Origin of the sequence: Bradyrhizobium sp. 132, from assembly GCF_023074185.1 — a bacterium.
In the GTDB taxonomy this organism is placed as follows: Bacteria; Pseudomonadota; Alphaproteobacteria; order Rhizobiales; family Xanthobacteraceae; genus Bradyrhizobium.
Window position 1 is genome coordinate 1 of the sequence record NZ_JADPKY010000020.1, and the last position, 42,148, is coordinate 42,148.

General features: G+C 63.1%; 38 protein-coding genes, 1 tRNA gene and 1 pseudogene. 13 read left to right on the forward strand and 27 right to left on the reverse strand.

What is annotated here, in order from left to right; genetic code table 11:
* Positions 1-250 precede the first annotated feature (250 nt).
* Entirely contained in the window at positions 251-760 is a 510-nt protein-coding gene (locus IVA74_RS02185; RefSeq protein ID WP_247339432.1) for a septal ring lytic transglycosylase RlpA family protein, read from the reverse strand.
* Between the two features lie 635 nt (positions 761-1,395).
* Between IVA74_RS02185 and IVA74_RS02190 the strand changes: the two genes are divergently transcribed.
* The 6 genes and pseudogenes from IVA74_RS02190 to IVA74_RS02215 all read left to right on the forward strand — a co-directional run bounded on the left by IVA74_RS02190 (position 1,396) and on the right by IVA74_RS02215 (position 8,225).
* The gene (locus IVA74_RS02190) at positions 1,396-1,956 is read left to right on the forward strand and encodes a F0F1 ATP synthase subunit delta (protein WP_247339434.1); all 561 of its coding nucleotides are present in this window, start codon (positions 1,396-1,398) and stop codon (positions 1,954-1,956) included.
* Positions 1,956-3,485: a F0F1 ATP synthase subunit alpha gene (gene atpA / locus IVA74_RS02195; protein WP_247339437.1), complete on the forward strand. Its 1,530-nt coding sequence runs from the start codon at positions 1,956-1,958 to the stop codon at positions 3,483-3,485. Before IVA74_RS02190 ends, atpA begins: the two co-directional genes overlap by 1 nt.
* 154 nt (positions 3,486-3,639) lie before the next feature.
* On the forward strand, positions 3,640-4,515 hold the full coding sequence (locus tag IVA74_RS02200; protein WP_247339439.1) for a F0F1 ATP synthase subunit gamma: 876 nt from the start codon (positions 3,640-3,642) through the stop codon (positions 4,513-4,515).
* A 54-nt stretch (positions 4,516-4,569) separates the two neighbouring features.
* On the forward strand, positions 4,570-6,012 hold the full coding sequence (atpD, locus tag IVA74_RS02205; RefSeq protein ID WP_247339443.1) for a F0F1 ATP synthase subunit beta: 1,443 nt from the start codon (positions 4,570-4,572) through the stop codon (positions 6,010-6,012).
* An 86-nt stretch (positions 6,013-6,098) separates the two neighbouring features.
* Positions 6,099-6,506, forward strand: a complete 408-nt coding sequence (locus tag IVA74_RS02210) for a F0F1 ATP synthase subunit epsilon (protein WP_247339445.1) — start codon at positions 6,099-6,101, stop codon at positions 6,504-6,506.
* A 150-nt stretch (positions 6,507-6,656) separates the two neighbouring features.
* A pseudogene (locus tag IVA74_RS02215) lies at positions 6,657-8,225 on the forward strand (adenylate/guanylate cyclase domain-containing protein).
* A gap of 267 nt (positions 8,226-8,492) precedes the next feature.
* Here the strand turns inward: IVA74_RS02215 and IVA74_RS02220 are convergent.
* The 10 genes from IVA74_RS02220 to proB all read right to left on the reverse strand — a co-directional run bounded on the left by IVA74_RS02220 (position 8,493) and on the right by proB (position 18,163).
* A complete protein-coding gene (locus IVA74_RS02220) occupies positions 8,493-8,993 on the reverse strand; it encodes an RNA pyrophosphohydrolase (protein WP_247339446.1) in 501 nt (166 codons plus the stop codon).
* Between the two features lie 63 nt (positions 8,994-9,056).
* Positions 9,057-9,560 (reverse strand): RNA pyrophosphohydrolase, encoded by a 504-nt coding sequence (locus IVA74_RS02225; protein WP_247339447.1) that lies wholly within the window; start codon positions 9,558-9,560, stop codon positions 9,057-9,059.
* Between the two features lie 76 nt (positions 9,561-9,636).
* On the reverse strand, positions 9,637-10,866 hold the full coding sequence (locus tag IVA74_RS02230; protein ID WP_247339448.1) for a divergent polysaccharide deacetylase family protein: 1,230 nt from the start codon (positions 10,864-10,866) through the stop codon (positions 9,637-9,639).
* Positions 10,867-11,010: 144 nt separating this feature from the next.
* Positions 11,011-12,369: a S41 family peptidase gene (locus IVA74_RS02235; RefSeq protein WP_247339450.1), complete on the reverse strand. Its 1,359-nt coding sequence runs from the start codon at positions 12,367-12,369 to the stop codon at positions 11,011-11,013.
* A complete protein-coding gene (locus IVA74_RS02240; protein ID WP_247339452.1) occupies positions 12,366-13,697 on the reverse strand; it encodes a peptidoglycan DD-metalloendopeptidase family protein in 1,332 nt (443 codons plus the stop codon). Before IVA74_RS02240 ends, IVA74_RS02235 begins: the two co-directional genes overlap by 4 nt.
* A 33-nt stretch (positions 13,698-13,730) precedes the next feature.
* Positions 13,731-14,213 (reverse strand): 23S rRNA (pseudouridine(1915)-N(3))-methyltransferase RlmH, encoded by a 483-nt coding sequence (gene rlmH / locus IVA74_RS02245; protein WP_247339454.1) that lies wholly within the window; start codon positions 14,211-14,213, stop codon positions 13,731-13,733.
* A gap of 94 nt (positions 14,214-14,307) precedes the next feature.
* On the reverse strand, positions 14,308-14,664 hold the full coding sequence (gene rsfS, locus IVA74_RS02250) for a ribosome silencing factor (protein ID WP_247339456.1): 357 nt from the start codon (positions 14,662-14,664) through the stop codon (positions 14,308-14,310).
* A gap of 224 nt (positions 14,665-14,888) precedes the next feature.
* On the reverse strand, positions 14,889-15,533 hold the full coding sequence (locus tag IVA74_RS02255; RefSeq protein WP_247339463.1) for a nicotinate-nucleotide adenylyltransferase: 645 nt from the start codon (positions 15,531-15,533) through the stop codon (positions 14,889-14,891).
* 20 nt (positions 15,534-15,553) lie between these two features.
* Positions 15,554-16,849 (reverse strand): glutamate-5-semialdehyde dehydrogenase, encoded by a 1,296-nt coding sequence (locus IVA74_RS02260; RefSeq protein WP_247339464.1) that lies wholly within the window; start codon positions 16,847-16,849, stop codon positions 15,554-15,556.
* Between the two features lie 192 nt (positions 16,850-17,041).
* Positions 17,042-18,163, reverse strand: coding sequence for a glutamate 5-kinase (gene proB / locus IVA74_RS02265; protein WP_247339465.1), 1,122 nt, complete (start codon positions 18,161-18,163; stop codon positions 17,042-17,044).
* 189 nt (positions 18,164-18,352) lie between these two features.
* Here proB and IVA74_RS02270 point away from each other — a divergent pair, with 189 nt between their 5' ends.
* Complete coding sequence (locus tag IVA74_RS02270) at positions 18,353-19,318, forward strand: Bug family tripartite tricarboxylate transporter substrate binding protein (protein ID WP_247339466.1); 966 nt, start codon at positions 18,353-18,355, stop codon at positions 19,316-19,318.
* A gap of 133 nt (positions 19,319-19,451) precedes the next feature.
* Here IVA74_RS02270 and IVA74_RS02275 read toward each other — a convergent pair whose 3' ends face one another.
* The 3 genes from IVA74_RS02275 to IVA74_RS02285 form a co-directional block, all read right to left on the reverse strand.
* Complete coding sequence (locus IVA74_RS02275; protein WP_247339468.1) at positions 19,452-21,086, reverse strand: alkaline phosphatase family protein; 1,635 nt, start codon at positions 21,084-21,086, stop codon at positions 19,452-19,454.
* A 98-nt stretch (positions 21,087-21,184) separates the two neighbouring features.
* Positions 21,185-22,225 carry a GTPase ObgE gene (gene obgE / locus IVA74_RS02280; RefSeq protein ID WP_247339469.1) on the reverse strand — a complete coding sequence of 347 codons (1,041 nt, stop codon included), beginning with the start codon at positions 22,223-22,225 and terminating at the stop codon, positions 21,185-21,187.
* Between the two features lie 114 nt (positions 22,226-22,339).
* Complete coding sequence (locus IVA74_RS02285) at positions 22,340-22,819, reverse strand: MaoC family dehydratase (RefSeq protein WP_247339470.1); 480 nt, start codon at positions 22,817-22,819, stop codon at positions 22,340-22,342.
* 288 nt (positions 22,820-23,107) lie between these two features.
* On the opposite strand from IVA74_RS02285, the gene IVA74_RS02290 reads away from it, so the two are divergent.
* A complete protein-coding gene (locus tag IVA74_RS02290; RefSeq protein ID WP_247339471.1) occupies positions 23,108-24,022 on the forward strand; it encodes a DMT family transporter in 915 nt (304 codons plus the stop codon).
* A 3-nt stretch (positions 24,023-24,025) separates the two neighbouring features.
* Here IVA74_RS02290 and IVA74_RS02295 read toward each other — a convergent pair whose 3' ends face one another.
* The 3 genes from IVA74_RS02295 to rplU all read right to left on the reverse strand — a co-directional run bounded on the left by IVA74_RS02295 (position 24,026) and on the right by rplU (position 25,538).
* Positions 24,026-24,619 (reverse strand): GNAT family N-acetyltransferase, encoded by a 594-nt coding sequence (locus tag IVA74_RS02295; protein WP_247339472.1) that lies wholly within the window; start codon positions 24,617-24,619, stop codon positions 24,026-24,028.
* A 156-nt stretch (positions 24,620-24,775) separates the two neighbouring features.
* Positions 24,776-25,045, reverse strand: a complete 270-nt coding sequence (gene rpmA / locus IVA74_RS02300) for a 50S ribosomal protein L27 (protein ID WP_007598923.1) — start codon at positions 25,043-25,045, stop codon at positions 24,776-24,778.
* A 97-nt stretch (positions 25,046-25,142) separates the two neighbouring features.
* Positions 25,143-25,538, reverse strand: a complete 396-nt coding sequence (gene rplU, locus IVA74_RS02305) for a 50S ribosomal protein L21 (RefSeq protein ID WP_247339473.1) — start codon at positions 25,536-25,538, stop codon at positions 25,143-25,145.
* 344 nt (positions 25,539-25,882) lie between these two features.
* On the opposite strand from rplU, the gene IVA74_RS02310 reads away from it, so the two are divergent.
* The 3 genes from IVA74_RS02310 (at position 25,883) to IVA74_RS02320 (ending at position 28,914) form a co-directional block, all read left to right on the forward strand.
* A complete protein-coding gene (locus tag IVA74_RS02310; protein WP_247339477.1) occupies positions 25,883-27,037 on the forward strand; it encodes an ROK family protein in 1,155 nt (384 codons plus the stop codon).
* A 434-nt stretch (positions 27,038-27,471) separates the two neighbouring features.
* Positions 27,472-27,561 (forward strand) — tRNA-Ser (locus tag IVA74_RS02315).
* Positions 27,562-27,765: 204 nt separating this feature from the next.
* Complete coding sequence (locus IVA74_RS02320) at positions 27,766-28,914, forward strand: DNA cytosine methyltransferase (protein ID WP_247339479.1); 1,149 nt, start codon at positions 27,766-27,768, stop codon at positions 28,912-28,914.
* Between the two features lie 20 nt (positions 28,915-28,934).
* Here IVA74_RS02320 and IVA74_RS02325 read toward each other — a convergent pair whose 3' ends face one another.
* The 5 genes from IVA74_RS02325 to vsr all read right to left on the reverse strand — a co-directional run bounded on the left by IVA74_RS02325 (position 28,935) and on the right by vsr (position 34,382).
* Positions 28,935-30,725, reverse strand: coding sequence for a response regulator receiver domain (locus tag IVA74_RS02325; RefSeq protein ID WP_247339481.1), 1,791 nt, complete (start codon positions 30,723-30,725; stop codon positions 28,935-28,937).
* Positions 30,715-31,824 (reverse strand): ATP-binding protein, encoded by a 1,110-nt coding sequence (locus IVA74_RS02330; protein WP_247339483.1) that lies wholly within the window; start codon positions 31,822-31,824, stop codon positions 30,715-30,717. Before IVA74_RS02330 ends, IVA74_RS02325 begins: the two co-directional genes overlap by 11 nt.
* Before the next feature lie 116 nt (positions 31,825-31,940).
* Positions 31,941-32,516 (reverse strand): hypothetical protein, encoded by a 576-nt coding sequence (locus IVA74_RS02335; RefSeq protein ID WP_247339485.1) that lies wholly within the window; start codon positions 32,514-32,516, stop codon positions 31,941-31,943.
* Positions 32,486-33,916 carry an ATP-binding protein gene (locus IVA74_RS02340; protein ID WP_247339488.1) on the reverse strand — a complete coding sequence of 477 codons (1,431 nt, stop codon included), beginning with the start codon at positions 33,914-33,916 and terminating at the stop codon, positions 32,486-32,488. Before IVA74_RS02340 ends, IVA74_RS02335 begins: the two co-directional genes overlap by 31 nt.
* On the reverse strand, positions 33,897-34,382 hold the full coding sequence (vsr, locus tag IVA74_RS02345) for a DNA mismatch endonuclease Vsr (RefSeq protein ID WP_247339492.1): 486 nt from the start codon (positions 34,380-34,382) through the stop codon (positions 33,897-33,899). Before vsr ends, IVA74_RS02340 begins: the two co-directional genes overlap by 20 nt.
* A gap of 501 nt (positions 34,383-34,883) precedes the next feature.
* Here vsr and IVA74_RS02350 point away from each other — a divergent pair.
* Entirely contained in the window at positions 34,884-35,744 is an 861-nt protein-coding gene (locus IVA74_RS02350; RefSeq protein ID WP_247339494.1) for a DMT family transporter, read from the forward strand.
* A 7-nt stretch (positions 35,745-35,751) separates the two neighbouring features.
* On the opposite strand, the gene IVA74_RS02355 is transcribed toward IVA74_RS02350, so the two are convergent.
* Together IVA74_RS02355 and IVA74_RS02360 are read right to left on the reverse strand one after the other, a co-directional pair.
* Positions 35,752-36,966, reverse strand: a complete 1,215-nt coding sequence (locus tag IVA74_RS02355; protein WP_247339497.1) for an EAL domain-containing response regulator — start codon at positions 36,964-36,966, stop codon at positions 35,752-35,754.
* A gap of 557 nt (positions 36,967-37,523) precedes the next feature.
* Positions 37,524-38,687, reverse strand: coding sequence for a hypothetical protein (locus IVA74_RS02360; protein ID WP_247339498.1), 1,164 nt, complete (start codon positions 38,685-38,687; stop codon positions 37,524-37,526).
* 338 nt (positions 38,688-39,025) lie between these two features.
* Here IVA74_RS02360 and IVA74_RS02365 point away from each other — a divergent pair, with 338 nt between their 5' ends.
* Entirely contained in the window at positions 39,026-39,646 is a 621-nt protein-coding gene (locus tag IVA74_RS02365; RefSeq protein WP_247339499.1) for a helix-turn-helix transcriptional regulator, read from the forward strand.
* Positions 39,647-39,727: 81 nt separating this feature from the next.
* Here the strand turns inward: IVA74_RS02365 and IVA74_RS02370 are convergent, their stop codons facing one another.
* The 3 genes from IVA74_RS02370 to IVA74_RS02380 all read right to left on the reverse strand — a co-directional run bounded on the left by IVA74_RS02370 (position 39,728) and on the right by IVA74_RS02380 (position 41,386).
* The gene (locus IVA74_RS02370; RefSeq protein WP_247339500.1) at positions 39,728-39,976 is read right to left on the reverse strand and encodes a hypothetical protein; all 249 of its coding nucleotides are present in this window, start codon (positions 39,974-39,976) and stop codon (positions 39,728-39,730) included.
* Between the two features lie 176 nt (positions 39,977-40,152).
* The gene (locus tag IVA74_RS02375) at positions 40,153-40,530 is read right to left on the reverse strand and encodes an Hpt domain-containing protein (protein ID WP_247339501.1); all 378 of its coding nucleotides are present in this window, start codon (positions 40,528-40,530) and stop codon (positions 40,153-40,155) included.
* A 157-nt stretch (positions 40,531-40,687) separates the two neighbouring features.
* Positions 40,688-41,386 (reverse strand): Crp/Fnr family transcriptional regulator, encoded by a 699-nt coding sequence (locus tag IVA74_RS02380; protein ID WP_247339502.1) that lies wholly within the window; start codon positions 41,384-41,386, stop codon positions 40,688-40,690.
* Between the last annotated feature and the right edge of the window lie 762 nt (positions 41,387-42,148).

Below are 42,148 nucleotides of genomic sequence, written 5' to 3' on the forward strand. Positions count from 1 at the left end.
AAGGATGATCGAGCAACATCGTCGTCTCCAGGTTGGGTGGTATTGCAACCTCAGTCTGGCCTCAGACTTGGTCGCTATCCACTCCCCATGGAATCTTCGTCGCTGCGCTCCTCGCAATGACAAAAGGGATAAAACAAGCCCGCCGTCCCCCAAGACGGCGGGCTTGTTTCACCCGCGCTGATCCCGCTGCTCACACGTCCATGCGGACGATGACGGGAACTGCACTTGTGCGGTGAGGCGCTGTCGCGCCCTAGGAGACGACTTCCGCCGTGACGCGGCCGACGCCGGCACCGGTGAGGCCGATGGCCCGGGCAGCGCCCGTGGAGAGGTCAAGGACACGGCCGCGAATGAACGGTCCACGGTCGTTGATGGTGACGATGACGCTCGAGCCGCCATGGGTGACGCGCAGCTTGGTGCCGAACGGCAGCGAACGGTGCGCCGCGGTCATGGCGTTCTGGTTGAAGCGCTGGCCCGAGGCGGTCTTGCTGCCGGACTCGTTGCCGTAGAACGAAGCCATGCCGGAGAAGCTGCGGCCCGTGCCCGACGACGGCGTCATCGACGCATTGGCGCTGCGCCAGTCGGAGGTCGTGCTGGCATCGTTTTCGGCGTGGTGGCGGTGATGATGGTGAGAATACCGATGGTGATGCCGGGATTTTGCGGAAGCTTCGGTGGCAGTTCCACCGACGAGGAGTGTTGCGGCAACGAAAGCGATCGCCGTACGCGGCCGGGTCACAGAGCCCAGCATCTTCAAAGACAGCATTTAATGGTCCTAAGCTAGTATTGCCACATATGAGGCAAGTGGAGCCCTCGTAAGTTTGTGAGCGGGATGGCGTTTCGATTCCTAATGAGGCGTGAATTGGGCAGTAAATCCGTTCTATGTCCTCATGAAACATCTTGTTACTGTCGACCGGTATTTAGCTGATGTCCCGTAACCTTTGATTGTAATGTTTTGTTAACCGGACAATTACTTAGAAATACTGTAAACGGAAGTCATCGCTTTCAGTGTTTAGAATTGGGTAAGTATTCGGCGAGTGAACCGGCGGGGCAGGAATCACGCCTCAGCGATCCGTGTTCATGGCCGCTATGCGCTCAGGGCAGGAACAAATGGGCGGGCATCGGCGCCAAGCGCGCGACAATTCCGTCAGGTGGCAGGTCGTCGTTGCGTCGTCTTGGACTGCGACGGACTGGCGAAAGAACGTCGTGCCTTTAATTTGGCGTCATGTTGCACGTGCGCGCCTGCTATGTTAGCAAAGCCGCGATTTTAACGAGCCCGGCACGTACCGTGCGGGGTCGAAAATCGAAGTCCCGCTTGAATTCCAAGGGCTTGGATCGCTTGGCGCCGCTTTGTGGCGACGGTTTTTCCCTTGCGAGTTTGACAGCAAAAAGAGCACGTCTGTGGCTGCAGAAGATACGTCCGTTTCCGGTGTGTCGGGTCGTTATGCAACGGCCTTGTTTGAACTGGCCCGCGACCAGAAAGTGGTCGACGAGGTCAAAGCCGATCTCGACAAATTCGAGGGCTTGCTGAACGAAAGCGCCGATCTGACGCGCCTCGTCCGCAGCCCGGTGTTTGCGGCCGAAACGCAGTCCAGGGCCCTCTCGGCCGTGCTGGACAAGGCCGGCATCGCCGGCATCTCCGCCAATTTCCTCAAGGTTCTGACCGCCAACCGCCGCCTGTTCGCGGTGGCTGACGTCATCCGCGCCTACCGCGCCCTCGTCGCCAGGTTCAAGGGCGAGGTAACGGCCGACGTCACCGTGGCGGAAGCGCTCTCGAACAAGAATCTCGACGCCCTCAAGGTTGCCCTGAAGTCGGTGACCGGCAAGGACGTCGCGCTCAACGTGAAAGTCGACCCCTCGATCATCGGTGGCCTCGTGGTCAAGCTTGGCAGCCGTATGATCGATAGTTCGCTTCGCACCAAACTCAATTCGATCAAGCACGCGATGAAAGAGGCAGGCTGATGGACATCCGCGCCGCGGAAATTTCCGCGATCCTCAAGGACCAGATCAAGAATTTCGGCCAGGAAGCTGAAGTCTCCGAAGTCGGACAGGTGCTGTCCGTCGGTGACGGTATCGCTCGCGTCTTCGGTCTGGACAACGTCCAGGCCGGTGAAATGGTCGAGTTCGAGAACGGCACCCGCGGCATGGCGCTCAACCTCGAAACCGACAACGTCGGTATCGTTATTTTCGGTGCCGACCGCGAGATCAAGGAAGGCCAGACCGTCAAGCGCACCCGCGCCATCGTGGACGCGCCGGTCGGCAAGGGCCTGCTCGGCCGCGTCGTCGACGCGCTCGGCAACCCGATCGACGGCAAGGGCCCGATCCAGGCTGACAAGCGCATGCGCGTCGACGTCAAGGCGCCCGGCATCATTCCGCGCAAGTCGGTGAACGAGCCGATGGCGACCGGCCTCAAGGCGATCGACGCCCTGATCCCGATCGGCCGCGGCCAGCGCGAGCTGATCATCGGCGACCGTCAGACCGGCAAGACCGCGATCGCGCTCGACACCATCCTCAACCAGAAGCCGCTCAACGCGCAGCCGGACGAGAACATTAAGCTGTATTGCGTCTATGTCGCGATCGGCCAGAAGCGTTCGACCGTTGCCCAGTTCGTGAAGGTGCTGGAAGAGCAGGGCGCGCTCGAATACTCGATCATCGTCGCCGCCACCGCCTCCGATCCGGCGCCGATGCAGTACATCGCGCCGTTCACCGGCTGCACCATGGGCGAGTACTTCCGCGACAACGGCATGCACGCCGTCATCATCTATGACGATCTGTCCAAGCAGGCCGTCGCCTACCGCCAGATGTCGCTGCTGCTGCGCCGCCCGCCGGGCCGCGAAGCCTATCCTGGTGACGTGTTCTATCTGCACTCCCGCCTGCTCGAGCGCGCGGCGAAGCTGAACAAGGACCAGGGCTCCGGCTCGCTGACGGCGCTGCCGGTCATCGAAACCCAGGCCAACGACGTGTCGGCCTACATTCCGACCAACGTCATCTCGATCACCGACGGCCAGATCTTCCTGGAAACCGACCTGTTCTTCCAGGGCATCCGTCCTGCCGTGAACGTCGGTCTGTCGGTGTCGCGCGTCGGCTCCTCGGCGCAGACCAAGGCCACCAAGAAGGTCGCCGGCAAGATCAAGGGCGAGCTCGCGCAGTACCGCGAAATGGCGGCGTTCGCGCAGTTCGGCTCCGACCTCGACGCCTCGACCCAGCGCCTGCTCAACCGTGGTTCGCGCCTGACCGAACTCCTGAAGCAGCCGCAGTTCGCGCCGCTGAAGATGGAAGAGCAGGTCTGCGTGATCTGGGCCGGCACCAACGGCTATCTCGATCCGCTCCCGGTCAACAAGGTGCGCGCGTTCGAGGACGGCCTGTTGTCGTTGCTGCGCGGCAAAAACGTCGAGATCCTCAATGCGATCCGCGACAGCCGCGACCTCTCCGACGACAGTGCTGCCAAGCTGAAGTCGGTGGTCGAAGGCTTCGCCAAGAGCTTTGCATAAGATAGCCGTCGCATGGCCGGGCTTCTTGTCCCGGCCGTCCGTGCCTCATCGCATGGCGACGAAGACGTGGATGCCCGGGACTAGCCCGGGCATGACGACAGGGACAGGCTAACGGTCTGATCGCAAGAGATCGAACCGTCGGGGTGAACGAAGAATGGCCTCACTTAAAGACATGCGGGTTCGCATCGCCTCGACCAAGGCGACGCAGAAGATCACCAAGGCCATGCAGATGGTCGCCGCGTCCAGATTGCGCCGCGCCCAGCAAGCGGCCGAGGCGGCGCGGCCCTATGCCGACAAGATGAGCGCGGTGATCTCCAACATCGCCAGCGCCGCTGCGGGTTCTCCCGGCGCGCCGGCGCTGCTGTCCGGCACCGGCAAGGACCAGATTCACCTGCTGCTGGTCTGCACCGGCGAGCGCGGCCTGTCCGGCGCTTTCAACTCCTCGATCGTGCGCCTCGCGCGCGAGCGCGCACAGGCGCTGATTGCGCAGGGCAAGGAAGTCAAATTCTTCTGCGTCGGGCGCAAGGGTTATGAGCAGCTCCGCCGCCTGTTCGACAAGCAGATCGTCGAGCACCTCGATCTGCGCAGCGTTCGCCAGCTCGGCTTCGTCAACGCCGAGGACATCGCGAAGAAGGTTCTGGCGCGTTTCGACGCCGGCGAGTTCGACGTCTGCACGCTGTTCTACTCGCAGTTCAAGTCGGTGATTGCGCAAATCCCGACCGCGCAGCAGATCATTCCGCTGACTGTGGAAGCAAAGGCGGCGAACGCGCCGTCGACGTCCTACGACTACGAGCCGGAGGAGGACGAACTTCTCTCCGGCCTGTTGCCGCGCAATATCGCCGTGCAGATCTTCCGCGCGCTCCTGGAAAACAACGCTTCGTTCTACGGCGCGCAGATGAGCTCGATGGACAATGCCACCCGCAATGCCGGCGAAATGATCCGCAAGCAAACCCAGATCTATAACCGAACCCGTCAAGCCCAGATCACCAAGGAGCTGATCGAGATCATCTCCGGCGCCGAGGCGGTCTGACGCACGAACCAAACGACGGTCGTTCAAGTAAAGAATTTCGAAGGAGAGCTAATCATGGCCACAGCAGCTAACCAGGTCGGTCGCGTCACCCAGGTCATGGGCGCCGTCGTCGACGTTCAGTTCGAGGGCCACCTGCCGGCCATTCTCAATTCGCTGGAAACCAGGAACGGCAGCATCCGCCTCGTGTTGGAAGTCGCGCAGCATCTCGGTGAGTCCACCGTGCGCACGATCGCGATGGACGTGACCGAAGGTCTGGTGCGCGGCCAGGAAGTGACCGACACCGGCCAACCGATCGAGGTTCCGGTGGGCGCCGGCACGCTCGGCCGCATCATGAACGTCATCGGCGAGCCGATCGACGAAGCGGGCCCGATCCCGTCCGAAGGCAAGCGCGCCATCCACCAGGAAGCGCCGACCTACACCGACCAGGCCACCGAGGCCGAGATTCTCGTCACCGGCATCAAGGTCGTCGACTTGCTCGCGCCTTACGCCAAGGGCGGCAAGATCGGCCTGTTCGGCGGCGCGGGCGTCGGTAAGACCGTGCTCATTCAGGAGCTGATCAACAACGTCGCCAAAGCGCACGGCGGCAATTCGGTGTTCGCCGGCGTCGGCGAGCGCACCCGCGAAGGCAACGACCTCTATCACGAGTTCATCGAATCCAAGGTCAACGCCGACCCGCACAATCCCGACCCGAGCGTGAAGTCGAAATGCGCGCTGGTGTTCGGCCAGATGAACGAGCCGCCCGGTGCCCGCATGCGCGTCGCGCTGTCCGGCCTGACAGTCGCCGAGCACTTCCGCGACCAGGGCCAGGACGTGCTGTTCTTCATCGACAATATCTTCCGCTTCACTCAGGCGGGCTCGGAAGTGTCGGCGTTGCTCGGCCGTATTCCCAGCGCCGTGGGCTATCAGCCGACGTTGGCAACCGACATGGGCGCGCTGCAGGAGCGCATCACCACCACAAACAAGGGCTCGATCACCTCGGTGCAGGCGATCTACGTGCCGGCCGACGACTTGACCGACCCGGCGCCGGCGACGTCGTTCGCGCATTTGGACGCCACCACGGTGCTGAACCGTGCGATCTCGGAAAAGGGCATCTATCCGGCGGTCGATCCGCTCGACTCGACCTCGCGCATGCTGCAGGCGAATATTGTCGGCGAAGAGCACTATACGACCGCGCGCATGGTCCAGCAGGTGCTGCAGCGCTACAAGTCGCTCCAGGACATCATCGCCATCCTCGGCATGGACGAGCTTTCAGAAGAGGACAAGCTGACGGTGGCCCGCGCCCGCAAGATCGAGCGCTTCCTGTCGCAGCCGTTCCACGTCGCCGAAATTTTCACCGGCGCGCCCGGCAAGTTCGTCGACCTCGCGGACACCATCAAGGGCTTCCGCGGTCTCTGCGAAGGCAAGTATGACCACCTCCCGGAGGCCGCCTTCTACATGGTCGGCACCATCGAAGAGGCGCTCGAGAAGGGCAAGAAGCTGGCGGCCGAGGCGGCCTAAGCTGCGAACGGCGAGTAGGGAGTAGCGAATGGTCTCGCTGCTCCCGCTCCATTCGCTATTCGCTACTCACCATTCGCAGGTTTCCCATGGCCACCTTCCACTTCGATCTCGTCTCGCCGGAAAAGCTCGCATTCTCGGGCGAGGTCGACCAGGTCGACATCCCCGGCGTCGAAGGTGATTTCGGCGTGCTGGCTGGACATGCGCCGGTCGTGGCTGCGATCCGGCCCGGCATTCTCACCATCACCACCGGCGGCAAGCACGAGAAGATCATCGTGCTCGGCGGTCTCGCCGAAGTCTCCGAAAAGGGCCTCACCGTGCTCGCCGACGTCGCGACGTCGCTGGCCGAGCTCGACCGTGCTCAGTTCGCCGCGACCGTCTCGGAGATGGAAGAAGGGTTGAAGGAGCACGAAGGCAGCGAGCTCGATCAGGCCATCGCGCGGCTCGACCACTTCAAGAGCATCCAGCAGCAGCTCAACAGCACGGCTATGCACTAAGCCCCGGCGCATCGCACCGGGGCTCAAGCTACAAATTCCTGAATAAGTTCAGCGCTCGTCACGGAAGTGGCGGGCGCTGAAACTTTGTTGCACCGCGTCGCCGATAGCGGCATTCTGCGCTGGCGAATTTTGTTTCGGGGCGGGCAGCAGATGAAACGCAAGATCGCAGCGATTTTCGCGGCCGATATTGCCGGTTACTCAAGGCTGGTCGCGGAAGACGAGGAGGAGACGCTGCGGCGTATGGCCTCCTATCGTGAGGTCGTCGACGATTTCATTGCGAAGGCCGGCGGTCGCATCTTCAACACGGCAGGCGACGCCGTGCTCGCGGAGTTTCCAAGCGCGGTCGATGCGGTGCGCTGCGCGATCGACATCCAGGAACCCCTGCGAACCCGCAACATGGCCTATCCGCCGAGCCGGCAGATGTCGTTCCGCATCGGCATCACCATCGGCGACGTGGTCGAGCGCGACGGCGATCTGCTCGGTGATGGCGTCAATATCGCCGCCCGGCTCGAGGGCCTCGCCGAGGTCGGTGGCATCTGCGTCTCCCGCGCCGTGCACGAGCAGGTCGCCAACAAGCTGTCGGTGCAGTTCGCCGATATCGGCGCTCAGGAGGTCAAGAACATCCCGACGCCGGTGCACGCCTACATGGTGGCGATGCGGCGCGTGGACGGCAGTTACGCAACGCCGCAGATCAAGAAGGTGGCGAAAGTAGCGCCCGCGCTGAACTGGATGTGACCGCTGGTGGTCGGTGTCGTCTCCGTTGTCGCGATCGCTGTCGGCGGCTTCCTCTATTTCACCAAGCTCGAGACCAACAAGGCGCCGGCGATCGCAGCGATCGCGCCAGGCCCAGCATCAAGCCCGATGCCCATGCCGGCACCATCCGCCTCGCCGATGGTCGGCAAGTTTCCTGCCGACAGCGTGCCCTTCATCGGCGAGCGCATCCGCGGCTACCTCGGTGGCGAATATTCCGTCGCCGGCGACTACAAGGCCTTTGCGCTGAACGTCGGCGGTATCACCGGCTCCGCGCTCAATCAGCCAAACGAGGAAGCCGCGCGCAACGCTGCGCTCGATCAGTGTCAGAAGCGGGCGGATGCCGCGCAGTCGCCGCGGCCCTGCGAGCTCTATGCGGTCGGCAACAATGTCGTCTACACGCACGGCAAGCCGCCGATGCCGCCGCAGCCCTTTATCCGGCACGATCCAATGACCGAGCGCGCCTTCGTCCCAAAGGACTTTCCGATGGTGCGCGATCCCGCAAAAGTCCGGCTCGAGAACATGTTCGTCCCCGCGGCAAAATCCCGCTCGGTCGCGCTCGGCCCGGGCGGTCAATATTTCATGGTGATGGGCGCATCATCCGCCGACGACGCTGCGCGGCGCTCCCTGGAATCGTGCGGCGCGATCGCCGGCGTCGCCTGCATGGTCGTTGCGGTCGACGAGAATTTCGTCGTGCCGATCCCGACCCTGCTGAGGATCACCGGCTTCTTCCATGCGGCGTCCAATGCCTCGATCGCCACAGATGCGCGCGACGAGGTCGTGCGCAAGCTCGCCGATGGCATGGGCTGGAACGCAGTCGCGGTCGGCACCGCGGGCCGGCCGGGCGTCGGCCTGAAGGCCGCGGACGAGCAGACCGCCGTCAATTCCGCGCTCGCCGACTGCGCCAGGCGCGACAGCGATTGCCACGTCATCGCGATCGGCCCGTTTACGGTGGGACCGGTGAATTAGGCGTGTGCTGATTAGGCCCGATCGTTAACGCTTGCGAGATGCGCTCCCTCCCCCCTTGTGGGGCTCGCTTGCGGGGGAGGGCTGGGGAGAGGGTGCATCTGCAAAGACACAGTCCCTAAACGGAGAAAGCCCTCACCCGGCACTTCGCGCCGACCTCTCCCGCAAGCGGGAGAGGCTGAGCGAACCCGTGGCTGGTTGTGCGGTCACCCATGCCCGTCCTAAGCGCTGGAATGCGCTCTGCAACGACACCGGCTTGTTCTCGCGTTTTTAGTTTGCGAAGGGCGCAAACTGTTGGGCCACCGCGCGGTAGACCTCGCGGCGGAACGGGACCACGACATCGGGGACACGGTCGAGCCGCTCCCAGCGCCAGGCGTCGAACTCCGCGGGCTGGTCGTTGCGCGGTGTCAACGGATCGATCTCGTCATCCTTGCCGGTGAAGCGCAGGGCGAACCATTTTTGACGCTGCCCGCGGAATTTCGCCAGCCGATGCGTCTGCGGTCCATCGTAAGGCGGGAATTCGTAAGTCAGCCAGTCGGTCTCGCCGAGATAGGTTGCGCTCTTGACGCTGGTCTCTTCCCAGAGCTCGCGCAGGGCCGCATCGCGCAGGTCCTCGCCCTCGTCGACGCCGCCTTGCGGCATCTGCCAATCGAGGCCCGGCAGGACGATCTCGGGTCCGTCGCCCTTGAAGCGATGCCCGATCAGCACCCGGCCGTCGGCATTGAACAGCGCGATACCCACGTTGGGGCGATAAGGCTTTTGATCGGTCACGTGCGGATCTCTCGTCGTCATTCCAGGCGATGCATTAGCATCAACCTGGAATGGCGACTTGAACTAATCCTCCGCCAGCGCGGAAAATTCCTTCACTACGCGCTCATAGACCGGGCGCTTGAACGGGACGATCAGCCCGGTCAGGTTCTTCATCGGCTCCCAGCGCCAGTTCACGAACTCGGCCTTGTGACCGCCGCCGGGCTTTTCGACGTTGATCTCGCTGTCCTTGCCGGTGAAGCGGACCGCAAACCATTTCTGGCGCTGGCCGCGATAGCGACCCTTCCAGGCGCGGCCCGCAACAGTGCGCGGAATGTCGTAAGTGAGCCAGTCCGGAACCTCGCCGAGCCGCTCGACCGAGCGCACGCTGGTCTCCTCGTAGAGCTCGCGCCTGGCGGCGTCCCAATTGTCCTCGCCGGGATCGACGCCGCCCTGCGGCATCTGCCAGACATGGGTGTCGTCGACATGCTCGATGCCGCCGGCGCGGCGGCCGATGAACACCAGGCCTTGCTTGTTGATCAGCATCACGCCGACGCAGGTCCGGTAGGGCAGATCCTCGTAACGCGCCATTCCGCCAGACCTCTCGCATGCTGTCGGTAAGGCTTGATCCGGCCCCGCAGGACCCGCGCCGTACCAATCCGTTGATTTAGCTGGATTTTGATTTCAGCATCGCGGTTGTCAATGGCACCAAAAGGATACCTCGGTCGCTCAATGTCTTGGTCCAGGCGCCGATGCGCTCGATCGAGACCGGGAGGGCGGAGGCGGTGCCCACGGCCGCGCCGCGCTCGCGCGCCGCCGCTTCGAGCTTATTCAGGGCGCGGTCGATCTCGGCCGGGGTCGGCACCACGTCGATCGCGATGTCGCCCCTACCGAACGGCATCGCCTGGCTTGCCGCGGCCTGGGGCGCGATGCTGCGGGGCGAGGAGCCGTCGTCGAAGAAGCCGAGGCCACGTTTGGCCGCCTCGCGGATGATCGGCTGCATCGCCGGCTCCGTGGCGATGAAGCGGGCGCCCATGAAATTGGTGAGGCCGGCATAGCCCTGCATCCGGCTCAGATGCCAGTACAGGCGGTCCATGTTCTGGTCGGCACTCAGCGAGGTCAGCAGCGTCTGCGGTCCCGGATCGTTGTCGGGGAAGTCGTAGGGCTCCATCGGGATCTGGAGGAAGATCTCGTGGCGCTGGGCGCGGGCTCGCTCGGCGAGTTTTCCTGGATCGGAACCATAAGGCGTGAAGGCCAGCGTCACCGCCGCCGGCAGCCTCATGATGGCGTCGGTGGTCTTGGCTGCGCCGACGCCGAGGCCGCCAATCAGGATCGCAACCACGGGCATCTTGGCGGCCTTGGCGCGGTCGGCATCCGCCGCATAGACGTTGAACGGTTTCAGATCCCCGGCAACCACGGGGATCATGCCGTAGCGCGATTTCTCAAGGAGTTTTGGGTCGATCCCGGTCATGACGGGCGGCGGTGCGGAGGCCGCTCCGCCCTTGTCGGCGGGATCGCTGCCGCCGATCACCACGTCCTGGCGCGTGCCGGTGGAACCGTCGATCATGGTGACGGTCTTCTGCTCGCCCGCCTGCTTCGGCGCTTCCCTGGTCTCGTGCTTGCTTTCCTGTTTGCTTTCCTGGCCGTGGCCGGAAGCGGCCGGCTTCTCGTCGCTGGCCTTGTCCGTAGCTTGGGGCTCGCGGATCGCGAGCCGCGTCATCGGCTCGCCACCGAGCGGATCCTTGTTGAAGATCGCGAAGCCGGCAAAAGCGACCAGGAACAGGCCGAGCAGCATCGCAAGCGCCTGCATGGCCGTGAACGGCAGCCGCCGCCGGTGTTTGCGGCGCGGCTTATCCTGTCCGAGCGGGGCGCTCAGATCATCGGCCGTTTCAGTCATGCGCGATCCCGAATCACTCACCCATGACGATACCACGGCGGGGTCAAGCGGCGGCAGGCCGGGATAGGCCGGGGGTGTCTGGCGTTCCAAGCAAAAAGGGCGGCTCCGTGAGCCGCCCTTTCCGTCAGATCGCGATGCGCCGACCTAGTTTGCCGCTTTGGGCTTGTCGGTCGTGGTCTTGTTGTCGCCGCCCGGCGTAGGCGCCGCGGAGGCGCTGTTCTTGATGCCATGGAGCAAATCGTCGGCGAGCTTGAGCGCCTTGTCGTCCTTGGCGTCCGGCGGCACGTAGGACTGCGACCCGGTCTTCTCGTCGCCGTCGTTCTTGAGATGGCCGCGCAGCGAAGCCTCGCCCTTGGTGTCGGTGCGCGACTTCAGTTCGTCCGGCACGTCCTGCAGCACTTCGATGTCGGGCACGATGCCCTTGGCCTGGATCGACTTGCCCGACGGCGTGTAGTAGCGCGCCGTGGTCAGACGCAGCGCGCCGTTGCCCGAGCCGAGCGGAATGATGGTCTGCACCGAGCCCTTGCCGAACGAGCGCGTGCCGACGATGGTCGCGCGCTTGTGGTCCTGCAGCGCGCCGGCGACGATCTCCGACGCCGAGGCCGAGCCGCCATTGACCAGCACGATGACCGGCTTGCCCTTGGTGAGGTCGCCCGCATGCGCGGTACGGCGCTGGGTCTCATCGGCGTTGCGGCCGCGGGTTGAGACGATTTCGCCCTTCTCCAGGAAGGAGTCGGAGACGGTGACCGCTTCCTCGAGCAGGCCGCCCGGATTGTTGCGGAGGTCGATGACGTAGCCCTTCAGCTTGTCGCCGATCTGATTCGAGAGGTTGGCGACCTCGCGCTTCAGGCCTTCGGTGGTCTGCTCGTTGAAGGTGGTGATGCGGATATAGGCGATGTCGTCGGCCTCGATGCGGGCGCGCACCGAGCGGACGCGGATGTTGTCGCGCACCAGCGTGACGTCGATCGGATTGTCCTGGCCCTTGCGGATGATCTTGAGCTTGATCTTGGTGTTGACCGGGCCGCGCATCTTCTCGACCGCCTGGTTCAGGGTCAGGCCCTGCACCGCTTCGTCGTCGAGACTGGTGATGATGTCGTTGGCCATGACGCCGGCGCGCGAGGCAGGCGTGTCGTCGATCGGCGAGACCACCTTGATCAGGCCGTCTTCCATCGTGACTTCGATGCCGAGGCCGCCGAACTCACCGCGGGTCTGCACCTGCATGTCGCGGAAGCTCTTGGCGTCCATGTAGCTCGAATGCGGATCGAGCCCGGTGAGCATGCCGCTGATGGCTGATTCGATCAGCTTGGTGTCGTCGGGCTTCTCGACATAGTCCGAGCGCACGCGCTCGAAGACGTCGCCGAAAAGGTTGAGCTGGCGATAGGTGTCCGCGGTGGCAGCCCGTGCGCTGGAGCCCATGAAGACTGCGCGCGGCTGGGTCACGAACAGCGTCAGCGCCGCACCGGTGGCCGCGCTGAGGAGGATAACTGAAGTCTTGCGCATCATCCGCGAACCTTCTCGCCTTCATTTGCGGCCCACCATGGGCCTGGATCGATTGGAGTGCCGTCTTTGCGGAACTCGACATACAGCACAGGTTGACTCGCGTTCGTGGCGAGAATGGAGGCGACTTGAGAGGTCGACCCCATGGACGCGACAGGCTCCCCCGTGAGGACAAACTGTCCGATGTTTACCGAAATGCGCTCCATCCCGGCGATCAGGACATGATACCCGCCCCCGGCATTGAGGATCAAGAGTTGTCCATAGCTGCGGAACGGGCCGGCATAGACCACCCAGCCGTCACACGGCGTCGTGACCTGGGAGCCGGGCTTACTTGCCAGCGAAATGCCCTTTTGAACCCCGCCGAGCCCGTCGGAACCGCCAAAATCCCTGATCTTGTTACCGTTAACCGGAAGAGGCAGGAGGCCTTTGGCGGCGGCGAAGGCCATCGCGGGAGTGCTCCGGGACCGGTCCTTGAAAGCGCCGGGGCCGGGTTTGGCGTTGAGGGCGGCCTTTGCCTCGGCCTGCTTTGCGGCCTCAGCTGCCTTCTCGGCTGCCTTGGCGGCGCTTTGCAGCTCCTGCTCCATCTTGGCGATCAGCCCCTGGAGATCGCCGACCTGCCTTGAGAGCGTGATGGCGCGCGAGTTCTCGGCGTCCAGGTCCTTTTCACGCGACGCCTGCTGGCGCTGCCGCTCGTCAACCAAGGCGGTGAGCCGGGTCTGGTCGTTGCGGACCTTGTCGCGGTCGGAGGCGAGCTGGTCGCGCTCGGTCGCGATGGTCTTGCGCAAGGACACGAGCTCGCCGAGCTCGCCGGCGATCTTCTCGGCGCGACCGCGCAATTCCGGCACGACGGCGCCGAGCAGCATCGCCGTGCGCAGCGATTGCAGCGCGTCCTCGGGCCGCACCAGCAGCGCCGGCGGCGACCGCCTTCCGGCGCGCTGCAAGGCCGCCAGCACCTCGACGATGTCGGCGCGGCGCGAATCGAGCGAGCTGCGCATCGCCTGCTCGCGGCCATTCAGCGAACGCAGCCGCGCTTCGGCTTCGTCGATCTTGGTCTCGACGGTGCGCACATTGGCGGCGGTGTCGATCAATTGCTGATTGAGCTGGGTGCGGTCCTGGCCGAGCGAGGTGATCTCGGTCTTGAGCTTGGCCTGCGCTTCCTCCGCGCTCTTCTTGCTTGCGCGGGCGGCGTCGAGCTCCTGCTCGCGCTGCTTGATCGCATCGGGCGAGATGGCCGCAGCCTGCGGCGCAATAGTTTGACCTTGCGTCTGAGCTTGCGCGAGGCTTGCGCCGGTCACGCCGGCGATCAGCAGCAGGTTGAGAATCGGCGCTCGCATCGCTTTAGGCAAAGGTGCTCGTTGTAGCGCGCATCATGCGCGGTGATAGGGGTGGCCGGCCAGAATGGTGGCGGCCCGATAAAGCTGTTCCAGAAGCATGACGCGGACCATTTGATGCGGCCAGGTCGCAGAGCCGAACGCGATCGCGAGCTTAGCCTTACGGCGCAATTCGGGCGAAAGTCCGTCCGCCCCTCCGATCATGAAGATAGTATGACCGGCCCCCTCGTCGCGCCAGCGGCCGAGATGCCGTGCGAATACGGTGGAATCCAGATTCTTGCCGCGCTCGTCCAGCGCCACCAGGATCGATTTCTCGGGAATATGCGCGGAGATCGCCGCCGCCTCTTCGGCCATCCGCGTCGCCGTGTCGCGTGCGCGGCTTTCGGGCAATTCGTGGATGGCGAGCTCGCGGAATCCGAGCTTTCGGCCGACCTCGTCGAATCGTTCAGAATAGCGGTCGGCAAGCTCCCGTTCGGGACCCCGCTTCAGCCGGCCCACCGCAATGACAGCAACACGCATGATAGCTTCAAGGTCGCGTTTTCAAGACCGCGCGCAAATTGCGCGCGCACGACGCTAGCATGCGCGTCAGCCGATTCGAAATCGGCCAGAGCCTCTAGATCGCCTTCGCCGCCCCTGGGCCCTGTGTGTACAATCTCTCGAGATTGTAGAACTCGCGGACCTCGGGTCTGAACACGTGAACGATCACATCGCCGGAATCGATCAGCACCCAGTCGCAATTGGGCAAGCCCTCGACGTGGATGTTCTTGATGCCGTTTTCCTTGAGGCCTTTGGCGACGTTCTCCGCGATCGCGCCGACGTGCCGGTTGGCCCGGCCGGTGGTGACGATCATGTAGTCGGAGTAGGCCGATTTGCCGCGAAGGTCGATGGTGACCGTCTCTTCCGCCTTCATGTCGTCCAGGCGGGAGAGGATCAGGCTCAGCGTCTTGTCGGCGTCGGGTTGCGCCTTCAAGGCTGCAGCTTTGGTCGATGTTTTACGCGCCGGCTTGGCAACCTTGGGTAAAACAGACTTCGTCGAAGCTGACTTGGACAATACAGATGTGGCCAGGGACCATTCCTTTCACTGTATCGCGAACGCCGAATCCGACGCTCACTGGTTACACTACATCATGTGGGGTTAAGGGTTTCAATATGCCAGAGAGCCCGAAGTTCACAACGACCTCCGCAGAGTCTGACTCACTTCGTACCTTTCCAGCTTCCGTCCGGGTTCCGTAAGCCGGTCGAAGAGAGATTCAGCTTCATTCCGGTGAGGAAGACCCACGCCGGCGCAGCCCGGTCCGCAAGCAATGCTGCCTCATTCTCGGGCACGCGGTAGCGCTTGAGCGCCTGGGCGGCGGGAGAGGCGAGCGCGCGAAAACTCTGCGGTGGGCGATCGATGACCGCAATCGGCACCTGGCCGGCGATGCGCTGCCAGTGCTGCCAACGATGGAATTGAGCGAGGTTGTCGGCGCCCATGATCCAGACAAAGCGCAGGCCGGAGAGGCGGCGGCGCAAGGTGTTGATGGTGTCGATAGTATAGCGCGTGCGAATGACGGATTCGAGACAGCTCACCTCGATCCTGGGGTCGTCGGCAATTTCGCGCGCCGCCTGCATGCGCCCGCCGAGCTCGTGCAGCGTGCCGTTCTCCTTCAGCGGATTGCCCGGCGTCACCAACCACCAGACGCGATCGAGCTGAAGGCGTTTCAGCGCGAACTGGCTGATCGCGCGATGGGCCTGGTGCGGCGGATTGAACGAGCCGCCGAGCAGCCCGATGCGCATGCCCGAAGTGTGGGTTGGTATGGCCTGCGCGAAGGAACGTGGCGCGACGAAATTGTTGCTCAATGCCCCGCGCCCCGCGTCGTTTACGGCCGCGTCTGCCCGGTGCCGTGGATGCGATACTTGAAGCTCGTCAGCTGCTCGGCCCCAACCGGACCGCGGGCATGGAATCTGCCGGTGGCGATGCCGATCTCGGCGCCGAAGCCGAACTCGCCGCCGTCGGCGAATTGCGTCGAGGCATTGTGCAGCACGATCGCGGAATCGACCTCGCTCAGGAATTTCTTCGCAGCGGTCTCGTCCGCGCTCACGATCGCATCGGTATGGTGCGAGCCGTGGTTCTGGATATGCGCGATCGCGCCGTCGACGCCGTCCACCACCTTCGCCGCGATGATCGCGTCGAGATATTCAGTGTCCCAATCCTCTGCGCTCGCAGCCTTCACGCGCGCATCGGTCTTCTGCACGGCGTCGTCGCCGCGTACTTCGCAGCCCGCCTCGATCAGCATCTCGACCAGCGGCTTCAGCTTTGTGCCGGCAACAGCGCGATCGACCAGCAGCGTCTCGGCCGCGCCGCAGACGCCGGTGCGGCGCATCTTGGCGTTGAGCACGATCGACTTCGCCATGGCGAGGTCGGCGCTGGCATCAATATAGACGTGGTTGACGCCTTCGAGATGCGCGAACACCGGCACGCGGGCTTCCTGCTCGACGCGCGCGACAAGGCTCTTGCCTCCGCGCGGCACGATCACGTCGACGGCGCCGTTCAATCCCGACAGCATCATGCCGACCGCCGTGCGGTCGCGCGTCGGCACCAATGTGATTGCGGCCTCGGGGAGGCCGGCTTCACGCAGGCCCTGCACCAGGCATTCATGGATGGCGCGGCAGGAGCGAAAACTGTCGGAGCCGCCGCGCAGGATCACGGCATTGCCGGACTTCAGGCACAGCACGCCGGCGTCCGCCGCAACGTTCGGCCGGCTCTCAAAAATCACGCCGACGACGCCGAGCGGCACGCGTACGCGCTCGATGGTCATGCCGTTCGGCCGCTGCCAGCTCTCGGTGACGATGCCGACCGGATCGGCAATGCCGCGCACGATGCCGATGCCCTCGGCCATGCCCTCGACCCGCGCCGGCGTCAGCGTCAGGCGGTCGATGAAGGAGGAGGTGGCATTGGCGGAGGCGCGGGCATCAGTGACGTCCTCGGCGTTGGCGGCGAGGATCGCGGCAGAGTTCGCGCGGATCGCCCGCTCCATGGCCTCGAGCGCCCGGTTCTTCTGCTCCGGCGGCGCCAGCGCCAGCACGCGCGCGGCAGCGCGGGCACGGGTACCGAGATCGGTCATCAGCGCCTGAAGATCGGCATTGCCGTCGACGGCTTTGAGGGGGGCGGCCATAGCTCGTTCAACCTTCTGCTAACGCGGTGTCCTAGCACGGAAATCCCGCTTTTGCGAAGGGTCGGGAGGGTATGGCAGGGCTTCACGTGCCGGACGACAGCTCGGTCAATGGCCTAGCTCCGGCGTCATGGCCGGGCTTGCCGGCCCTCCACGCCTCGGCCGGCGCCTGCAAGAACGTGGATGCCTGCCGGTCTACCCGCCCATCACCAGATCGTCGCGGTGGATCATCTCTGACCGCCCGCTGATGCCGAGGATCGCCATCACGTCCGGGGAAGAGCGGCCCTTGATCCGCTCGGCGTCGTCGGCATCGTAGGCGATCAGGCCGCGGCCGACCTCGCTGGTGTCGGGGCCACGGACGATCACGGCGTCGCCGCGGGCGAACTGGCCCTCGACCTTGATCACGCCGGCCGGCAGCAGGCTGGCGCCGGCACGTAGCGCGGCGACTGCGCCGGCGTCGATGGTCAGCGTGCCCTTCGGCTCCAGCGAGCCCGCGATCCAGCGTTTTCGCGAGGTGATGGGATTGGCGGGCGTCAGGAACCAGGTGCAGCGGCTGCCATCGGCGATTGCCTGCAAGGGATGCTCGATCTTGCCGGAGGCGATCAGCATATGCGTGCCGCCGGTGGTGGCGATCTTCGCCGCCTCGACCTTGGTGCGCATGCCACCGCGGGAGAGTTCGGACTCGGCGTCGCCGGCGACAGCCTCGATCTCCGACGAGATGCTGTCGACGACGGGAATGAGCTTGGCGTTCGGATTGTTCTTCGGCGGGGCATCGTAGAGCCCGTCGATATCGGACAGCAGCACCAGCAGGTCCGCGCTCGCCATGGTGGCGACGCGCGCGGCGAGGCGGTCGTTGTCGCCGTAGCGGATCTCGTTGGTGGCGACCGTGTCGTTCTCGTTGATCACGGGGATCGCGCGCCACTCGAGGAGCTTGCCGATGGTGGAGCGCGCGTTGAGATAGCGGCGTCGCTCCTCGGTGTCCTGCAGCGTCACCAGGATCTGGCCGGCGCCGATGCCGTGTGCACCGAGCACCTCCGACCAGATCCGCGCCAGCGCGATCTGGCCGACAGCGGCCGCGGCCTGGCTCTCCTCCAGCTTCAGCGGGCCGCGCGGCAGTTTGAGCCGGCTGCGGCCGAGCGCGATCGAGCCTGAGGAGACCACGAGCACGTCACGGCCCTCGCCGTGCAGCTTTGCCATGTCGTCGGCGAGCGCGGCGAGCCAGGACGCCCGCACCTCGCCCCTGTCGGAATCGACCAGCAGCGCGGAGCCGACCTTGACGACGATGCGGCGGAATTGACTGAGTTCGGGGCTGGCCATGAGTGTATGTGTTGGCGCGTGTGACGGATTGCTCTGCATCGGACACGGCGGAGCGCGGCGCCGGTAAGGCCTGCTTTTGCAGCAGGACGATGGCCGGCGCAAGGCGGCAGGCCCGGTAAACGCCGCTTGTCCGGGACGCCTGTCTGGCTCTAATTGTCGCCAACCATAATGTGCTCAAAGAGGAAACCAATGGATCGCCGCAACTTCATCGCCGGATGCCTCGGGTTGCCGCTGCTGGCGCAGGCGGGCGGGTCGCAAGCGCAGGCCGGGCTGACGAAAATGATCTTCCCGTTCGCGGCGGGAGCGGGCGGCGACACGCTGTGCCGGCTGATCGCGCAGGAGATGGCGCCGGCGCTGCAGCGGACCATCGTGGTCGAGAACCGCACCGGCGGCGACGGCCTGATCGGCATCAAGGCGGTGAAGGGGGCCAGCCCCGACGGCAGCATGGTGCTGGTGACGACCGGCCCCACGATGTACCTGCTGCCGATGGTGGAGGCGACGCCGAGCTTCGATACTGCAAAGGATTTCGTCCCGGTATCGCTGCTGGCCCGGTTCGAATTCGCCGTCGTGATCGGCCCGGGGATCGATGCCGCCGACTTCAAGGGATTTGTCGGCTGGTTGAAGACGCATCCGGACAAGACGTCGTTCGGCGTGCCGAGCAACGGCACCATTCCGCATTTCATGGGCTCCAAGCTCGAGAAGGATCTCGGCATTCCCATGACACGCGTGCCCTATCGGGGCAGCGCGCCCATCCTCAATGACATCATCGGCGGCCACATCTCGTTCGGCATCACCACGTTGGCCGACGCGCTGCCGCAGCACCGCGCCAAGGGCGTGAAGATCATCGCGGTCGCAAGCGCGGAGCGCTCGCCGTTCGCGCCCACCGTCCCGACGCTGAAGGAGAGCGGCATCGATCTCGTCGCGGACGCCTGGTACGGCATGTGGCTTCCCGCCGGCAGCTCGCCGGAATTCGCGAGCAAGCTCGGCGCGGCCGCAAGCGCCGCGCTCGCCAAGGCCGAGGTGAAGGAGAAGCTGACAGCCATTGGCCTGATCCCGGTCGGCAGCAGTGCGGATGGCTTGACCAAGGAGCTCGCTGCCAACGCGGCCTTCTGGCAACCGATCGTGAAGGCGACGGGCTACAAGATCGAGAATTGAGAAGCGTAGCGCGATTTCTCCCCTCATCCTGAGGAGCGCGCTTTTTGCGCGCGTCTCGAAGGATGCAGGCCGAGGTGCAAGAGCCGGGCCTGCATGGTTCGAGACGGCGCTTCGCGCCTCCTCACCATGAGGATTACATCTTCGCGCGCTGCGCGATGCCGTCCTTGATCGACGCGAGCTCTTTCTCGTCCCAGATGCCGATCAGGACGCCGCCCTTCACCTGAAGCTGGTTGTCGGCATAGTTCGCGATCTTCTCGCGGGGTGTGGTGATGTGGTCGTTGGGATGCAGCGCCCAGTCGAACAATTCCGCCTGTAATCGCGCGATGATGCCGGCGCACTCCGGGTCGTCGCCGCGATCCAGAAACTCTTCCGGATCGGTTTCGAGGTCATACAGCATCGAGCGGAAGCCGGAGGCATGGATGTATTTCCAGCGGCCGTCGAACACCATGAACAGGCGGCAGCGCTCGATCGGCTGGTTCAATTTCAGCCGGACGTCCTGCATGGAATAGTCGTATTCGGAGAACGCGACCTTACGCCAATCCGGCGGCGTCGGCCCGCGCAGCAGCGGCAGCAGCGAGCGGCCTTCGAGGATGTGGCCCGGCACCTTGCCGCCGAAATAATCGACGAAGGTCGGCGCGAGATCGATGGCTTCGACCAGCGCGTCACTGCGCGTGCCGCGCGTGGCGTCGGCTTCCTTCGAGGGATCGATGATGATCAGCGGAATCTTGGCCGACTGCTCGTGGAACAGATCCTTCTCGCCCATCCAGTGATCGCCGAGATAGTCGCCATGATCGGAGGTGAACACGATCATGGTGGAGTCCACGAGATCGCGCTCCTCCAGAAACTTCATCAGCACGCCCATCTGGTCGTCGATCTGGGTGATCAGGCCCATATAGGTCGGGATCACCTTCTCGCGGGCCTCGTCGCGCGCCATGTTGCGGGAGTAGCGCATGTCCATATAGGCGCCGAACACCGGATGCGGATTCTGGCGCTCGCGCTCGGAGCGGATCACCGGGATCATGTCATCCGGCGAATACATGCTGGCGTAAGGTTCGGGCGCGATGTAGGGCCAGTGCGGCTTGATGTAGGACAGATGCAGGCACCACGGCTTGCCGTCGGTTTCGGCCTCGCTGATGAAGTCCATCGCGCGGCGCGTCATGTAGGGCGTCTCGGAATGTTCGTCCGGCACGCGCGCGGCCTTGTCGGCATGCACGAGCAGCCAGCCGTTCTGGAGCGAGCCGTCCTCCGCCGCACCTGAATTGGCCCAATGCTCCCAGGGATTGGTCGCTTCAAAACCCTGCTGGCGCAGATACTCGTCGTATCTCGGACGTGGACGGCCGGTCGGATGCAGGCCGTCGTCGCGCTCATAAGGCTCGAACCCGCATTCGGCGACGTGCACGCCGATCATCGATTCCGGCGGGATGCCGAGCGCCTTCATGCCTTCGAGATCGGGCGCCATGTGGGTCTTGCCGACCAGCACGTTGCGCACGCCGAGCTTCTTGAGGTGATCGCCGAGGGTGGGCTCGCCGACGCGCAACGGCCAGCCGTTCCAGTGCGAGCCGTGCGAGCGCATGTAGCGCCCGGTGTAAAACGACATCCGCGAGGGGCCGCAAATCGGCGACTGCACATAGGCCTTGCTGAACAGCACGCCGCGCTTCGCCATGGCGTCGATATTCGGTGTCTTCAGCGTGGGATGGCCGGTGCAGCCGAGATAGTCATAGCGAAGCTGGTCGCACATGATCCAGAGAACGTTCTTCGCGCGCGCCATGAATCATCCCCGCCGTGTCTTGATTGTTCGATGCTGCGCTATGGCGTCAGCGAAGACAAGCAGGGCGGGATCAGGTCGACCGGATCAAACCGACCAGATCAAGCCGACCACGGCTCGGCTTCGGCCGCGCTCTTCGCCTTGGCGGAGACCGGGCTTTCGCCGATCACTTCCGCCAGCGCGCGCAACGCTTCCTTCACGCCATCGCCGGTGACGGCGGAGAGCAGCAGCGGCGTCTTCTTGGCGGCGCGCTTCAGCCGGTCCTTCTGCTTCTTCAACTCGTCCGGCTCGACCGCGTCGATCTTGTTCAGCGCCACGATCTCGATCTTGTCGGTGAGCTGCCCGGCATAGGCGTCCAGCTCGGTTCGCACCGTCTTGTAGGCCTTGCCGGCATGCTCGCATGTCGCATCGACGAGATGCAGCAGCACGCGGCAGCGCTCGACATGGGCAAGAAAGCGGTCGCCGAGACCCACACCTTCATGCGCGCCTTCGATCAGGCCGGGGATGTCCGCCAGCACGAATTCGCGGCCGTCGGCATTCACGACGCCGAGCTGCGGATGCAGCGTGGTGAAAGGATAGTCGGCGATCTTCGGCTTGGCCGCGCTGACTTTGGCGAGGAAGGTCGATTTGCCGGCATTGGGCAGGCCGACGAGGCCGGCATCTGCGATCAGCTTCAGCCGCAGCCAGATCCAGCGCTCTTCGCCGGGCTGGCCGGGATTGGCATTGCGCGGCGCGCGGTTGGTCGAGGTCTTGAAATGCGCGTTGCCGAAGCCGCCATTGCCGCCCTCGGCCAGCACGAATTTTTCGCCGACATTGGTGAAATCGTGGATCATGGTCTCGCGATCCTCGTCGAAGATCTGCGTGCCCATGGGAACCTTCAGCACGATCGCCTTGCCGTTGGCGCCATGGCGGTCCGAGCCTGCGCCGTTTTCGCCCTTTTGGGCCTTGAAGTGCTGCTGGTAGCGATAGTCGATCAGCGTGTTCAGGCCGTCTGCGACCTCGATGATGACATTGCCGCCGCGGCCGCCATTGCCGCCGGAGGGACCGCCGAATTCAATGAATTTTTCGTGGCGGAACGCCACGCAGCCGTTTCCGCCGTCACCGGAGCGGATATAGACCTTTGCTTCGTCGAGGAATTTCATCGGCCATAGGTAGGCCAGCCGGTCCCGCGCGGCAACCCGGATGGACCCGCAAATCGGCCGAAATTCGGCGATTTATGGGCCTTGCTTAACCGCAAGACCAGGTCCAGGACGGCGTCAGAGCGGCCGCCGCCGGATCAGGAATTTCTGCGTGCCCTCCAGCACCAGCTCCTTGCGCTGGTTGAACACGGTGCTTTTGAGCGTCACCGTGCCGGTCGAGCGTCCCGGCACCAGCTCGACGACCTCGAGCGCGGGATAGATGGTGTCGTCGGCGAACACCGGTTTGAGGAATCGGCTCGACTGCTCGAGGAAGCCGACCAGGGATTCCTCGACCATGAACGGAAACAGGCCCGCGCCGGGTGCGGTGTGGATCAAGGTCTGGAAACCGTGGGCCAGCAAATGCGGCATGCCGCGGCTGCGGCAATACTCCACATCATAGTGCACCGGATGGGTGTCGCCGCTCGCGGTCTGGAACGCCGCGAACACCGCATTGGTCTGCGTGCGGCTCGGCAGCACGAAACGCTCGCCGACCACGAAATCCTCAAACCAGCGTTGCGCGGGGATCATGCGATGCCGGGCCGGGTCGAAGTCGGTCATGTCTTAGCTCTTTTCTTGGCTCTCTTCTTGGCACTTTCGTTCGTGGGCAGCCTATCGCTACCGCGCCGCGGAGAGTGCGACAATCCGTTCAATTCGTCCAACGCGGGCTTGTCCCGGCGGCCTGCGTCATTAAAACCACCGCAAGCGACTCTCGTCGCCGATTCTTGACGCTTCCTCCGCCCGTCATTGCGAGCGAAGCGAAGCAATCCAGCCTGTCTCCGCAGAAACGGACTGGATTGCTTCGTCGCAAGAGCTCCTCGCAATGACGGGCTTCCACGAACGACAGCAATGCCCCTTTTCAAAAATCTCTCCGCCTATGACGAGCGCTCGGCGCGCCTCGCCGGCATTGCACTCATGGTGCTGTCGATCTTCATGTTCTCGTTCGGCGATGCCATGGGCAAGTTCCTGGTCGGGACTTATTCGGTGGGGCAGCTGCTGTTTCTGCGCGCCTGCGCGGCGCTGCTGCTGCTGTCGCCGCTGGTCTGGCGGCAGCGTCACCAATTCCGGCATCTGGAGCGGCCGGGTCTCCAGCTCTTCCGCGTGGTGCTGTCGACGCTGGAAGTGGCGGCCTTCTTCCTCGCGACGGTCTATCTGCCGCTCGCCGACGTGATCACCTATTATCTGGCCGGCCCCATTTTCGTCACCGCGATGTCGGCGATCTTTCTCGGCGAGAAGGTCGGCTGGCGGCGCTGGACGGCGATCCTGATCGGCTTCTGCGGCGTGCTGATCGCGCTGCGGCCATCCGCGCAGACGATCAGCCTGCCGGCGCTGATTGCGCTTGGCGGCAGTCTTTCTTTCGCAACGCTGATGCTGATTACGCGCAGCCTGCGCAAGACGCCCGACATCGTGATGGCGTCGTCGCAATTCGTCGGCACGTTTTTGCTGGGCGCGGTGCTGTCGGCGTTCCATTGGGTGCCGCCGACATCAGGCAGCCTCGTGATCTTCGCGCTGGCGGGATGCGTCTCGGTCACCGCGCTGTTCTGCGTCAACCGCTCGCTCAAGCTGGCACCGGCCAGCGTCGTCGTGCCCTATCAATATTCGATGATCGTCTGGGCGGTGATCTTCGGCTTCGTCGTGTTCGGTGACGTTCCCGAGGTCGCCACCATCGTCGGCGCCGCCATCATCATCGGCGCCGGGTTCTATATCTACTTGCGTGAGCGCGATCTCGGGCGCGCCGGCGGAGAGGTGAATCCGCCGGCGTAGCGCCTACCTCACGCGCCTTGCACTGCTCCAGCTCTTCAGCGACGCCCACACACTGCGCGAGAGACGGAAGCAGTCGACGGGCGTGGACGAGCCCAGCGCCAGGAACCGATGCAGCTGGACGCCGCTCCATTGGAAGCCGCACTTCTCCAGCACGTTGCGCGACGCCGGATTGGTGACGCGCGCACCCGCATAAAGATGGTCGTCCTCGAACTCCTCGAAGAAGAAATCGATCGCGCCGCGTGCGGCCTCGGTGGCAAAGCCCCGGCCCCAATGCTCGACGCCGAGCCAATAGCCGAGCTCGGCATTGTCGGGCGTGGAGCGGTCGATGCCGACCATGCCGACCGGACCGGAGTCCTGCTCGATCAGGAACACGGTCTCGCTGCCGAGCGTGGCGGTGGCGCGAACGAATTCGACGGCGTCGTCCTGCGAATAGGGATGGGGGAGGCGGCGGGTGTTCTCGGCGACGCGGCGGTCGTTGGCCAGGAGGGCGATGGTCCTGACATCGGCGAGGGTCGGCCGCCGCAAGGTCAGCCGCTCGGTGGCGACGACGCTTGGTCTCGCCTCCCGCAAGGTCACGCTCGAAAAATCCTGCAACATGTCCGGCTCCGTCGAAGTCACTAAGTGAAAAGTGAGCAAGTCAAACGAAAGGGGAGGCCGGTTTCCCGCCTCCCCCTGGAGCCTTCGATCTCTTTGATCTCAAGGACTCCGCCGGTTCGGTCTGGGACCCGGCGGACTCCAAATTTGATCCACCGTCTATTCAGCCGCCTCTGCGAGCGGGAGCACCGAGATGAAGGTGCGACCGTTGGCTTTGGCCTGGAATGTTACGCGACCCTCGACCTTGGCGAACAAAGTGTGGTCGGTGCCCATGCCGACATTAAGGCCGGGATGCCAGGTGGTGCCGCGCTGACGCGCAATGATGTTGCCGGGGATCACAACTTCCCCGCCGAACGCCTTGATACCGAGGCGCTTGCCTTTGGAATCGCGACCGTTGCGCGATGAACCGCCTGCTTTTTTGTGAGCCATGGCTCGTCTCCGAAATCTTACGTATTTCTAGATCAATTCCTTGACGGAATCATTTCACAATTTCTCACGCATCACTTCGTGATGGCGCGTGATCAAATTATGCGGCGTCGGCGTCTTCGGTCGTGGTCTCTGGCTTGACGACCTTTTCCCGCTTCGGACGCGGCCCCTTGGTGGGCTTGGCGCCGTCCGTCAGGATCTCGCTGATGCGCAGCACCGTGATCTCGTCGCGATAGCCGCGCTTGCGGCGCGAGTTCTTGCGGCGGCGCTTCTTGAACGCGATGACCTTGGGGCCACGCTTGTGGTCGAGCACCTCGACCGCCACGGACGCGCCTGCGACCGTCGGCAGACCCAGGAGCGGCGTGTCGCCGCCGACCAGCAGAACTTCGTTCAACTGCACGATCGAGCCGACTTCGCCTTCGATCTTGCCTACTTCCAGGACATCATCCGGAACGACGCGGTACTGCCGGCCGCCGGTTTTGATGACTGCGAACATCGTTGTTTTCCTTCGTGTTCATTCCCGGCCTCGCGACATAGTGTCGGGGCCGGCTTTTTGTCAGTCGCGGGTTTATGCGAATATTGGTTTCTGCGAGTCTTGTGCGGGCGGGAGTTATCCCTTTGAAAACCCACGCAAAAACAAGCGGCGCGAGAAACGCCCCGCGCCGGTTGCGGGATTTATAGCCGCTCGCTCCCGGGAGTCAAGGAAAAGCAGGCGAAAACGGCCCGGATTTGAAGGGTTTGGGCCAGATCGGAGCTCCCTGCTGAATCCCGCGCGCGCTGCAACCAACCGGTTCCGCCGCCGTTGTCCTGACGAAGTTCGCAAAGGGCGAGGGGGCATCCATGGCAACGGAAGAGTTGGTCAAGACGACGGGCATCGCCACCCACGGCGCGGCACGGCTGCCGTCGGTGGACGTCGACAGTTTGAACATCGAGATGAAGGACGAGGACGGTTTCCTTGGCGACCGCGCCAGCAAGGGCGCGTTCCGCGAGATCCTCGATCGCTGGCGCAAGCCGCTGCGCAAGACCGGCGAGGACCCGTTCGGCAAGGAGCCGTCGGACGAGATCAGCAAGAAGACCCTGGATGCCATCCTGATCGGTGACGATGTCGAGGCCTCCGCGGTCGTGCACAGCGCGATCGAGGATTTCGCGCAGGAGCTCGCTTACGTCACGCGCCGCTTCCTGAAGTCCAAGGCCTGGGCCAGGACCGAGCGCATCGTGGTCGGTGGCGGTTTCCGCGATTCCCGGCTCGGCGAGCTCGCGATCGCCCGCGCCGAGATCATCCTCAAATCCGAGGACTTCAAGATCGACATGATGCCGATCCGCCATCACCCCGATGAAGCCGGCCTGATCGGCGCGCTGCATCTGGCGCCGTCATGGATCTTCGAAGCCTATGACAGCATCCTCGCCGTCGATATCGGTGGCACCAACATCCGCTGCGGCCTGGTCGAGACCGGCTGGAAAAAGGCAAAAGACCTGTCGAAGGCCAAGGTCGTGAAGTCCGAGCTGTGGCGTCATGCCGACGACGAGCCGACGCGCGAAGGCACAGTGAAGCGGCTCACCAAGATGCTGAAGGGGCTGATCACGGAGGCCGAGGCGGAAGGCTTCAAGCTGGCACCCTTCATCGGCATCGCCTGTCCCGGCGTGATCGACGAGGACGGCTCGATCGAGAAAGGCGCGCAGAACCTGCCGGGCAATTGGGAGAGCAGCAAGTTCAACCTGCCTGCGAGCCTGATCGAGGGCATTCCTGAGATCGGCGAACACGACACCGCGATCCTGATGCACAATGACGGCGTGGTTCAGGGACTCTCGGAAGTGCCGTTCATGCAGGACGTCGATCGCTGGGGCGTGCTCACCATCGGCACCGGGCTCGGCAATGCCCGCTTCACCAACCGCCGCAAGGACAGCGGCCAGGGCAAAGATAACGGAAAAGACCGGGATTCCACGGAGAACGGCAAGAACAATAACAAGAAAAAAGCCAAGGCCGACAAGGAGTAACCTTGACTGGTTAGGTTAAGGGCCGGTTTGCGTTGCGGCGCACGGGCCGCACGCTAGGGTCGAACCGTCGCCTCACCTGGCCGGCGAAGCCGCCCTTCCCGGCCAGTATTTTAATGAGCGGCACGGGACCGCCAGTGTTTACCGCGTCTGGCGGTCCCACCCCTCCTTGGGGGGCATCTTGAGCTTCCGGGAGACCGGTGATTCGCGCGGCGATGGCGCCGCTTCGGGGTTGACGCCGGGTTATTGGCGAACAGTTCACGCCCAATTCGCTCAAACTGCCACCGAAATCGCAATCGTCCCCATCGCCACCGCGACATCGTGGGGTCCGGTCGGAAAACCGGTCTGATTTTCCGCTCGCGCGCCTTGTCTGGCCCGCCATCCTCGCCTATTAACGCCCCAACCACAGGGGCCCTGCTCCTTACTTGGCGCCTTCAGGAGAGGTGGCAGAGTGGTCGAATGCACCGCACTCGAAATGCGGCATAGGTGCAAGCCTATCGGGGGTTCGAATCCCTCCCTCTCCGCCAGTTTTTAAGCCTTTCCGCTGCTTGGCAAATTTCGAGCTGCCCAAGGAGATCGACTGGTCGACATTCGAGCAGCTGGATTTCGAAGCAATGGCGTCGAACTGGAGTATCGCACAAAGGCTGTATTTCCCCTGATTTATTCGGCCGGACTCTTTTTAGTTGCAAAACGAGACGCTATAGGTTCCGCATCCGTCGATCGGATATGGAATGGGTGGAAAACAGCGGAAACGGGCCAAGGCGGCGACGAAAAAGGCCAAGTTGGGCCGCCCGAAGAGCCTTTCTTGCGTAGATCTTTTCGCAGGGGCGGGTGGATTCTCGCTTGCGGCCGACCGCGCGGGCCTGTCGGTGAAGCTCGCTGTCGAGCACAACCGGCATGCTTGCGCCACCTACCGACACAATTTCCGCCGCCGAAAGACCGAGCTGAAGGAGGGCGACATTACCTTGATGTCGCCGCGCAAGATCGCCGTAGAGCTGTTCGGGGCTGGCGATTTTTGCGATCTTCTCCTCGGCGGCCCGCCCTGTCAGGGTTTCTCCGCACATAGGCTTAATGACGCTGGCGTCGAGGATCCGCGCAACCATCTCATCCACACGTACTTCGACTTCGTGAAAGCCTTCGAGCCGTCGATGTTCCTGATGGAGAACGTGCCGGGAATGCTGTGGAGCCGGCACGCCGATTTCCTTGCGGAGTTCTACCGCAAGGCTAAATCGTCCGGTTACGACGTTCGCGAGCCGGTCACGATCGACGCCCGGGACCATGGCGTGCCGCAACGTCGCAAGCGCGTATTTATACTCGAAATCAAGAAGGGCGTCGACACCGGCGGATTGACTTGGCCTCCTGCGCGGACGCACGGCAGTCCAACTGCCCGCTCGAAGGACAAGAGCCTGAAGGCGTGGGTGTCCTGCGCGTCCGTCTTCCGTCACTTTCCCGACGAGGACGAGAACAGCGTCTTCATGAACAGCACTCAAGAGCTCGTCGAAATCTTCCGCGCCACTCCGCTGAACGGCGGCAGCCGGAAGGATTCGGGAAGGATGCTCGAATGTCACAAGGATCATGACGGCCACAAGGACGTCTACGGCAGGATCGACCCGCGCCAACCCGCGCCGACAATGACGACCGCCTGCATCAATCCTTCGAAGGGACGTTTCGTCCACCCTCGCCAGCACCACGGCATCACTGTCAGGCAGGCCGCGAGAATCCAGACGTTCCCTGACGATTTCGTCTTCAAGGGCGGTCTGATGGCGGCCGGCGTCCAGATCGGAAATGCCGTTCCGGTCAAGCTCGGCGAGACGCTCGTGCGGGCTCTCCGCCCCTTCATTCGAAAGGCTAGGCGGCAAAGGGAAGACGGAGCCGACTAAAGGCCTGCACTGCGCGCACGTCACTCCGTGTCGACCGACTCCACCTGGTCCGATCCGATGAAGTCGAGACCGACGCGGGTGAAGGTCGATCCAAGCATCTGAGCGAGATTGATCGCGTACTCGTAGCGCAATTGCGCGACCACCTTCGCCCGATGCTCCTCCGTCACGACCTTGCCGGCCTTGATGCCGAGCTTCGTGAACGAGAAGTTCTTCTCGTCGTCCAACTGTCCCTTGTTTGCCGCGTGCAGCGGGTACCAATGAGGTGACGAATTCGGATGATCCGGTTCGTTGATGCAGAGAATCGTCGACTTGCCCTTCTCGTCGAGAAAGACGTACCGGTTAGATTGGACGTCCGGCGGCTTCTCGGCATTCTTGTACGGCTTAAGTTTTACGGCCAGAAACGGCATCACGTCGGACATGTCCTTGTAATGGCCGGTCTTTCTTTGCCCGGGGACGAGATCGCAGGAGGGCGAGAGGCATACCCAATACGCTTTCGCCGCCGTGAAGATGTGGCCGGTCTGCAGGTGCCAGCCCTGGGGCTTCTTGGTGCACGCGAAGACATTGTGGTCCTCGTCGGCCTTGTTGCTCGACGCCTTGTCGTCAAGGTCGATCTTGAAATGATCCTTGACGAGCGCATTGCCGACGAGCGGCCCCGCGGAATCGGCGATGATCAGCTTTTCCGCGAAGCCTCGGACGCTGTCCTGAACAAAGTCTAGAAGCTGCTCCGAATGACGCGCGATCGCGGTTCCGATCAAGGTTTTACGATCAAGGTTGTTGCCCTTCAGCAGCTCGCTGTACCATCTGGCGAGCACGTAGTCGTTTCCGAGCGCGGCATCCTCCGCCGCGACCCCGAATTGCTCGAGTTCGGACCGAAGCTTCGTCAGGAACAGTCGCGACGGCTTCGGGCTCCATTTGATCAGAGAGCGCCAGAGCTCGTCGAGGATATCGACATCGTTCGTTTTGTTAGTGAACGCGATGAAGCCCGATTTGGACCGGATCCAGAGGTCGCTCTCGCTCCATTGCGGCAGCGCCTCCTCGGTCGCGGGCTGCATCTTCGCCGCCGAACGCGCCTCGAAGTCCTCGATCATCCACCTGAACATGAATTTGAGCGAGGCGCCTTCCCATTTTGCTTCCGTGCAGATGTCGGACGCGTCCGTGAATGGCTGTTCTCCCTTTCGGAAAGCCAGGAAAGCCGCTTTCGAATCCTTCCTGTAGGGGAAGTATTGCTCTTCGCGGAACGCCTTGCGCAGGCGATTGAGGATCGTGTCGTCATCGAGTTCCGCCTGCTGGATCAGCTTGTCGCGCTGAGCCCTCTCGTGCTCCGACACCTTCTCGGCGCAAGGCGACATGAGCCCCAGCAGCATCTCCCTGAAAGCGTCGTCCAATTTTGCAGTGGTATGGACCATCACAAGATTGAAGTGATTGTTCGCCATCACGCGCCGCGCGATCTCGATCGCCCGGGTCCCGTCGCCGCTATTGCCGTTGAGCTGATAATCCAGGACGAGAAGATCCGACTGGTGGAGGTGATACGCAAGGTCCTCCTCCGATCCGTCTCCCCCGCGGCCATCATGAATGTCCACGAGCAGGGGGCGTGCCCGCTTCCGGAAGCTCTCGACAACCTTCTTGATCTTCGTGGGACCCACAAGCCAAGACTTCACGGAGTCCGGCGCTTTCCCTTCCTGGAGTAACGCGCTCTGCCTATCGAGGATCTCGGAATAGGTCGGATAGTCGTCGTCGATAATCAAAACGGATCTTATGGGTTCGATGAAGGCGTCCCTGATGAACTCGTGATACCCCTCATTACTCGGCATACTCGGCGCCCCTGAATTCGATGACGAAGCTCGCGCCGGGCAGTTCCGGTCCTCCCGAAGGCCCGCGCGAATAGCTAATTTTGTGTCCGCCAGCCGCCAGATTGGCGCGGCAGAGGTAGAGTCCGACGCCTCGCCCGCCGCGGAGCTTGCGGGTAAAGAACAGACTAAACAGGCTTCCGACGTCGTCTTCATCGACTCCAGGACCGGTGTCCGATACGATCACCTTGGCCTTGTTGACCGAGAGCAGTATCCGGCGGGGAGGCTCCTTAATGCCAACCCAATACAGACTGTTGTTTACCAGGTTGATGAAAACTGGAAAAAGCCTTGAGGGTTGATCGTACACGCGGAATGCCTTGAATTCAGCGGTCGCCTCGAAGGACACGGACGCCCGCACGAATTTCGGCCCGAAGAACTCCCGGATGTAGTCGAATATCTGCTCGCCGGTGATCCAACTCTGCGGCCGGTGGCCGGACAGCTTGAGCGGGGATAGGAAGCGAAGCTGCTCGGTCAGGCCTTCGGCGCCGAATGCGATGTCCTTCGCCGCCGATCCCGACTTAATGTCCGGCGGTAATCGATCGAGGCCAGCTCTGATCATGTCGTCGTAGGATTCCAGTTCGTGTCCGATGATCTCGACGGCGATACCAAGTTGAGCAAGGCCGTTCAGACGATCCAACTCCTGCCGAAGGTCGTTGACCTCTTCCATGCCGAAATTCGCCAAGTGCTCAAGGTCGATGCTCTCGCTCAGGCTTTCGAGTGCGCCTATGTATGGCTCGAACAGGTTGGCATTCTCGGTGTCCATCCGCTCGCGCAGCTCGTTCATCATGTGGACGAGCATGGGCACCGTCAGTTCGTCTCGGCCGAGCGACTCCAGCAGCGGCGAAATTTGAACGTGAAAGGCCTTGTTTCGCTGATCGATCAGCGCGTGCATGCGATCGAATTCTTCCTTTTGCAGCGCGTCGATCCGCTTGCGCCAACCCGTGATCCGGCGAGAAAGCATGGTGCTGTTGCGCGCCAGTTGCCTTTCCGCGAATTCCCGCGGCTTGGCTGGCGCGAGGGTCTTGACCGCCTCCTGGATACGGTCGTCGAGTCCGGATATCATTGCTTGGGCCGACTGGATGTCGCTTCGGTACTTCTTGTATGCCGACTCCAAGCTTCCTAGGTTCGGCGGTGTCTCTCCCAACCTGAAGCCGACGCGGCGATCCTTAAGTTCGCCGATCAGCGCTTGCGCGGCTTCGACGTCTCGGAATCGAGCTCCAGTGATTGCTCGGCCCGACGAACTTGCTCGACGAATGCGGGCAGTTCCTTGTTGAACTGCTTCAATTTAGTGCCGAACTGGGACCGTTGCTTGCGTCGTAGTTTGTTGCGCTCCTCGTTCGCCTTCGCTTTTTTATTGACCTCCTGAATCTCCGGAAGCTCGTCGGTACGGATGTCCGATGCGGAACCGAAGAACTCGCGCGCCAATTTCATTAGAATATTCGACACCAAGATCTTGAGAGTTTTGGCGGCGTTGTTGTCGAGCAGGCCTTCTCGGCCCGCCTTGTCCTTCAGGTTGGGATTGCGCGCCCGGCTGATGCCGAGGCGACCGAACATCTGGCGGTGATTCCAAAATTCGCGGCCGGCGCTCTTTGAGCGGCGCATTTCGATCTCGAAGAAGTCGTTGTCCAAGCGACCGTAAGGCATGATGCGCAATCCGTCGCGAAACATCATAAAGCCCGCGTATCTGTCAGCGAGGTCCTTGAATTGCGTAAACTGCGCGACGGTCAAGGTCGTGTTCTTGGATTCGAACTCCATTGCTGCGATGTACAGATCCACCGGCCCAACGTGCTGTCCGCCCGCGTAGGCATTAGAAGATCCTTCGGTGGCACTATCTCGAAATTTTCTACGCGCCACTTGCCGAACGCCTTTACGCGCCCGCGGAAAACACCGTTTACATCGATGATTCCATCGATGATATGCTCAATTGGATCGAGCATATGCCGGTTGAACTCCTTCCCGACGCCGACGATCGTTGTCGGCGTGCCATCCTCCCAAGCCCGGACTGAATAGGAGAACTGCGGATCCTTCGCACTTATCTGGAGACCCTCGGGCGTTACATAGGGGTCCACAAAATTGGATAGTGTCTGAAAGAACTTCTCTTTGGATGCCGTAGAAGCGGCGTCCGGTACCCGCGACGGCAGTTGGGCAAGAAGATCGAAATTGATCTGCGACACCAGCAAAGCGGTGCCATGGTCGGACTCTCCGCTCCAAACCGGCCAATTTGATATGTGTCTTTCCTCGAAAGAGGAATTGATGAGCGTGCCGGCGATGGTGGTTGAGGGGGCGGGGCGCGCTTCGACTCCGTCCGCCTCGTCCTCTCGGGCCCACATCGCGTCGTAGTCGGTCCATGCTGTCTGGATGCGGAGCTTCCTATCTTCGTCTTTTCCGCCCCAGACGTTTTCCATCAGCTGATCGAACAGACCGTCCAGTTGCCGGAAGAGCTCGCTCTTCGCGGCGAATTCCACGATCGGAATTTTTACATCAGCCAAATTAAGGAACGGGTTCTCGAATAGCCGCCAATCTAGAAGTGCGGCGACGAAATTGTCATCTGTCCGCTTCGAGACGAAAAGCAGCAGCGGTCCGAGATTTGCGCAGGAGAGCCGCCCGATGCCTTTTTGACCCTGTTTGGGACGGAAGTTGAGACCGTTGCGGTCGGCGAGATCGGTCGGGCTGTCAACCGCCTTCGACTCCGTGCCGACCACCAGCCACTTGCCGACGAACTCGGCCCGGTTCATGCCGTGGCCGTCATCGACGAGCGCCGCGACCGGCTGCTCGCTGTCGTAGATGTCCAGATATACCGAACGGGCGTACGCGTCGAAGCTGTTCTTCCACAATTCCGAGATTGCGGTCGGGCAGTCGGCGATCTGCTCGCGACCGAGGTGGTCGAGCGTACGGGCTTTCGTCTCGAAAGCGATACTTTCAATCACGAGCGAAACCCGGTCCGGCCGACGGAAGAGAGTGGAGAATGAGCCATGTGCGGTTTTGGTCGGCGACGAACGTAGGAACGCGGCGAAGCGAAGAACACAGGAGCTGGCCTTTAAGGTCCGGAAATGGATGATCGAACGATCGCGATTTGAACCATAGTAGCAAGAGTCGACCTCGACAACCTGCGGCGGGTCATCAGTCGCCAGCCCTTCACGGATGATCGCCTTCATGTTTAACGGTCCGAAGCGCGGGAGACGACAGACCGCGTTTCTTGCGGCGTCGATCGGCACTCAAGGTCGGGATGCGGTCGAGCGCGGTCGCGGCCGCTGCTTCATCTGGGATATCGCACTGCCAGATAACCTCTACGTGCCACCCCAGGTCAGTCAATTTCCGATAGTTTCGGTGGTCCCTTTCAACGTTGCTCGACAGCTTCTCGCGCCAGAATGTCAAGTTAGAAGAGGGTAGCTTCGCCCTGCTGCAGCCGTCGTGGCAATGCCAAAAGCAGCCGTTCACGAAAACAACCGTCCGCCATTTCGAAAAGACTAGATCCGGCTTTCCGGGTAGATCCTTGCGGTGCAAGCGGAAGCGCAGACCAAGCCGGTGGGCGGCTTTCCGAACCGCCAGTTCGGGTCGCGTATGCTTGCCCCGGACAGCCCGCATGTTCGCGGATCTTTGAATTTTCGAGATCTTGTCCATGTCCCAAAAAGCCTAGGGATCCCTTGGTCCGATCGCAAGACCCTGAAAACTCTTGCGAGGCCACAGCCATGCGAGGTTCCAGGACTTTGCCCGCTTTGATTTCCACAAGATTGTGCTGAAGCTCCAGCCGCTGGCAGAGACCACTGCGTGCACCACGTCGCCGTCGAACTCGCCCTTCGGCATCGGCTCGATCAAGTCGCCACGAAAGCGCTTCCGGAGCTGTGATTCGAGTTCTACCTCGCCTCGCCCTGCAACCGCTGCGAACCTCGTCAATCTTCCGACGGAAATCTTTGATCTGCCGCCATAGTCTCGAACGAGGGCAGCGGCGTCGCCGTTCAACGCCTCTCCCTAGCCTCCTAACCCCTTGATCTTCCTACCCCCGTCTACTGTGCATGGGGTTGTTTTCGCATTTTTTGCTATCGTATGGCAGAAGGCCGCGAGTGTAACGTGAAAGCAACCGCCTTTCTCCCGGCCGCGTCGCCCCCACCAAGCGAGACCAACATGCACTCTTCCGCCACCGGCTGGGGCAACGGGCTGCTCGGCGTCATCATCTTCAACGGCTCGCTGCCGGCGACGCGCGTGGCGGTCGGCGATTTTTCCGCGCTGTTCCTGACGTCCGCGCGCGCGGTCATCGCGGCACTGATCGGTGTGGTCGTGCTCGGCCTGGTTCGTCAGGCGCGGCCGCAGCGGAAGGATCTCGTCTCGCTCGCCATCGTCTCCATCGGGGTTGTGGTCGGCTTCCCCCTGCTGACGGCGCTCGCGCTCCAGCACATCACGTCTGCGCATTCGATCGTCTTCATTGGCCTCTTGCCGCTGTCGACCGCGATCTTCGGCGTGTTGCGCGGCGGCGAACGGCCGCAGCCGATGTTCTGGCTGTTCGCCGTCCTCGGCAGCGCCACGGTGGCGGGCTTTGCCTTCTCCAACGACGGCTCCGCATCGCTGAGCGGCGATCTGCTGATGGTCGCGGCGATCTTGCTGTGCGGGCTCGGCTACGCCGAGGGCGGCGCGCTGTCGCGTCGCCTCGGCGGCTGGCAGGTGATCTCCTGGGCGCTGCTGCTGGCGCTGCCGCTGATGGTGCCGATCGTGATCTGGAGCTGGCCGTCGACCTGGAGCGGCGTCGGCGCGCCCGCCTGGATCGGGCTCGCCTATGTCTCGGTGTTCAGCATGTTCGTCGGTTTCATCTTCTGGTATCGCGGGCTTGCGATCGGCGGCATCGCCCGCGTCGGCCAGTTGCAGCAGCTTCAGCCGTTCTTCGGACTCGCGCTCGCAGGCTGGCTTCTGCACGAGCCCGTCGCCTGGAGCATGATCGCCGCGACCGCGCTGGTGGTCGCCTGCGTGTTCTTCGCGCGGCAGTTTGCCTGAGGGCGCCTCACGCGCCTCCCATCACCGTCCGCGTCAGCGTGCTCCTTGCGAACTTCTTCAGCGGCATCGGCTTGCCGAACAGAAAGCCCTGCACGCAGTCGAAGCCGAGCTCGTTCGCGGCGACGAGATCGGCGCGGCTCTCGACGCCTTCGGCCACGGTGCCGGCGCCGTAGCCCTGCGCGAGCTCGACGATGTGGCGGCACACCGTGCGCTTGAGGCGATCAGTGCCGCTGCCGGTGACGAAGTGCCGGTCGGCCTTCAGCTTGATGAACGGAATCTTGTCCATATCCATCAGCGACGGCCAGTTGGCGCCGAGATTGTCGATCGACAGGCCGATATTGTGCAGGCGCACTTCGCGGGCGACCTCGGCGAGGTGATCGAGGTCGCGGATCGCCTCGTCGCTGTCGATCTCGATCGTCAGTCCGCCGAACGCCGGATGCGTCGGCATGCGGCGGCAGAGATCGCGCACGGCCTGCGGCTCCGTCAGATACGACGCGGGCAAATTGATCGAGAGATCGACCGGGCTCTGCTGCTCCAGCAGATAGTGCCAGTCCTGCATGGCGCGCTCGATCACGAATTCGGAGAGGTCGCGCAGATGCGGGTCGTGCTCTTCGGGGATGAAATAGGCCGGCGGCACCACGCCCCAGGTCGGATGCCGCATCCGCACCAGCGCCTCGGCGCCGCTGCGGATCAGCGTGCGCGCGTCGATCCTGGGCTGGTACCAGAGCTCGAGCCAGCCGGCATGCAGGGCCTCGCCGACATGCACGGCCGGGCTCGGCGCCGGCTCGTTCGGCAGCAGCATCGCGACGCGATCGCGCAGCGTCTCCGCGGCAAAGGGCGTCGTCAGCGGCGGCAGCATCGCAAGGCCGTATTCCTCGCCGACCTGCTGCACGGCCCTGACGATGATCGACTCGCGGGCGCCCACAGTCAGAACCTTGCCGTCGAATGCCTCGCGCACCAGCGTCTCCAGAAACATGCCGGGCTCGATGCCGTCGGCAGCGATGCCGAGCAGGATCAGGTCGGGCAATTCGCTCGCCAGTACCGTTCGCAGTTCGTCGGCGCTGGCGCATTCGGTGGTGACGAAGCCGAGATCCTCCAGCACTTCGGAGAGAAAAGCGCGCAGATGGCGCTTGCCGTCGGCCACGCATGCGCGCGGCGTCACCTTTCGTCGTCCGAAGGTTTTTGGCCTTGGTCCGGCAAGCTCAACAGTTTCATCTTTCATCGCAAACACTCCCGTTCCGCGACCGGTGTGTTAGCGACGTGAGCAGTTTCAAATATGGAAGGCTTCAGCCGATTGTTGAATTATCTGGGTAACGTTAAAGCACCCATCATGTCTAAAATTGTCGGGACTTCGTTGGAGAAGTTTTTACGTCTGCCCGCGCGGCGCGCGCAGGTGTGCGGCAATCATCGGAGATTTTCGCGACGTGCGGTGTGGCGGTATGCACGCGCACTGTCCTGCAATTGGACGAAGCCGCGAGCGCCTTCGCCCAATTGAATAATGGCCGCCTCAATTGCCCGTGGGCTTCGCGCGATGCGCGTATGTTCCCGCTTCGCTCGTGACGGTTCTGCGACGATGCGTCCGGCTGCGCCGGCGCCATTGTGAAGCACATCACATGCGTATTGCTGCAGCTGCGCTATTGCTCTGGGCAGCCGGTGGTGGGCTGTCAGGGATCGCAGCAATGACGACGCGGCGAATAATGTATTGGTGGTTCAGATTCGTGCTGTCAGGACGATTTCTCGATCGCTTCCTGAGCCTGCCGCGCGCGCAGTAGCGCGGGATCAGGTTTGGCCGATCAATTTGCGCAAGGCGGCCGCACCGTCTTCGATCGCATCGCGTCCCTTCCAGGCCAGATAGCTCAGCTTTCCGCCGAGCGTGTCGTGGCTGCGCAGCCGGCGCGAGCCGAGAATGTGGCCGACATTGGAAGGGAAGCGGCTCACCTCGGCGGACACCAGCGCCGCGATCGCGTCCATCAATTGCTGGAGGCGAATGCCCCATTCGCAATTCTCGATGCCGTCGATGCGCACCTTGAGCGCATATTCGGTGTCGTAGATCTCGGTGAGCAGGTCGCGCGCGACCAGCACCCGGTTGTGACGAAGCGCGATACGCAAAGCCAGGCGTTTGTCGTCGAGCTGGTCGAGCACCATGTGAACGACGCAGGCATAGGGTGCGGCGGCGACATCCGCGGCGCTCTTGCTCGCGGCGGCCTTGGTGGCAAGGCGCACCAATTGCCAGAACGTCTTCAGTCGCCTCGCTACCAGCGTCAGCGCGAACGGCAGCGCCTCGGGATGGGCCTTCTTGAAGGCGTCTAATCGTGCGGTGATCTGATCAACCAGGCCGTCGTCGAATTTCGCGATTTTCTCGGGCAGCTTTTCGTTGAACTTCGGCAGCGCGGCGCCGGCGCGCAGCACATGTCTCATCTTCTTCACGTCGTCGAAGGCGGTGCGCGACGCCGTGTATTGCGCGAGCTTGCCGCGCGCGAACTCGGTGCTCTCCACTGATGCGAGCGTGCTCTCGAGGACCTTGACGACCTTGGTCTGGAAGGTCGATGCGATCTTCAGCACTTCCTTCGGGTTGTTGGCGGCGACCTGGTCGTTGATCGCCTTGATGTAGTCGCGCGCCATGGTCGGCAGCAGGTCGCGGCAGATCCACTCCCAGATCGGGGTGAGGGTGTTGCGCGAGATCCGCCCCAGATTGGCGTGCTCGGGCGCGCCGTCGATCAGGAGCAGCTCGAGCGGCGCGAAGAAATAACGCGAGGGGCTGGTGGCGCGGGCCTGGCTCGATCCGTCCTTGCGAAATTCGGCCCGCAGCTTGGAGTGGATATCGGCCGCGCCGGGCATGTCGATGCCGCACAGCTCAAGCCGCTCGATCTCGCTGAGCAGGCAGCTGCGCGACAGCGGCGTCAGCTTCTGCAGGAAGTCCGATAGCTGGTCGATCTCGTTCATGGCACGCAATCTTCCGCAACGATTCCAGCAGGCCTACCGGCCCAATGCATGGAGGCATTTGCGCGCTCTCAATTGCGACATAGAGAAGCAAGCCGCCGTTAATTTATCCGTAAAGTCCGGGAGCGGCGGTATCCGGCGGGGATGCGATGGTTAAAAGGCTCCGGCCCATCTGCCCAGCATTTGGGCAGATTTATCAACCTAAGCATGTTGGGTGATGAAACCACTCAAGCATAAAGTGTGCCTATGCCGGTGTTTCAGCACAAAACGGCCAAAATAGCCGTAGTCTTACGGGGAAAAAAGTTAACCACAGATCGGCCTGGGTTCCGCTAAAGAGTGACATGGGGTCACAGAATGATACGGCCACTGATTCGCGGCCGTCGGAATGGTACGAAAGTAAAGCTGCTCCAACTGAAGAGCTCGATGTGGTCCGCCTGAACGCCGCCCGCGCCAAGGCGGCCGACGAAATGGCCGCCGCCATCGCCCGCGAGCTCAACGGCCCCCTCACTGCGCTCCTGCTCTACATGGGCGAAATCAAGCACCACAGCGATCAGCTCGCGCCTGTGACGGGCGACCGTGCCTATTTGCAGCGGGTGGTGGAGAATGCGCTGGCGCAGACCGAGCGGGTTTGTGGCCTGGTCAAGCAGCTTGCCGGTTCTCACAAGGGCGGCCTGCCGACCGCGTCCAGGGCCGAGGACGCCGAATCGAAGGCCGCCGCGCGCGCGCCGCAGCGGGTGCCGAGCGCCGAAATCCTCGGCCTGTCAGGCCAGAAGCGGCTGACCAAGCGCGAGCGCGAGGTGCTGAGGCTGATCAGCGAGGGCTATTCGAACAAGCAGGGAGCGCTTCGGATGCAGATCAGTCCGCGCACCTTCGAGAGCCATCGCGCCGAGGCGATGCGCAAGCTCGGTGCGCGCAACACCGCGGATCTCGTCCGTGCGGCGCTACTGCATTCGATCGACTGAATGCTCTTGTGCCGTGCCGCCCGTCGGCGGCGAGGACCGGGCCCGAGCAATCTCGCGATAAAGCCCGGAGCCCGATCGCGCTCAGAAATAATCTTCAGCGAACGGACGTGCGCGCGACGAGGGCCGCAGCGGCTTGAGCTCTTCCTTTGGCCCGTTGGGAATGATGGTGATGGTCCAGCGGGGCGGTGTGCTCGATTCCTGCACCAGCACCGAACGCACGAAGCCAGTCACCGTCGCCTCGCCAGCGGTCACCGTCGCCATCCGGCCGTTGAACTGTGCGATGCGGAAGCGACGGACCTCTTTCTGGTCCGCAGTCTCGTAGGTGAACATGGAAACCCTCCTGGTTTCCGGTGACTATCGCCACTTATGATTAGCCTTCTGTGAAAATCCCAAACCGTAGAAGTACGGCGGGGATGCACGCATGAGTGGTCAGAGCGTTTTCGAGCGAAGTGGATGCCGGTTCGCGTGAAGAAAACGCGTCAATAAGAATCTAGGCCTCCAAGAATCTAGGCCCCGGGCTCCTGCGCGCGCGCGGCGGCGTAGGCGGCGTCCATCAGGTCCAGGAGATCGCGGAATTCGGGGCCACCCAGCCTCTCCGCGGTCATCTCCAGCCGCAGCGCCAGCGCCGCGAGCCTGACATAGCCGAACGTTGCGGCCGCGCTCTTCAGCGAATGCGCTTCGCGCGCGATCCTGCCGTGGTGCTGCGCGAGCGAGAGCGTGCGGAACTGTTGCAGGCGCGCGCAGGTCTCGCACCAGAACACGCCGCGCACTTCACCGGCACCGTCCTCGCCGATCTCGCGCACCAGCGCCTGGTACGCGCCCGGCTCGCGCGCGGGCTCGGCATCGAGCCCTGTCTGTGCCGCCGCGACGGTGACTTCGAACATGGTTTTACCTGCCTCGATCACGGTCCGTTTGCCGCCCGGCCCGTAACGGCTGCGCGTCAGGCCCGTGTCTACGGCATCCCGATTTCAGTTCCGGTAGCAGGATGATCGGTGTTTGCAGGCCGGAATTAGCCGCCGGTTCACCACGCGGCGGCGCCGGTCAGTGCGGGCCGAGCAACCGGTCGTACTGCGCCTTCACGGTGGCGTAGCATTCGCACGCCGTCTGGCGCAGGCCGTCGAGGTTGAGGATCTGGATGTGCCCGCGGGTGTAGTGGATGAAATTGGCCTGCTGCAAGGTATTGGCGACCAGCGACACGCTGTTGCGCCGCGCTCCGATCATCTGCGCCATGGCCTCCTGGGTCAGCAGCAGCCGAAAGTCGCCGGAGAGGTCATGGGTGTGCAACAAGCAGCGCGACAGCCGCGATTCCACCGGATGGGCGGCGTTGCAGCCCGCAGTCTGCTGGACCTGCGCGTAGACCGCCAGCCCGTGACGCGTGAGTAGCGTCCGCAGGGTGCCGCTCTGGTCGGCCGCGACGCGCAGCACGTCGAGGTCCATCACGGAGGCGGAACCGGGAACCAGCACGATCGCCGTGTTCAGCGCGCAGGCATCGCCCATGGTCGAGAGCGTTCCGAGCAGGCTGTCGCGGCCGATCATGGCGACCTGCACATGCTCGCCCCTGGCGAGTTCCACCACCAGCGAGATGACGCCGCGGTGGGGAAAGTAGGCGCGCTTGAGCGTCTCGCCGGTCTCGACCAGCACCGCGTCATGCGGCAGATCGACCATACGCAAATGCGGACGGATCAATTCATAATCGTCTGCCGACAGCGCGGACAGGAAACCGTTGGATGAACGCACCATCGTTTCCAAAGCTGCCTCCCGTCTCCTGGACCAGCGAGTCGCAGCACGCGAAACTGCTTGCTGCCCGGGTAAGTTTCATCATGTTCCCGTCGGGATATATTGGCAATTGGGACAAGATGTCCGTCCGCGGCTGCGACCGCGTGCACATCCGCGTCCAGAGGATGATCGCGCTGCTCGCCGCCATCAACGATTGTCTGCGGAGCACCGTCCCGACGGCGATCTTGCCTCGGCGGGGTGCCTCGGTTAGCGCGGCACCGGCCGCAGCGGACGCGGTAACCGTTCGTTTACCGCAAAGCGCGGATCTGGCGAATCCCGGCAAAGCACCAAGCGACGGTGGCGAGAGCGCGCCGGATTGCAGGCGGCTCGGTTCAATTCCCCGAAGGCCGTGCATATCGTGCTTCACGAGCAGGGCTTTCCTGCGCGCCCGGCCTTGCTGTTATCGGCACGTTTACCCAATGCGTCCGGCCGTCGCGGCGTGGTGCCGGTCTGGCCGAAAAGCGCTGTCGCATGCGGTCGAACGACAAACTTCTCTTCAATATCCGTATTAGCACGGAGGATGAAATTAACGGGACCGTGAAAGGGGATGTCTAACGATCCAAGGTAGGGCTTCCGTCCATGCCAAGCGCGGCTCGGGCGTCGAGATCCAGGTCAGTAAGGCGTAGCTCATGGATGATCTGTTGCGGGAGTTTTTGACGGAAACCGGCGAGAGCCTGGACACGGTGGACAATCAGCTTGTGAAGTTCGAGCAGGAGCCGAACAACG

What these genes read in the sequence shown, in the direction of transcription:
- IVA74_RS02210 (WP_247339445.1), top strand. Translation starts at nt 6,099, where the DNA reads ATGGCCACCTTCCACTTCGATCTCGTCTCGCCGGAAAAGCTCGCATTC.
- IVA74_RS02365 (WP_247339499.1), top strand. Translation starts at nt 39,026, where the DNA reads ATGGGGTCACAGAATGATACGGCCACTGATTCGCGGCCGTCGGAATGG.
- rplU (WP_247339473.1), bottom strand. Translation starts at nt 25,538, where the DNA reads ATGTTCGCAGTCATCAAAACCGGCGGCCGGCAGTACCGCGTCGTTCCG.
- IVA74_RS02230 (WP_247339448.1), bottom strand. Translation starts at nt 10,866, where the DNA reads ATGACTGAAACGGCCGATGATCTGAGCGCCCCGCTCGGACAGGATAAG.
- IVA74_RS02290 (WP_247339471.1), top strand. Translation starts at nt 23,108, where the DNA reads ATGCCCCTTTTCAAAAATCTCTCCGCCTATGACGAGCGCTCGGCGCGC.
- atpA (WP_247339437.1), top strand. Translation starts at nt 1,956, where the DNA reads ATGGACATCCGCGCCGCGGAAATTTCCGCGATCCTCAAGGACCAGATC.
- IVA74_RS02235 (WP_247339450.1), bottom strand. Translation starts at nt 12,369, where the DNA reads ATGATGCGCAAGACTTCAGTTATCCTCCTCAGCGCGGCCACCGGTGCG.
- IVA74_RS02340 (WP_247339488.1), bottom strand. Translation starts at nt 33,916, where the DNA reads ATGAAGGCGATCATCCGTGAAGGGCTGGCGACTGATGACCCGCCGCAG.
- obgE (WP_247339469.1), bottom strand. Translation starts at nt 22,225, where the DNA reads ATGAAATTCCTCGACGAAGCAAAGGTCTATATCCGCTCCGGTGACGGC.
- rlmH (WP_247339454.1), bottom strand. Translation starts at nt 14,213, where the DNA reads ATGCGTGTTGCTGTCATTGCGGTGGGCCGGCTGAAGCGGGGTCCCGAA.
- IVA74_RS02370 (WP_247339500.1), bottom strand. Translation starts at nt 39,976, where the DNA reads ATGTTCACCTACGAGACTGCGGACCAGAAAGAGGTCCGTCGCTTCCGC.
- IVA74_RS02240 (WP_247339452.1), bottom strand. Translation starts at nt 13,697, where the DNA reads ATGCGAGCGCCGATTCTCAACCTGCTGCTGATCGCCGGCGTGACCGGC.
- atpD (WP_247339443.1), top strand. Translation starts at nt 4,570, where the DNA reads ATGGCCACAGCAGCTAACCAGGTCGGTCGCGTCACCCAGGTCATGGGC.
- IVA74_RS02225 (WP_247339447.1), bottom strand. Translation starts at nt 9,560, where the DNA reads ATGGCGCGTTACGAGGATCTGCCCTACCGGACCTGCGTCGGCGTGATG.
- IVA74_RS02360 (WP_247339498.1), bottom strand. Translation starts at nt 38,687, where the DNA reads ATGAACGAGATCGACCAGCTATCGGACTTCCTGCAGAAGCTGACGCCG.
- IVA74_RS02355 (WP_247339497.1), bottom strand. Translation starts at nt 36,966, where the DNA reads ATGAAAGATGAAACTGTTGAGCTTGCCGGACCAAGGCCAAAAACCTTC.
- rpmA (WP_007598923.1), bottom strand. Translation starts at nt 25,045, where the DNA reads ATGGCTCACAAAAAAGCAGGCGGTTCATCGCGCAACGGTCGCGATTCC.
- vsr (WP_247339492.1), bottom strand. Translation starts at nt 34,382, where the DNA reads ATGGACAAGATCTCGAAAATTCAAAGATCCGCGAACATGCGGGCTGTC.
- IVA74_RS02285 (WP_247339470.1), bottom strand. Translation starts at nt 22,819, where the DNA reads ATGACCGACTTCGACCCGGCCCGGCATCGCATGATCCCCGCGCAACGC.
- IVA74_RS02260 (WP_247339464.1), bottom strand. Translation starts at nt 16,849, where the DNA reads ATGGCCGCCCCCCTCAAAGCCGTCGACGGCAATGCCGATCTTCAGGCG.
- IVA74_RS02380 (WP_247339502.1), bottom strand. Translation starts at nt 41,386, where the DNA reads ATGGTGCGTTCATCCAACGGTTTCCTGTCCGCGCTGTCGGCAGACGAT.
- IVA74_RS02375 (WP_247339501.1), bottom strand. Translation starts at nt 40,530, where the DNA reads ATGTTCGAAGTCACCGTCGCGGCGGCACAGACAGGGCTCGATGCCGAG.
- proB (WP_247339465.1), bottom strand. Translation starts at nt 18,163, where the DNA reads ATGGCCAGCCCCGAACTCAGTCAATTCCGCCGCATCGTCGTCAAGGTC.
- IVA74_RS02200 (WP_247339439.1), top strand. Translation starts at nt 3,640, where the DNA reads ATGGCCTCACTTAAAGACATGCGGGTTCGCATCGCCTCGACCAAGGCG.
- IVA74_RS02295 (WP_247339472.1), bottom strand. Translation starts at nt 24,619, where the DNA reads ATGTTGCAGGATTTTTCGAGCGTGACCTTGCGGGAGGCGAGACCAAGC.
- IVA74_RS02310 (WP_247339477.1), top strand. Translation starts at nt 25,883, where the DNA reads ATGGCAACGGAAGAGTTGGTCAAGACGACGGGCATCGCCACCCACGGC.
- IVA74_RS02335 (WP_247339485.1), bottom strand. Translation starts at nt 32,516, where the DNA reads ATGGAGTTCGAATCCAAGAACACGACCTTGACCGTCGCGCAGTTTACG.
- IVA74_RS02350 (WP_247339494.1), top strand. Translation starts at nt 34,884, where the DNA reads ATGCACTCTTCCGCCACCGGCTGGGGCAACGGGCTGCTCGGCGTCATC.
- IVA74_RS02185 (WP_247339432.1), bottom strand. Translation starts at nt 760, where the DNA reads ATGCTGTCTTTGAAGATGCTGGGCTCTGTGACCCGGCCGCGTACGGCG.
- IVA74_RS02270 (WP_247339466.1), top strand. Translation starts at nt 18,353, where the DNA reads ATGGATCGCCGCAACTTCATCGCCGGATGCCTCGGGTTGCCGCTGCTG.
- IVA74_RS02330 (WP_247339483.1), bottom strand. Translation starts at nt 31,824, where the DNA reads ATGATATCCGGACTCGACGACCGTATCCAGGAGGCGGTCAAGACCCTC.
- IVA74_RS02320 (WP_247339479.1), top strand. Translation starts at nt 27,766, where the DNA reads ATGGGTGGAAAACAGCGGAAACGGGCCAAGGCGGCGACGAAAAAGGCC.
- IVA74_RS02325 (WP_247339481.1), bottom strand. Translation starts at nt 30,725, where the DNA reads ATGCCGAGTAATGAGGGGTATCACGAGTTCATCAGGGACGCCTTCATC.
- IVA74_RS02275 (WP_247339468.1), bottom strand. Translation starts at nt 21,086, where the DNA reads ATGGCGCGCGCGAAGAACGTTCTCTGGATCATGTGCGACCAGCTTCGC.